This window comes from Desulfonatronum zhilinae (assembly GCF_900182865.1).
GTDB lineage: Bacteria > Desulfobacterota > Desulfovibrionia > Desulfovibrionales > Desulfonatronaceae > Desulfonatronum > Desulfonatronum lacustre.
In genome coordinates this window covers 1-57,671 of the sequence record NZ_FXUJ01000012.1, presented here as the reverse complement: position 1 = coordinate 57,671, position 57,671 = coordinate 1, and the positions used below count along the sequence as shown (strand labels likewise).

Below are 57,671 nucleotides of genomic sequence, written 5' to 3'. Positions count from 1 at the left end.
TCCAGGTAGGCGTCTCCGGTATTGGCGATTTCCCCCAGGGTCAGGGCCCCGGCCATGGGCAGGCCCACATCCACCACCTTCAACTCCCGATCAAAATCATTCTCCAAAAACAGGACACGGGAAATGCAGTCCACGAAGAGCATCGACCGGCCTGAGCCTTCTTCTTCGGAAATCCCGGCCTCAGCCAGTTCCCGGGCGTGAGCCGCCCCGGCCACCAGGGAGTCCGGGTTCCCGCTGAGAATATGCACGTGGCCGCCCTCGGCCACATCGCCGACGCAGACCATCTTGGTTCCGTCCAGGATGATCGGATCGCGGACGATCATCTCCGCGTCCAGCTTGGCAATGCCCAAAGGATAGAACTTGGCCAAGTCGAAAAACGGTTCCGCGGCAAAAGTCCGGCCGGAATGGGCCTCCACGACTTCCTTGTACACCTCGAAAGCCGGCCGCCGGTTCAGGCTGATCACCGTGTTGTGATCGGCTTCGGTGACCTTGTAGGCATCGCTGATCGGGACCCATCCGTGGGCCACGCCGATGGAGCTTCGGGTGTCCGCCAGGGCCAGGATCGCGGCATCCTGAAGCAGCCCGTGGTTGGTGAACAAGCAGGGCTTTTGCTGAAAACTCAAGGACCCCGCACCGCCGCCGATATAGTTGGGCAACAGGCCCAGACAGTTGAACAGAGAGTCGATCAAGGCCGTGATCCGGGTGCTCAGCCCGTCCACGAACACGAACATGGTCTGCTCCGTGGGGTCCATTTCGCCGAACAGGTCCAGGATGGTCCCGAAATAGTCCCCCGCCGGATCGCTCAGTCCGGGAATCACGCCGCACTTTGCTTCGAAACGCAGCCCGATCACCAGAGCCCCGTGCTCCAGGGCTTTCCGGTCGTGGATGATGCGCGGGAACACGCCGCCGAAAACCGGCTTCGGGCAGGACCGAAGGACCGGGTTCAGAGCCTCGGCCTGCAGATTATCCGCGTCGCAAGCCAGAATCATCAGGGAGCGGGCGTCCGGATCGTCCGCGACCCGCTGGATCAGCGCGCCCAGGTTCGTGGAGTTCGGGACCTCAAGAAAGTGGAGGTGCATGATGTCCTCTGTAAATCGGATAATCAGGTGTTTGGCTCAGCCGTTATGCCGCGACCCTTGCCTCGTTGTTCAAGGCTCTCGACCTTTCCGCTTCTATTTTCCCTACAAGGTTCCAAAATGAACCACAAGACTTTCCAAAACGCTCCCAAAATACTTTCGAAACACTTTCGGATCGTCGCCTGATCAGCATCGGAAAGCCGGTCCAACCTCATGAATATCTTGCCTCCCCGGCGACGTTTCCGTAATGTCGCGAAAATGTATGAGGGCATTCCTCATTGCGTCATCAACCGCCTCTCCTCAAGTATGTCTGAAAATCCCACACCGACCGCAAACATGACCGCAACCGACGAGATCATGGCCGTGTTCGACAGCACCCCGGCCATGATCTGCGCCCTGGACGAGGAACAAAGCATCCTGTTCGCCAACCGGGCCATGCGCAACTTTCTGGGCATGAGCATCGAAGACTTGCGCCTCGGCCGGGCCTGCGGCGTGTTCGGATGCATCAGGGCTCAAGAACACCCGCGAGGGTGCGGATACGGCGAAAGCTGCACCACGTGCGAGGTGAACAACGCCATTCGGAACACGCTCCAAACCGGCGTTCCGTTTCAGGACATCGAATTCCGGACCACGTTGGTCAGTGGGGAGGGTCACCGGGACGTGGTCCTGCTGGCGGCCACGGCCAGGCTGACGGCGGACAACCGGAGCAGAGTCCTGCTGACCTTGTCCGACATTTCGGACCGGCACCGGATGGAACAAAACCTGCGCGAGACCCAGGAACGTTTTCAGACTCTGTTCCATACCAGCCCCAACCCGCTGATCCTGACCCGAATGAAAGACGGCGAGATCATAGAAATCAATGAGGCTTTCATGACGTTAAGCGGCTTCAGCCGTCACGAAATCCTGGGCAGAACCACGCTGGGACTGAATATTTGGGAACATCCCGAACAGCGAGACGTGTTCCTGGACTTGCTGCGAAAGAATGGAGCATGCTCCCACTTTGAAGCCACTTTTCGGATGAAAAACCAAAAGATGCTCACCGGACTGATGTTCGCCAGGATGATTCATTTTCATGGAGAGCCGCACATTTTTTCAGCGGTCCAGGACATCAGTGAACGGGTCGCGGCCCGCGAGCAGATCCAGTACCAGATCGACCTGCAGCACCTGCTTATGGACCTCTCCCTGCTCTTCCTGAACGTGCCCATGGATTTCCTGGACGAGGCCCTGCAGGAAGCCCTGGCCCGGGTAGGAGCGTTTTCCAAGACCGATCGCGTTTATATTTTCTCCTACGATTTTCAACAGCAAACCATGCGCAACACATATGAATGGTGCCCCCCGGGGGTTGAGCCGGAAATCAGCAACCTCCAAAGCGTCTCGTTCGACGAAGCCCCGAACCAGGTCAACCACCACCGATCCGGAGAGCCTTTCTACATCGACGACGTAAGCGCCATGTCCGAAGCTGACCCCTTGCGAAAGCATCTGGCGGACCAAGGCATCCTCTCCGTGCTCTCAGTGCCGTTGCTGGACGGACAGGAGTGCATCGGGTTCGTGGGTTTCGACTCGGTCCAGCGTCGAAGGGAATGGTCGGCCACGGAGATCAAGCTGTTCAAGGTCCTGGCGGAACTCCTGGTCAACGTCATCCGACGCAAACGTCGGGAGGAAGAGCTGAAGGCGGCCAGGTCCGAGGCGGAACGGGCCAATATCGCCAAAAGCCGCTTTTTGGCCACCATGAGTCATGAGATCCGTACGCCCATGAACGGTGTTGTGGGTATGACCGAACTGCTTCTGGATACGGAGTTGAACGAGGAACAGTCCAGGTACGCCCAGGTGATCCACTCCAGCGGCGAGGCCCTGCTTGGGCTGATCAACGACATCCTGGACTTTTCCAAAATCGAGGCGGACAAGCTGGAACTGGAAGTAGTGCCTTTTTCCCTCCCCGAGGTTCTGGACGCGACGGTGAACATGCTGGCCGTGACGGCACAGACGAAAGGCCTGCACCTCGCCTGGCAAAAACACGACGACGTGCCCATCGCCCTTGTGGGCGACCCCCTGCGCCTGCGCCAGATCCTGCTCAATCTATGTGGGAATGCCGTAAAATTTACGGAAACTGGAGAAGTGAAGATCGAGGTTGTTGTTGCGGAGGTTCACGGTTCACGGTTCAACGGTTCAACGGTTGGTGAAACGACGAACGGCGGTGTCGCCGTAGGGAGGAGAAATCTTACGCCCGGCGATATCGCGCCAACGGCAAAACCTTCCGACAACAACCCGGAGCCAACCGTGAACCGTGAACCCCATATGGTACATCTCCGCTTCAATGTTCACGACACGGGCCCGGGCATCCCCGCGGACAAACTCCAGCTCCTGTTTCAATGCTTCCAGCAGGTGGACGCGTCCACCACCCGGCAGTTCGGAGGCACCGGCCTTGGCTTGGCCATTTCCAAGCGTCTGGCGGAAATGATGGACGGGCAAATCGGCGTGGAAAGCGCCGAGGGACGGGGATCCTCCTTCTGGTTCACGGCTCGATTCGCTAAGCAGCCCGGCGCATGCGCCTCGGAAAGTCCGAGTCAAACCATGCTTCGGGAAGCACATCGGCCCGAACAAATGGAACAGCTTCCTCAAGTTCGGCTCGGCCTTCGCGTTTTGCTGGTGGAGGACAACCCGGTCAACCAACTCGTGACCCAGAAAATGTTACAGAAAATGGGCATTTTCGCGGATACGGCGAACAATGGCCAAAAAGCCGTGGCCGCCGTGAAAAAGCAGGTCTACGATCTGGTGTTCATGGATATCGAAATGCCGATCATGGACGGGCTGGAGGCGACGAGAAAAATAAGGAGTCAGGAGTCAGAAGCCGGAAGTCAGAGTTCCGGCCCTCAGGTCTCAGGTTTCAACCCTCAGCCCCCCCATCGGCGTACGCCGATCATCGCCCTGACCGCCCACGCCGTGCATGGAGACCGAGAGCGGTTCCTGGCCGCGGGGTTCGACGACTACCTGGCCAAACCACTGCGGTTCGAGGCCTTGCACGAAACCGTGATCCAATGGACGAAACCGGCAAACTCACCCGACGAGTCTCTTTCCAAGACCGCACCCTGCATAGAGTCAGGCATGAAGTCGACCACGGAAACCGACACTGTCTGCAACAAGCCGGAACTTCTGGGCCGGGTCATGGGGGATCACGATCTGGTTCATGACGTGCTCCGTTCTCTGGTTGACAACGGAGCCGCACGGATCTCGGCCATCAAGGCCCATCTGGCACGGGCCGACGCACGGGCCGTGAGCAACGAGGCCCATGGCCTGAAGGGCGCGGCCCTGAACTGCAGTTGCCCGTTCCTGGCCGAGACAGCCCGAAAAATGGAAGACGCGGGCCGCAACAACGACCTTGACGCACTTCGGGCCCTGTTTCCACGCTTGGAGCGGGATTTCGAGGCGGTGTGCGACCTGGTGACGCGGGCCGACGAGAAGGCCGCCTAGAGGCTGTCTACAGGATCACGATCAGCCTTCAGCTCCGCCCATACCCCCCGACCCGTTTTCAGCGGCCGTTGTTTCGGCTCCCTCGATCTTGGCCTTGGGCTTGCGTCGGCGGCGTTTCTTCCTGGCCGCCGCGACGGACGGATCGGCCTGGGCAGCCTGTGAGACCTGGACAACGGGCTTCTTCCGACGCTTGGGTTCGGCCTCGACATCGGGACGAGGCGGAGAGACGTTCATGGAGCGCTGGTACATCTCATCCAGGAGCAGGGCCAGCAGGGCCGCGGTATCCTCGCTCTCGGCGAACCTGGGGATGGTTGGAAGAAAGCGGGCGGCCCGCTCTTTTTGGGCCAGGGTCAAACGGCGTTGCATGTTTTCCAACAACACCGTGATCCGGTTCTCCAACGCGGGCAGAACGTCGGCCTCCTCCGGGGCGGGACGCTCCAGCATCTTGATCCCGAACCGGTTTGCGATCCGGCCCAGCTCGATCTTCTCCATGATGTCCACCAGGGTGATCACTGAACCCGAGGCACCGGCCCGACCGGTTCGTCCGGCCCTGTGGATATAGGACTCCGGATCCTCCGGGGCTTCGTACAAAAAGACATGGGACAACCCGGGGATGTCGATGCCCCGTCCGGCCACGTCCGTGGCCACCAGAAAACGCAGATTGCCGGAACGGATCCGGGCCAGGACTTCCTCGCGCTTGTTCTGGGTGAGATTGGAGGAAATATCCTCGGCGTCGAATCCGTACTGCTTGAGAATCGCCGCCACGAACTCCACGTTGTTTTTCGTGTTGCAGAAGATGATCGCCGAGGTGGGGTTTTCCATCTCCAGCAGGCGGATCAAGACCTTGTCCCGCTGCATGGGCGGAACCACGCAGAAGGAATGGTCGATTTCCGCGATATGCACCTGATCCCCGGACAGGCCGAGAAAGGCCGGCTCGCTCAGGAACTCCCGCCCCAGACGGATCACGCTTTCCGGGTAGGTGGCAGAAAACATGAAGGCGTCGTAGCCCGAGGACGGCAGGTAGCGTTGCAGCTCGCGCATATCCGGGTAGAAGCCCACGGAAAGCATCCGGTCCGCCTCGTCGAAAATCAGGGTGCGCAGGCGATCCAGGGTCAGGTTGCGGCCCAGCAGATGATCCAGAATCCGGCCCGGGGTGCCCACTACCAAATGCGCACCCTGGCGAAAGGCGTCCCGCTGGGCCTGATACCCCACGCCGCCGTACACCGGAACCACGTTCAACCCGCTCTCCCCGGCCAAAACCTTGGCCTCTTCGGCCACCTGCCGGGCCAGCTCCCGGGTGGGAGTCAGCACCAGGGCCTGACAATCCGGACGGGAAACGTCGATCCGCTCCAGCAGAGGCAGGATAAAGGCCCCGGTCTTGCCGCTTCCGGTCCGGGCCTGAACCATGACGTCCTGTCCGGCCAGCACGTATGGAATGGCCTTGGTCTGAACCAAAGTCAGGTCGGACCACCCGGCCCGGGCACAGCCCTCACGTAGCGTCTCGGGCAAACCGGCCAATTCGGCCTCGGGAAGTTCAGGATTCGGCCCGGCTATCTGGGATTGTTGGCTATTATTCGCTTCGGTCAATTGTTGCTCCTCATTTCTTTGAATTTACTGACAATTTCCGCAATTTCCCCACTCACCAATCCATGGTCGCTTTCCACGCGAAGGCCAGACGTTCCACGGACGCGACAAGCACCGGGGCGTCGGCGTTGGTGATGCGCAGTGTCGGGTTCTGGTCCACGTGGCCGATGCGAGCCAGGGTTTGGCCCGTGAACAGGGCTTCGAATTCCGATGCCTGATCCGGGGCCACGCAGACCAGCAGGCGACCGGAAGATTCGCTGTAGAGCAGGGTTGTCACGGGCAGGTCGTGGGGGCAGGTCGGAACCGGGGCCAGATCGATCCGCGCACCCAGGCGTCCGCCGATGGCCATTTCCGCCAGGGCCGCCCCCAGGCCGCCATCGGAGAGATCGTGGGCCGCCCGGACCAGGCCGGAGCGGATGGCTTTGTGCAGGGTATGGTAGCGTCGGCGATTGGCCAGGGCGTCCACCTGGGGGACCAATCCCGTAGCTGGTCCGCCAGCCACTCCAAGCTTGTCGGCCAGCTCGTCGGCCAGCTCGGAACCGCCCAGTTCCGAGCGGGTCACGCCCAACAGATAGATCAGATCTCCAGACTGCTTGAAGTCCGAAGACACGCAGGCCCGGACATCCTCCACCACGCCCACCAGGCTGAAAAGCACGGTGGGCGGGACGGAAATTTTCACCCCGCCCACGGAGTAGTCGTTCTTCATGGAATCCTTGCCCGAAACGCAGGGCACGCCGTAAGCCAGGCAATAATGAGCCAGGGCCTGGTTGGCCCGGACCAGTTGGGCCAGCTTGTGGCGACCGTCCGGGGTCTTTTCGGACTGTACCGGGTCACACCAACAAAAGTTGTCCACCCCGGCCATCCGCGCCGGGTCCGCGCCCACGGCCACGGCGTTGCGCACGGCCTCGTCCACGGCATTGGCGGTCATCCAGTAGGTGTCCAGATCGCTGAACTTGGGACAAATCCCGTGAGAGACCACCAAACCCTGGTGAGAATCCAACAGCGGACGGATCACCGCCGCGTCCGTGGGCCCGTCGGCCCGAGCGCCCATCAAGGGCTTGATCACGCTGCCGCCCTGGACCTCGTGGTCGTACTGGCGGATGACGTACTCCTTGCTGCACACGTTCAGCCTTCCGAGAATCCGCTCCAATAATTCGCCATGGTCGATGTCGCCGCCGGGTTCGATCCGGACGTCATGCTGCTCCGGCGGCGTCCAAACGGCCTCCAGGCGCATCTGGGGCGTGCCGTTGTGCAGGAAATCCATCTCCAGGCTGCCCACCACCCGGTCGCCGAAACGGATGTGGAACAACCCGCTGTCGGTGAACGTTCCCAGGGCCGTTGCCTCCACGTCCATGCGCCGGGCCAGGGCCAGGAAGGCGTCCAGTTCCTCCGGGGCCACGGCGGCGGTCATCCGTTCCTGGGCCTCGGAGAGCAGGATTTCCCAGGGCGTCAGTCCGTCGTATTTCAGGGGGGCCAGGCTGAGGTCCAGATCGCAACCGCCGCTGTCCTGGGCCATCTCCCCCACCGAGGAACTCAAGCCCCCGGCGCCGTTGTCCGTGATGGCCCGGTACAGGCCCCGGTCCCGGGCGGTCATCAGAAAGTCGTACATCTTGCGCTGGGTGATGGGGTCGCCGATCTGCACCGCGGTGGCCGGGGAGTCCTCGTGCAGCTCCTCGGAGGAAAAGGTGGCCCCGTGGATGCCGTCCTTGCCGATCCGCCCGCCGATCATCACGATCACGTCTCCGGGCCGAACCTCCTTCTCATGGCTGGGCCGCCCGGCGACCACGGACGGCATGATCCCCACGGTCCCGCAAAAGATCAACGGCTTGCCCAGGAACCGCTCGTGAAAGACCAGGGAGCCGTTGACCGTGGGAATGCCGGACTTGTTCCCGCCGTGCTCCACGCCCTCGCGCACGCCCTCCAGCACCCGGCGGGGATGGAGCAGCCGAGGGGGCAGGGGCTGATCGTAAAAGGGCGAGCCCAGGCAGAAGACATCGGTATTGCAGAGCAGGTTCGCGCCCAGGCCCGTGCCCATGGGGTCGCGGTTCACGCCAACGATCCCGGTCAGGGCCCCGCCGTAGGGGTCCAGGGCCGAAGGGCTGTTGTGGGTTTCCACCTTCACGCAGATGTTGTGACCCTGGTCGAACCGGATCACCCCGGCGTTGTCCTTGAACACGGACAGGCAGAAGTCGTCCGCGCCCATGCGTCGACGCAGCAAGGCCGTGGGGTTCTGGATAAAGGTCTTGTACAGGCTGTTGATGGTTTTCGAAGCGCCCCCGGCCATCCGGGAACCGTCCGGATTCGTGATCCGGTAGTCGATTCGGGCGTTGAAAATCTTGTGCTTGCAGTGCTCGGACCAGGTCTGGGCCAGGGCTTCCAGTTCCACGTCAGTAGGGGATTCCGGCAACCCCTGGGCTGCGCGGGCCGCGCGGATATCCGACCGCTCGTAATAGCCGCGGATGGCCTGCATTTCCTCCAGACTGAGGGCCAGGACGCCCTTGCGGCTGATCTCCAGCAATTCCGCGTCGCTGAGGCCGGAAAGTGGAATGGATTGGACCGCGTCGCTGGGCCGACCGATCACCTGGGCGGCCCGGGCCGGGAAGCCGGGTTCAGCTTGCCACTGAGCCAAGCTCTTCAGGTCGAAGCGTTGAATCAGTTCGTTGGCCAGCAAGTCCGTGGCGATGCGCCGGGCGTCGGATTCGTCGAGCCTTCCGGAAAGCAGATACCGGGTGGAGGTGTACACGGCGAAATCCTTAGGCCGGGGCGTGGGCAACCCCAGGACCATGGCCACGCTCTGGCCCGCGGTTCGGCCTTCGTTGTCCGTCACCCCGGGCCGGAACCCCACTTCCAGGGTCCAGGCGAATCCGGTTTCCGGAACAGGCAAGGGCTCCAGGGAAGCTTGATGCAAGATGGGGTCATGGAGCACATGGCGCTCCAAGACCAGACGGATCCGGGTTTCGTCCAGTCCGACCACGGTATAAACCTTGATGGTCCGGACATCGCCCACGGCCAAGCCCAACTCCTGCGAAATCTTCCGGCTGACCCGGTTTCCGAGGGTATCCGTCACATGGGGCCGCAGGCCCACTTCCACCCGCCACAACATAGGCGCTCCTGTAGTCTTCGGGTTCACGGTTCAGGGTTCACGGTTCATTGTCTCCCACGGTGGAACGTGAGAAAAAGAAAGAAGGCAAGGACGTTTGGGATAGGTTTCCAGGCGGAAAGACTGCGAAGCGCCAAGTTAAGGCATTCGGCTCGGGCTGAAAAAAAGCGGCGTCGGATAAGGCGGCGACCATTTCGGATTGGCTCCCAGCCGCAAAGCCGGGATTATTTTTCGCGGTGAAGAGTGTGCTGAAGCGCTTCCAGAAGAGCGATGCGTTCCGGACATTCCGGCAGGGAGGAAAGCGCCTTTTCGGCCAAAGCGACGTACCAGGCTGCCCGGGCGCGGGTCTCTTCCACGCAGCCGGCGTTGCGCACCGCCTGAACGACCCGACCATGGCGGGCCGTGTCCTGAACGGAGAGAGCGCCGGGATCGGCCGCCGCGCCCAGGGCTCGCACCCAAGTCAGAATTTCTAGGCGCTCGGCCTCGGGCAAGGTTTCCAGGTAACAAATCAGGGGCAGTGTCAGCTTGCCTTCCCGCAAATCATTGCCCACGGGCTTCCCGGCCACCTCGGCCGTGGTCGAGTAATCCAGAGCGTCGTCCGTGAGCTGGAAGGCGATACCCAGGTTGATGCCGTAGTCCAGAGCGGCCTGGGCCGCTTGCTCGTCCCCGCCGGCCGCCAAGGCCCCGCAATGACAGGCCGCCTGAATCAGATAGGCCGTCTTGCCGGTGATGATCTCCAGGTAGTGCTCCTGGGACAGGGTGGGCCGCTTGATCCACTCCAGTTCCTGAATCTCTCCGGAAGCCGTACGCATGATGGCTTCGGCCACTCTCCAGCTCAACCGGGCGTCGCCGTACTCGGCCACGAGCCTGTTGGCCAGGGCCAGCAGCACGTCCCCGGCCAGGATGGTTTCGGTCTTGCCGTAGACGAGATGGGCCGTGGTCCGGCCGCGGCGCAGGTCGCTGGCGTCCAGGATGTCGTCGTGCAGCAACGTGGCCGAGTGCAGAAACTCCATGGAACAGGCCAGAGGATAAATGTCCGATCCGCCTGAAGGAGAATATGGAAAAGAAGAAGGCGCGGACGAAATGCGTTCACCCGTGTCGCGAGCAACGCACCGGAAAAAAAGAATGGTCAGCAAAGGCCGCAACCGCTTTCCCCCGGCCATGAGCACATGCTCGGCCACGGCACGGACCAATTCCGGCAATTCCCGGGTCTCCCGGGCCAAATGATCGTTGATGATCGGTAATTCGTCTTGAAGCAGGCCTTGAAGAACGTGCATCCGGCTTCTGTTATCCGCTTCCCTTGCCCAAGGCAAGGATTTTTCTCCCGGCCACGGGGCTGGACGGTTGCGGCCCGCCGTCGTCCGTTTTTTCGGACAATGCGATATTCCGGACTGGATTTTTTATTACGAGACGTCTAAGATGAAATCTTGCTTTTGTTCCTTCTTGGACGCAGTCCGTCACGTCCACTTTTTCAGACGTACACCTCGCCCTTTCCCCCTTTCACCTGAAATCGCCTGCGTCTTTTTTTCCAAACTGATGCACTGGGCGACACGTTATGTCTTCGGCACGCTTTTTGGTAGGGCCAGGCAAACGAATATTTGGACCCGGCACTGGTCCCTCTCAATGCTACCCATTTCACGGAGGTTGTTTCATGGCTAAAAAAATGATGAGCGTCGACGGCAATACCGCCACTTCCTACGTAGCCTACGCCATGAGCGAGGTTGCGGCCATTTACCCCATCACCCCGTCCTCGACCATGGGCGAGGTCTGTGACGACTGGGCGGCCGTGGGCCGCAAGAATGCCTGGGGACAGGTGCTCTCCATCCGGGAAATGCAATCCGAGGCCGGCGCCGCCGGCGCGGTACACGGCTCTCTGGCCGCCGGCGCGTTGACCACGACGTTCACCGCTTCCCAGGGTCTGTTGTTGATGATCCCGAACATGTTCAAGATTTCCGGCGAGCTGCTGCCAGGCGTGTTCCACGTCTCGGCCCGGGCCGTTGCCGCCCACGCCCTGTCCATTTTCGGCGACCACCAGGATATCTACTCCACCCGACAGACCGGTTTCGCCATGCTGGCCTCCAATTCCGTTCAGGAAACCCACGACATGGCCCTGATCGCACATTTGTGCGCCATTGAATCCTCGGTCCCGTTCATGCATTTTTTTGATGGTTTCCGGACCTCTCATGAAATCCAGAAGATCGAAGTGGAAAATTATGAGGACATGCGCGCGCTGATCAATACGGAAGCCTTGGCCAAGTACCGCACCCGGGCCATGAATCCGGAGCATCCCCACATTCGCGGCACGGCTCAGAATCCCGACATCTACTTTCAGGGCCGGGAAGCCTCCAACCCCTTCTACCAAAAGGTGCCGTCAATTGTTGCCGCATACATGGAAAAAGTCGGCAAGCTGACCGGTCGCAACTATAAGCTCTTCGACTATGTGGGCGCACCGGATGCTGACCGGGTGATCATCGCCATGGGCAGCGGTTGCGAAACCATTGAGGAAGTCATCAACCACCTCCTGGCCAAAGGTGAAAAAGTCGGCCTGATCAAGGTTCGCCTGTATCGCCCCTTTGCCCCGGACGCCCTGTTCGACGTCCTTCCGGCCACGGTCAAGACCGTGACCGTCCTGGACCGGACCAAGGAGCCCGGCGCCCTGGGCGATCCGCTATACCTGGATGTCTGCACCGCGGCCCTGGAGCGCGGCCTGACCGGCGTGAAGTTCCTGGGCGGCCGCTACGGACTTGGCTCCAAGGAGTTCAGCCCCGGAATGGCCGCGGCGGTTTACCAGAACATGGCCCAAGCCCAACCCAAAAACCATTTTGTCGTAGGTATTGAAGACGACGTCACCAACAGCTCCCTGCCGCTGGATCCGTCCTTCCCGGACGTCACCCCGGTCGGCACCATCCAGTGCAAGTTCTGGGGGTTGGGCGCGGATGGTACGGTTGGAGCGAACAAGCAGGCCATCAAGATCATCGGTGATGCCACGGATATGTTCGTGCAGGCCTACTTTGCCTACGACTCCAAGAAGTCCGGCGGAATCACCATTTCCCACCTGCGTTTCGGCAAATCCCCCATTCAGTCCACCTATTTGATCACCCAGGCCGACTACGTGGCATGCCACAATTCAGCCTATGTCACCCAGTACGATCTGCTGGAAGGCGCCAAGCCCGGCGGAACCTTCGTGCTCAACGCCCCCTGGTCTCAGAACGAACTGGAGACCCATCTCCCGGATTCCCTGAAGCGGGATATCGCCACCAAGAAGATGAAATTCTATACCATCGATGCGGTGAAGATCGCCCAGGAGGTCGGGCTCGGCGGTCGGATCAACATGATCATGCAGACCGTCTTCTTCAAGCTCGCCAACGTGGTGCCCTTCGAGCAGGCCGTGGCCATGCTCAAGGACTCCATCAAAAAGGCCTACGGCGCCAAGGGCGACAAGATCGTGAACATGAACACCGCCGCCGTGGACAAGGCCACCGAGGCTCTGCACTCGGTTGACTACCCCGCCTCCTGGGCCGATCTCTCCGGAAAGGCCGCAACCCCTGGTCAGGTGCCGGAGTTCGTTTCCAAGGTGATGCGTCCCATGTTGGCTCAGCAGGGCGACAAGCTGCCCGTATCCTGCTTCACCCCGGACGGGATTTTCCCCACCGGCACGTCCCAGTATGAGAAACGCGGCGTGGCGATCATGGTTCCGGAATGGATCGCCGAGAACTGCATCCAGTGCAACCAGTGCGCCTTCGTTTGCCCGCACTCCGCCCTGCTGCCGGTCCTGGCCATGGACGACGAGCTGGCCGGAGCCCCTGCCTCCTTCGACGTGGTCGAGGCCAAGGGCAAGGAACTCAAGGGCATGAAGTACCGCGTCCAGGTGGACACTCTGGACTGCATGGGCTGCGGCAACTGCGCGGACATCTGCCCGTCCAAGGAAAAGGCCCTGGTCATGAAACCCCTGGCCACCCAGACCCCGGCCCAGGTCCCCAACTACGACTTCGCCGTCACGGTACCCTTCAAGGACACCGTCATGAGCCGGACCTCGGTCAAGGGCAGCCAGTTCCAGAAGTCCCTGATGGAATTCTCCGGAGCCTGCTCGGGCTGCGGCGAAACCCCCTACGTCAAGGTCATGACCCAGCTCTTCGGCGAGCGGATGGTCATTGCCAACGCCACGGGTTGCTCCTCCATCTGGGGCGCCTCGGCTCCCTCTACGCCGTACACCGTGAACAAGGACGGCCACGGCCCGGTCTGGGGCAACTCCCTGTTCGAGGACTGCGCGGAATTCGGTTTCGGCATCGGCCTGGGCATCCGCCACCGCCGGGACCGTCTGGCCCAGTTGATGGAAGCCTCCCTGAATAACGGCGTTGACGGCGAACTGGCTTCGGCCATGCGTTCCTGGCTGGCCGGCAAGGACGATCCCGCCGCCTCCCGGGCCGCCGGCGACAAGCTCAAGGCTCTGCTGGTCGACAACTCTGATCCGAAACTGGCTGAAATCAAGGCCTGCGCCGACCTGTTCACCAAGAAGTCCGTCTGGTCCTTCGGCGGCGACGGCTGGGCCTACGACATCGGCTTCGGCGGCCTGGACCACGTCTTGGCCTCGGGCGAGGACATCAACATCCTGGTCATGGACACCGAAGTCTACTCCAACACCGGCGGCCAGTCCTCCAAGGCCACGCCCACCGGGGCCATCGCCAAGTTCGCCGCGGCCGGCAAGCAGATCCGCAAGAAGGACCTGGCCCGGATGCTGATGACCTACGGCTACGTCTACGTCGCCGCCGTGGGCATGGGCGCGAACAAGAACCAGTTCCTCAAGGCCCTGACCGAGGCCGAGAGCTACAAGGGACCGTCGATCATCATCGCCTACGCCCCCTGCATCAACCAAGGGCTGAAGAAGGGCATGGGCAAGACCCAGGAGCAGACACAGAAGGCCGTGGAATCCGGCTACTGGCCCCTGTTCCGCTACGACCCCCGTCGGGCCCTGCGCGGCGAAAACCCGCTGGTCATCGACTCCAAGGCCCCGGACGGCACCATCCAGGACTTCCTGCTGACCGAAAACCGCTTCGCGGCCCTGGCCAAGTCCAACCCCGAAGACGCCAAGAAGCTGCGCGAGGCCGTGGACCACGAGGTCAACGAGCGTTGGCGGATCCTGAACCTGATGGCCGAGGCCAACCCCTACAGCGAAACCGATGTCGCCCCGCTGCCGGCCTGCGTGCTCACGGACACCGCGGAACACACCACCCCGGACACGAACATCGAACCCTGCGACTCCGGGCGGGGAGAGTAACACCCGTCAAACAATCGCCTCACTGAGCCTTAGAGGCGCTTCTTCAACAAACAAGAACGCCGGGTCCATTTTTTATGGACCCGGCGTTCTTGTTGTCCTCAGTCTTCTGGCTGCATGTTCCGCCCGATTCGAGTCGGCCTTTCCGTTTTTTCAGACACATCCTCTTTTTCGGACATTCTCGCATCCGATTGCGAATCATGCCGGGCGACTTGTCCGGAGCAGTGCTTTCGAGTAACAACGCTGATCAGGAGTAAATCCGACGAGGGAACTCAGAATACGATAGGGGCACGGCATACGGGGCCAACGAGGTCTCCTGCCTCATGTCGGGACAAGGCGTCTTTTTTTCCGGACTCGAACTCGGCCCGCGAAGGAACATATTATTCGCGAACCATCTGGTTTTACTCGTTCTTCCGTCGCCATCCAGCGACACAATTCAGGCACGTTTTTTGATAAGAGGACTGCGAACATGTCGCGGTTTTCTTCGGCCGAGGCTGGTCCCGCCCCGATCCGTCACCATGTTCGGGCGAAGAGATGGGCTGAAGGCCGATGTATATGGTGGAAGGCTTGCAGCCCTGGTTGTTGGATTAACTTATTTCAAGGAGGAGTTGAAACATGTCCATTGGAGTCCTGGCACTTATCGCCGCATTACCCATTGCCCTGGCCCTGGTGCTGATGGTCGGCTTTCGCTGGCCGGCCACCAAGGCCATGCCGCTGGCTTGGTTGGTCACCGCCGTGGCCGGCGTCGCCGTCTGGAGCCTTCCGGTCGGCTACGTCGCCGCACTGTCCATTCAAGGCGTGATCACGGCCATCGGCATTTTGATCATTGTTTTCGGTGCAATTTTAATTCTGCATACCCTGCGCGATTCCGGCGGCATGGAAACCATCCAGTGCGGAATGCAGAGCATTTCTCCGGACATGCGCGTACAGGCCATCATCATCGGCTACCTGTTCGCGGCCTTTATTGAAGGCGCGGCGGGCTTCGGCACCCCCGCGGCCCTGGCCGCACCGCTGCTCCTGGCCCTGGGCTTCCCGCCCCTGGCCGCGGCGGTCATCTGCCTGGTCTTCAACTCCTTCCCCGTCACCTTCGGCGCGGTGGGCACGCCGGTAATCATCGGCCTGACCTTCCTGCGCGACCTGGTGGGCGACGCCGTGGCCAGCGGGGCCGTGGGCGTGAACTTCACCAGCTATGAGTCCTTCGGCATGCTCATCGGCCAGTGGGCCACCCTGATGCACCTGCCGATGATCTTCATCCTGCCCATCTTCATGCTCGGCTTCATCTCCCGCTTCTTCGGCCCGAACCGCTCCTGGTCCGAAGGCTTCGGCGCCTGGAAATTCTGCGTCTTCGCCGCTGTGGCCTTCACCGTCCCCTACCTGATCTTCGCCTGGTTCCTGGGTCCGGAATTCCCGTCCCTGATCGGCGGTCTGGTCGGCCTGGGCGTGGTGGTCTGGGGCGCCAAGCGCGGCATCGCCGTGCCCAAGGACACCTGGACCTTCGGTTCCCAGAAGAACTGGGATCCGGAATGGACCGGCACGGTCAGCACCGCTGCCGAAGGCTGCAAGTTCGAAGCCCGGATGAGCCAGTTCAAGGCCTGGATGCCCTACGTGCTCATCGGCATCATCCTGGTGCTCACCCGGATCAACGAGCTGGGACTCAAGGCCTGGCTCTCCTCCAAAAGCATCGCCTGGACCGGCATCCTGGGCTATGAATCCGTCAGCGGTTCCATCGCCTACCTCTACCTGCCCGGCACCATTCCGTTCATGCTCGTGGCCATCCTGACCATCTTCATCCACGGCATGCCCGGCGACAAGGTCAAGACCGCCTGGGTGGATTCCATCAAGAAGATGAAAAACCCGGCCATCGCCCTGTTCTTCGCCGTGGGTCTGGTCTCCATCTTCCGCGGGTCCGGCATCGGCGATCTGGCCCTGAACCCCAACGCCTACCCCTCCATGCCTCTGGCCATGGCCAGTGCATTGTCTGAATTGGTGGGCCAAGGCTGGCCGATGTTCGCCTCCTTCGTCGGCGGCCTGGGAGCCTTCATCACCGGTTCGAACACGGTGTCCAACCTGCTCTTTGCCGAGTTCCAGTGGGGCATGGCCACTCAGCTTGATCTGCCCCGCCAGATCATCGTCGCGGCCCAGGCCGTGGGCGGCGGCATGGGCAACATGGTCTGCATCCACAACATCGTGGCCGTGTGCGCCGTGGTCGGCCTGTCCGGACAGGAAGGCGCCATCCTGCGCAAGACCTTCTGGCCCTTCCTGCTCTACGGAGTGGTCGTGGGCTTGATGGTCATCCTGCTGCTGAACATCCTGCCGGCCAACCTCTTCTAAACCTGCATCCCTCCCCGGGCGGACCAACGTCCGCCCGGGGAACCTCCGCCAGATTGGCTCAAGGCTCGTTTCAAGGCTTGATGGGCACGGCTCATGCCCCAAAACTTTTCGTGAGCAGTGACCATTGAAACTTGAACCCCACGCAAAGGAGATTTGCAATGATCAGAGATGCGTTAAAGAATGAATTCCAGCGGATCGTCGGCAAGGACAACGTGATGACCGAGCCTGCCGAATTGCACGCCTATTCCTACGATTCCGCGGTCCTGGATCAGACCCAACCGGCCATCGTGGTCCGCCCGGAGAATTCCGAAAGCCTGGGTCAGGTGGTCAGGCTGTGCAACGAGAACGGCCTGAAGCTGACTGTGCGCGGAGCCGGGACCAACCTGTCCGGCGGAACCATCCCCCACCCCGGCGGCGTGGTCTGCCTGACCACTGCGCTGGATAAAGTCCTGGAGATCAACGAGGAAGATCTCTACGCCGTGGTCCAGCCCGGCGTGGTCACGGCCAAGTTCGCGGCCCAGGTGGCCGCCAAGGGCCTGCTTTACCCGCCGGACCCCGGCTCCCAGGCCGTCTCCACCCTGGGCGGCAACGTGGCCGAGAACGCCGGGGGCCTGCGCGCCCTGAAGTACGGCGTGACCAAGGACTATGTCATGGGCGTGGACTTTTTCGACGTCAACGGCGAGCTGATTCGCTCCGGGGGAAAGACCGTGAAATGCGTCACCGGTTATAATCTGGCCGGACTGATGATTGCATCGGAAGGCACTCTGGGCGTATTCGAAAAGCTGACTCTGAAGCTGGTTCCGCCGCCTGCCGCCTACAAGGCCATGATGGCCGTATTCCCGGACGTGATGGACGCGTCCCGGGCCGTGGCCGCAATTATTGCCAACAAGATCGTTCCGGCCACCTTGGAATTCATGGACAACTTCACCATCCGCACCGTGGAGAACTTCCGCAAGGCCGGCCTGCCCGTGGATGCCGCGGCCATGCTGCTCATCGAGGTGGACGGCCACCCGGCCCAGGTGGAGGACGACGCGGCCAAGGTAGAATCCATCTGCAAGGACAACAAGGCCATCAGCGTCCGCGTGGCCAAGGATGACGCCGAGCGCAACGCGGTCTGGCAAGCCCGCCGCGACGCTCTTCCGGCTCTGGCCCGGGTCAAACCGACCACGGTCCTGGAAGACGCCACCGTACCCCGCTCCAAAATTCCAGCCATGATGCAGGCCCTGGACAAGATCGCCAAGAAGTACGACCTGACCATCGGCACCTTCGGCCACGCCGGGGACGGCAACCTGCACCCGACCATCCTCACGGACAAGCGCGACCAGAAGGAATGGCACAGAGTTGAAGCGGCCATCGACGCCATCTTCGAGGAAGCCCTGGCCCTGGGCGGCACCTTGTCCGGCGAGCACGGCATCGGTCTGGCCAAATCCAAATACCTGAAAAACGAATACGGCGTAGGGGCCATCAACTACTCCCGCAGGATGAAGAGCGTGCTCGACCCCAACAACATCCTCAACCCGGGCAAAATCCTCGGCCCCTTGCTCGCCTAATCGGAGGACATTATGGCCGACATTAAAAAACTCGTATCCATGCTTAAGGAGCTGGACGACCTGCTCACCGGCTGCATGCGCTGCGGCATGTGCCAGGCCCAGTGCCCGGTCTTCGCCCAGACCGGCCGGGAAACCGACGTCACCCGCGGCAAATTAGCTTTGCTCTCCGGTTTGTCCGAGGAAATCCTCAAGGACCCGGAAGAGGTCAATGAAAAGCTCCAGCGCTGCCTGCTCTGCGGCACCTGCGAGGCCAACTGTCCCTCCGGGGTCAAGGTCACGGACATCTTTCTGCGCGCCCGGGCGATTCTCACCGGCTACCTGGGCTTGCCGCCCACTCAGCGCCTGATCTTCCGTCGGTTGCTGACCAACCCGAAACTGATGAACAACCTGCTCTCCCTGGGGTCGTCCTTGCAGGGCCTGTTCACCAAGGATGCGGACAGCGTCATCGGAACGTCCTGCGCCCGGTTCAACGCCCCGTTGATCGCGGACCGGCATTTCAAGAAGCTGGCTTCGAAGTCACTCCATTCCCAGACTCCCCACAAGGACACCCCTCCGGGAAAGTCCGGTCTGCGTGTGGCCTTTTTTCCAGGCTGCGTCACGGACAAGGTTTTTCCCCAGGTGGGCCAGGCCGTGCTGAAGGTCATGGAGCACCATCAGGTCGGGGTGTTCATGCCGCCCAATCAGGCCTGTTGCGGCATCCCGGCCCTGTCCAGCGGCGAAACCGAGGTCTTCGACAACCTGGTCCGCCAGAACCTGGACCTGTTCGCCAAAGGTAAATGGGACTACCTGATCACCCCCTGCGCCACCTGCACGGCCACCATTCATGAGCTTTGGCCCAAATACTACGGGGACAAGATGGACGCGGTCCGGGTCAAGGACCTCGCAGACAAGGTCATGGACGTCAGCCAGTTTCTTACCGACGTCCTGAAGGTCGCTCCGAAAGAAGCCGTAAGCCCGACCAAGGTGGCCTACCACGATCCCTGTCACCTGCGGAACACGTTGAAGATCACGGCCCAACCGCGCCAAATCCTGGCCGCCGGAGGTAAATACGCCGCTGCAGAGCTGCCCGGAGGCCCCTCCTGCTGCGGGTCCGGCGGCAGCTTCAACATCAAGCACTACAAGCTGTCCGACGTCATCGGGCGCAAAAAAGCCGAAAGCATCGCCGCCACCGGCGCCAAGATCGCTGCCACCAGTTGCCCGGCCTGCATGCTCCAGATTTCGGACATGCTGTCCAAGTCCGGACATTCGATTCCCGTAAAGCACGTGGTGGAATTGTACGCGGAAACGTTGTAACGGGTAGGGGCGAATTTGTTCTCATTTCCTAGTGGGTATTCGGATCGGTATCGAAATCGAAATCGTGATCGAAATCGATTTCTGATACATTTCCGATTTCGATAGCGATTCCGATTTCGATAGCGATTTCGATTTCGATGAGAGAACAGATTCGCCCCTGCACCACCTCAAACCAAAGGACCCTCGCCCATGGCCAAGAACCTCTACGTCATCAACACGGAATCCCGCAGCGGCAAATCGGCCATTTGTCTCGGCCTGATGCAGATGCTCATGCGCCATATCCGGCGGGTGGGATTTTTTCGACCGATCATCAGCGCCCAGGGCAACGGCAAGCGGGATCACGACACCAACCTGATCCTGACCCAGTTCCACCTCAACGAAACCTACCAGGACGCCTACGCCTACACCCTGGAACAGGCCCGGGACCTGATCAATCAAGGCGAACACGCCCTGCTGATGGAGAACATCCTGGCCAAGTACAAGGCCCTGGAAACCCGGTACGACTTCATTCTCTGCGAGGGCTCGGACTTTATCGGCGGAGATTCGGCCTTTGAGTTCGACATCAACGCGGAAATCGCCGCCAACCTCGGCTCGCCGGTGATCCTGGTGGCCAACGGCCAGAACAAGACCCCGAAACAAATCGTGGCCCAGACCCAGATCGCCATCGATACCTTTTCCGAAAAAGGCCTGGACGTCCTGGCCACCATCGTCAATCGGGCCGAGAGCCTGGACAAGGACGAAATCATCGGAGGCCTGCGCTGCAAGTACCGGGTGCACGAGGAATGCCTGACCTACGCCATCCCCGAGGTGTCTTCCCTGGGCAAACCGACCATCAACGACATCCGCAAATGGCTGGACGCCGAGGTGATCGCCGGCGGAGACCTGCTGGACGTCCAGGTGGACGACTACGTGGTGGCCGCCATGCAGGTGAACAATTTTCTGCAGTACGTTTCCAAGAATTCCATGGTCATTACCCCTGGAGACCGGTCGGACATCCTCCTGGGCTGTATCGCCACCCGGCAATCCCAGACCTATCCCGAGGTCGCGGGGATCGTGCTCACCGGCGGGATCAAGCCTCCGGAATCCGTGATGAAGCTTTTGGACGGCTGGACCGGCGTGCCCATGCCCATTCTCTCGGCCAAGGGGCACACCTACAAGACCACCAGAACCTTGATGGAAATGTACGGACGAATCGAGCCGGAGGACCAGAAGAAGATCGCCACGGCCCTGGGATCTTTTGAGGAGCACGTGGACACCGCGGAACTTTTTCAGCGCCTGGAGACGAAAAAATCCACCAAGGTCACCCCGGTGATGTTCGAGTACAGCCTGATCGAAAAAGCCAAGGCCGAACGCCGGCACATCGTGCTCCCCGAAGGCGCGTCCACCCGCATTCTCCAGGCCGCGGACATCCTGCTGCGCCGCGGCATCGCGGACCTGACCATCCTCGGACAGCCGGACGCCATTCGGGCCAAGGCCGCTCAGATGGGGCTGTCCCTGGACAAGGCCACGTTCATCGACCCGGCCGCCTCGGACTACTTCGAGGACTACTGGAAGACCTACTACGATTTGCGCAAAAGCAAGGGCATGACCGAGGAAGTAGCCCACGACACCATGGCCGAGGCCACCTATTTCGGGACCATGATGGTTCAAAAAGGGCATGCCGACGGGATGGTCTCCGGCTCCATCACCACCACCCAGCAGACCATCCGTCCGGCCTTGCAGTTCATCAAGACCAGGCCGGGCATCTCCCTGGTCTCCTCGGTCTTTTTCATGTGCATGTCCGACCGGGTCCTGGTCTTCGGCGACTGCGCCGTGAACCCCAACCCCACGGCCCGACAGTTGGCGGAAATCGCCGTGGCTTCCGCGGACACCGCCGTTCAGTTCGGCGTTGACCCCAGGATTGCCATGCTTTCCTACTCCACCGGCGAATCCGGTTCGGGCCAGGAAGTCGAAAAGGTCCGGGAAGCTACAACCATCGCCAAAGAGATGGCTCCGGAACTGCTCATCGAAGGACCGATCCAGTACGACGCGGCCTACGACCCGGACGTGGCCATGACCAAAATGCCCGATTCCCAGGTGGCCGGAAGGGCCACGGTGTTCATCTTTCCGGACCTGAACACCGGCAACAACACCTACAAGGCCGTGCAGCGGGCCGCCAACGCCATCGCCATCGGCCCGGTGCTCCAGGGTCTGAACAAACCGGTCAACGACCTCTCCCGCGGCTGCACCGTGCCGGACATCGTCAACACCGTGGCCATCACCGCCATCCAGGCCCAGCACACTGAAAATATTAAATAAAAATTTAACAATAACACCACGTCAACTATATCTGAAGGGAAGATTCATGAAGATCCTCATCCTCAACTCCGGCAGTTCCTCCGTCAAATATCAACTTCTGGACATGGCCGGACAAATCGTTCTGGCCTCGGGACTGGTGGAACGCATCGGCGAGGCCACCAGCAAGGTCAAGCATGTCCGCCGCCCGGGCACGGACCAGGAACAGGCCTTTAACGAGGCCATGTCCATTCCGGATCATGCCACGGGTCTGGCCAAGGTGGTGGAACTGATCACCGGGCAAAGCACTGGAGTGATCGCCGCGGTTTCCGAAATCCAAGGCATCGGCCACCGGATCGTCCACGGCGGCGAGGCCTTCAGCGCCCCGACCCTGGTGGACGAGGCCGTGATCGAGGGCATCAAGGCCCAGATTCCTCTGGCCCCCTTGCATAACCCCGGAGGGCTGGCCGGCATCGAGACCGCGCTGCGGCTGATGCCCGGCGTGCCCAACGTGGCCGTGTTCGACACGGCCTTTCACCAGACCATGGCCCCGGAAGCCTACCGCTACGCCATTCCCAAGGAACTTTACACCGAACTGAAGATCCGCCGCTACGGCTTCCACGGCACGTCCCATTTCTACGTGGCCAAGCAGTGCGCAAAGATGTTGGGCAAGCCGCTTCAGGAAACCACCTGCGTGACCGTGCATCTGGGTAACGGCTGCTCCATGGCCGCGATCAAGAACGGCAAATGCATCGACACCAGCATGGGCCTGACCCCGTTGGCCGGACTGGTCATGGGCACGCGCTCCGGCGACGTGGACCCGGCCCTGCATGCCTTCCTGGCGGACAACAAGGGGCTGAGCATTCGCGAGATCGACACGCTGCTGAACAAGGACAGCGGCCTCAAGGGGATGTGCGGAAGCAACGACATGCGCGACATCCACGATCTGATCGCCCGGGGCGACGCCGACGCCCAACTGGCCCTGCGGGTCTTCTGCCGCCGGGTGACCCAATACATCGGACAGTATCTGGCCTTGCTGGACGGGGCCGACGCCATCTGCTTCACGGCAGGAATCGGTGAAAACGATTCCGCGGTCCGCCGTCTGTCCTGCGCGACTCTTGGCGGGCTGGGCGCGGTGCTGGACACTCATCGTAACGCCGAGACCCCCCGGGGGCAGGCAGCGGAAATCAGCACCGCCAACAGCCTGATCAAAATCTTCATCATTCCCACCAACGAAGAGTTGGAAATCGCCACCCAGACCATGGAAGTCCTGGGAAATAAGGAGGCTGAGCGTGAGTCAGGAACACATTGAACTCTTTACCAAAAAAGCCGAAGCCGTTTCCGCTGTCGTGAAGCGGATCGGCAAACTGGACGAGGCCTACGCCTACGCCGTGGACGTCTGTCTGAACAAGGACGCCTGTCAACTGCTGCTCTCCGGCTGCGAAAACGCCATTTCCGACGAAGCCTCGGACCTGTGCGTGGCCAAGGCGGCGGACAAGGTCATGGCCGCGCCCAAGCTGACCGACGACCAGTACGCGGAACTGGCCAAGGCAGCGGAAAAGGCCGGAGTGAAGCTCATCGCCGACGGCCTGCGCGGCCATCTGGCCGGGATCGACATCGGATTCGCCGTGGCCGACCTGGGGCTGGCCGAAACCGGTTCCCTGGTGCTGGACTCCTCTTCCGAGGATCTGCGGTTGTCCACCATGATCAGCGAGATCAACGTGGTGGTCCTGCCCCTGTCCAAGCTGCGGGCCACCAGCTACGAGGCCGAGGCCGAGCTGCTGCCCATGATGCAAAAGGCCCCCAACTACCTGGCCTTCATCACCGGGGCCAGCCGGACCGCGGACATTGAACGGGTGCTGGCCATCGGGGTCCACGGACCATTGGAACTGCACATCCTGCTCTGGGAGGACGCGTAATGCAAACAGCCGTCAAAATAGAAGAATATCTCCAGGAAGTCGAAGAATCCCTGGGCAACGAGTTTCAGCGCAAGGCCCTGGACACCTTTGCCGTGGCCTATCGCACCGGTCGGGCCAACGCCTTTACAGGAATGGACGTCAAGGGCCTGATTGAGGAAATCGCCCAGGCCAAGGACGACGGCATCCGGCGCATGGACGAGCTGTACCGGCAGTTCAAGCAAAAGGCCGAATCCATGGGCGTCCACGTCCATCTGGCCGAGACAGCGGAAGAGGCCAACCGGATCATCGCCCGCATCGCCAAGGACAACGACTGTAAAAAGGTGATCAAGGCCAAGTCCATGACCGCGGAGGAAACCCACCTCAACAACCACCTGGAAGCCGAGGGTCTGAAGGTCGTGGAATCGGACCTGGGCGAGTGGATCATCCAAATGCGCGGCGAAGGCCCGTCGCACATGGTCATGCCGGCCATCCATCTCTCCCGCTACCAGGTGGCCGACCTCTTCGCCGGGGTGACCAAAAAGGAGCAGGACCCGGACATCCAGAAGCTGGTCAAGGTGGCCCGTCGCGAGCTGCGCAAGGAATACGTGGAAGCGGACATGGGCATCTCCGGAAGCAACTTCGCCGTGGTGGAAACCGGGACCATCGGCCTGGTGACCAACGAGGGCAACGCCCGCCTGGCCACTACCCTTCCCCGGGTCCACGTGGCTCTGGTGGGTCTGGAAAAGCTGACCCCCACCCTGCACGACGCCTTGCGCATCCTCCGCGCCCTGCCCCGCAACGCCACCGGCCAGCAGATCACCTCCTACGTGACCTGGATCACCGGTCCCAACGAGTGCAAGAGTGCGCCGGACAACAAGAAGGTCATGCACGTGGTCTTCCTGGACAACGGCCGCAAAAAGCTGGCCAAGGACAAGGATTTCGCCCAGATCCTGCGCTGCATTCGCTGCGGGGCCTGTGCCAACGTCTGTCCGGTCTACCGTCTGGTGGGCGGCCATAAGTACGGCCATGTCTACATCGGGGCCATCGGCCTGATCATGACCTACTTCTTTCACGGCAAGGACAAAGCCAAGTTCCTGGTTCAGAACTGCGTGAACTGCGGAGCCTGCAAGGAGGTCTGCGCAGCGGGCATCGACCTGCCCCGGCTGATCAAGGAAATCCATGCCATGATCCAGGACGAGGACGGCCACCCGGCCCAGTCCAAGCTGATGGGCATGGTCCTCAAGAATCGCACCCTGTTCCATACCCTGCTCAAAAACATGCGCTGGGCTCAGAAGCCCTTTGCCGAGCGCGACGGCCAGTACATCCGGCACCTGCCCACCGTGTTCATGAAGGAAAAGGATCAGGATTTCCGCAAACTGCCGACCATCGCGGACAAGGCCTTTCGCGACGAATGGAAGGCCATCAAGCCCAAGGTGGTCAACCCCACGCTGCGGGTGGCCCTGTTCTCGGGCTGCGTTCAGGACTTCGTCTATCCCGAACAAATGAAGGCCGCGGTGAAAATCATCGCCTCCACCGGAACCGTGGAGCTGGATTATCCCATGCAGCAGTCCTGCTGCGGCCTGCCGGTGAACATGATGGGCGAAAAGCAGGCGGCCGTCGAGGTGGCCCGGCAGAACGTGCAGGCATTCGATCCGAGCCGGTACGACTACATCATGACCATGTGCGCCTCCTGCGCCTCGCATCTCAAGCACGGCTATCCCAAGCTGCTGGAGAACGAGACCGCTTTGGCCTCCAAGGTGGCCCAATTCGCGGACAAGATCATTGATTTCAGCTCCCTTATCCACGATGTCCTGCAAATCTCGTCCATGAAGTTCAACCATTCCGGCAAACGCATCGGCTACCACGCCCCCTGTCACCTGTGCCGGGGCCTGGAAGTCCGCGAAGCGCCGAGGGAGGCCATCAACATGGCCCACGACTACGTGCCGACCTCCGAAGAGGAAGTCTGCTGCGGCTTCGGCGGTTCCTACTCCATGAAGTTCCCGGCCATCTCCAAGACCCTGCTGGCCAAGAAGATGGCCAACCTGGAAGCCGGAGACATCTCCGCCGTGGCCACGGACTGCCCGGGCTGCGTTATGCACATCCGCGGCGGCATGAAGGCCGCGGGCAAGGACATCGAAGTCAAACACGTGGCCGAACTGCTGGCCGAACGGTTGCGCTAGACCGCCCCTCCAACGGCCGGGAGCAATCCCGGCCGTTTTTTTGTCCCCCCACAATGGCAAAAATCGGCACGAAACTTGGCACTTTTCCTACGCGCCAAGCCGTGATATGTTTCTCGTTCACTTCGCGAGTCGAGATGAACGTACCAATCGCCACAATAGTGAAACACCACGACATATTGCATGTAGGCCTCGGGCGTGGCCCGAAATGGATCGAAAAGGAGTGAAGAGAATGACCCTGCGTGAGCTTGTTTCCAGGACCCGCAGTTTCCGGCGTTTTTATGAAAACCACCCGCTCACGCTGGCAACCCTGGAGGATTTGGTGGACACGGCGAGGCTGACGGCCTCCGCGGCCAATCTGCAACCCTTGCGGTACATGATCAGCGTCGATGCCCACGTCAACGCCCAAATTTTCCCTCACTTGGCCTGGGCCGCCTATCTCAAGGACTGGAACGGGCCGGAGGAGGGAGAGCGCCCCACGGGTTACATCATCGTCCTTGGAGATCAGCGCTACGCAAAAACCTCGGCCTGGGATCTGGGCATCGCGGCCCAGACCATCCTCCTGGGTTCCACGGAATTGGGCTTAGGCGGATGTATGATCGGCTCCCTCAAAAAGGACGCTCTGGCCGCGACCCTGGAGACGCCCGAGGGCTTTGAAATCCTGATGGTCATCGCTCTGGGTCGGCCCAAGGAAAAGATCGTGCTGGAACGTCTCGGCGAGGCCGGCGACATAAAGTATTGGCGAGACGAAAAAGGCGTCCACCACGTTCCCAAGCGCGATTTGGACTCCATTTTGTTGCGCCGTTTCGGCGACAACTGAACCATCTTCCCCCCAATCTTCCCTCTGGAGACGCTTTGACCACCTCCATCACATCCACCTCGGCCGACGTGATCATCATCGGCGGCGGACCGGCCGGTCTGTTCGCCGCGTACCATCTGGCCGAGAACACGGACCTGAAGATCATGCTTGTGGACAAGGGCCGATCCCCCTTGCGCCGATCCTGCCCCATCGGCCAAAAGCAAAGTCCGACCTGCCATCATTGCAAGCCCTGCAACATTCTCTCCGGAATCGGCGGGGCCGGTCTGTTTTCCGACGGCAAGCTGAATTTCATCCACATCCTCGGCAAGACGGACCTGACCCAGTTCCTCTCTCCGGACCAAGCCAGGGAACTGATCCGGGAAACCGAAACGGTCTTCACCCAATTCGGCATGGACGGCCCGGTCTACCCCACGGATATGGAAAAAGCACGGGAGATCCGCAAACAAGCCAAAAAAGCCGGAATCGACCTGCTCCTGATCCGCCAGAAGCACCTGGGCAGCGACAAACTGCCCGACCACATCGCGGCCATGGCCGAGCACATCCAGCGCAAGGGCGTAATCATCCGCACCAACGAGGATGTTCGGGAAATCCTGGTGGACCAGGGCCGCGTCGGCGGAGTGGTCACCGAAAAGGCAACCTTGCGGTGTCGGCACGTGGTTCTGGCCCCCGGCCGGGTCGGAGCTGATTGGGCCGGACGAATCGCCCAGGCCCACGGCATCAACCTGACCCAACGCGGCATTGAGGTCGGCGTGCGCGTGGAGGTGCACAACGACATCCTCTACGACCTGACCAGCGTGATCTACGATCCGACCTTCTTCATCCAGACCCGGAAATACGACGACCAAACCCGGACCTTCTGCACCAACCGCGGCGGATACGTTTCCTTGGAGAACTACCAGAACTTCGTCTGCGTCAACGGCCACGCCTACCTGGACAAGAAGTCCGAAAACAGCAACTTCGCCTTTCTCTCCAAAGTGGTGCTCACCGAACCGGTCACGGACAACCAGGCCTACGGCGAGTCCATCGGCAAGCTGGCCAGTCTGATCGGCGGCGGCAAGCCCATCCTGCAACGTTTCGGCGACCTCAAGCGCGGGCGGCGCAGCACCTGGAACCGGATATCCAAGGGGTTCATCCGCCCCACCCTCTCCAACGTCACCTGCGGCGACATCGCCATGGCCCTGCCCGAACGCATCCTGACCAACCTCGTGGAAGGGCTGGAAAAGCTCAACTGCGTCGTCCCTGGCGTGGCCAACGACGAAACCCTGCTCTACGCTCCGGAGATCAAATTTTTCGCCACCCAGATGGAGACCGACGCCGACCTGCGCACCTCCCTGCCCGGCATGTTCGTGGCTGGGGACGGCCCCGGCGTGGCCGGCAACATCGTCTCCGCCGCGGCCACCGGACTGCTGGCGGCCAAGGGGATCATCAAAGACCTGAATTGATCGCGACGCGGCGACTAATAGGCTCCTCGCGCCCCACGATAATAGGGCCGGTTTCCCCAGGGAAAGCCGGCCTTTTTGCTTGTCGTGTCCGTCGAAAATACCGTCTTAAAAAACCCGTATCATGGCATTTTTGATCTCAGCTCTCATCCTCTACCGGATCGGAATCGAAATCTAAATCGTGATCGAAATCGATTTCTGAGAACTTCCCGATTTCGATGATATCCAGCCCACCCAGGATGGTATCCCTTGAGTGCCCTACAGCCTATAAAACTGGAATTATTGCAATTTTGCAGAGAGCAAAGTCGCCCTGAGCCCCGCGTCTCCGGACTTGATTTTCTCGTCGCCTGTTGTTAATTATAACTGTTTATAGCTTAAGACTGGATAATCGTGAACAGAAAAAGAGGAACCGGATATGACCCGAAAAGACCGTACCGAAGGCATCTATAGTCGCCGGGAAGTACTGGATGAAAGCGAACGCAGGCAATATTACCAGATCCACCTCAAGGATCTGCTGACCTACGCCTACAGGTACTCCGAAGACGTCAAGAAGCGCTTCGACCGGGCCCAGTTCAGCCCGGACAAATTTAAGGTGCTCAACGACCTGAAGCACATCCCGATCATCAAGAAAAAGGAACTGATTTTCTTGCAGACCATGGGACCGCGCCTGGGTGGGTTGCTGACCAAGGATCTGGGCGAGCTGCGCCGGATTTTTCTCTCCCCCGGCCCCATTTTCGACCCCGAGGACCGCGTCGACGATTACTGGGGCTGGACCGAAGGCTTTTACGCCGCCGGATTTCGCCCCGGAGACGTAAACATGATCACCTTCAACTACCACCTCGCCCCCGCCGGACTGATGTTTGAGGAGCCGCTGCGCAGCCTGGGCTGCGCCGTGGTCCCCGCCGGCCCCGGAAACACCAACACCCAGCTGGACATCATGCAGAAGCTGCGGATCACCGGGTACATCGGCACACCCAGCTACCTGATGCACCTGGCCCAAAAGGGCGAGGAAGCCGGGTTGAACCTGCGCAAGGATCTGTACCTGGAAGTGGCCTTTGTCACCGGCGAGAAGTTCCCGGAAAAGCTGCGCAACAACCTGGAAAAAAAGTTCGACATCATCATGCGCCAGGGCTACGGCACCGCGGACGTTGGCTCCATCGGCTATGAATGCTTCCACAAGAACGGATTGCACGTCTCCAACCGCGTTTTCGCGGAGATCTGCCATCCGGACACCGGCATTCCGCTTAAGGACGGCGAGGTCGGCGAAATCGTGGTCACGGCTTTCAACAAGACCTACCCGCTGATCCGGCTCTCCACCGGAGACCTGTCCTACATCGACCGGGCGCCCTGCCCTTGCGGCCGCTCCTCGCCTCGCCTGGGCAACATCGTCGGCCGCGTGGACACCACAGCCCGGATCAAGGGGATGTTCGTCTACCCCCACCAGGTCGAACAGGTCATGGCCTCTTTCGAGGAAATCAAACGCTGGCAGATCGAGGTGACCAACCCCGGCGGCATCGACGAATTGACGCTGTACATTGAGGCCAGCCAGTTCAAGCGGGAGAACGAGCTCTTCCACCATTTTCGCGAGAAGATCGGCCTGCGACCGGACCTGAAAGTCGTGGCTCCGGGTTCGCTTCCAGCTCAAATCCGTCCCATTGAGGACAAGCGCAAGTGGGATTGATCTCCCTTCGGGCGCTGCCGGCGGTTCTGGTTCTCCTGATCCTTCTGAACCTGAACGTCGGCTGCGCCCGCCTTCTCCCTCCAAGCCCCCCCATCCCCGAAACCGTTACGACACCGCGGCCGGGCACGCTCTTCCTGGCCGACGGGCGTCAGGTCGAACCATCCGAACTGACGGCCCTGGTCGCGTCCCACGATTTCATCCTGATCGGCGAGTCCCACGCCAACGCCTGCGACCAGCAGTTCCAGGCCGATGCCTTGAGCGCCCTGGCCCGATCAGACCTGCCCCTCGCCGTTGGGCTGGAGATGGTTCCTTGGTCCGCCCAGGAAGTCCTGGACGCGTTTCATCGGGGCGAGGTCGGCCTGGATGAACTGGAAGATCGGTTGAGCTGGCAGGAATACTGGGGTTACAACTTTTCCTTCTATCGTCCGATCCTGGCTCAAGCCAAAGAGTCCGGCATTCCGGTCTACGGTCTGAACGTGCCCAAGGACCTGCTGCACCGGATTCGTGCCGACGGCCTGGAGACCATCCCCACCGATGAACGCGGCCTGCTCCCATCAACGTTGATCCCGCCCCCCCCGCCGCAGCAGGCCATAATTGAAGAAGAGTACCTTCGGCATGTGGAGTTGATGCCGGACCGGACCATGGAAGCCGGGTTCGACCTGGAGCGATTCATGATGATCCAGTCCCTCTGGGATACCCAGATGGCCCATGCCGCGATCCAGCGGCGCGGAGCGGAGGAAACCATGGTCATCCTGACCGGAGCGGCCCATGTGGAAGACGGTCACGGGATTGCCTATCGACTCGGACTGCTGGGCGACGCCCCCCGGAGCCTGTCCCTGATCCCCTGGCGCGGCGGTCCGGTCCCGGCCCCCACGGCCGGAGATTTCTTTTTCTACTGCCCGGAGCCGCCGAGACGTCTGGGCTTGCTCATCGCCTGGGTCGAGGACCAGGTAATCGTCACCGGCGTGATTCCAAACTCCCTGGCCCAGGCAGCCGGATTGCAACCCGGAGACGTCCTGCTCGCCGCCGACGACCTACCCATCACAACCCTGGAAGTCCTGCACCGCGCAGGAGTTCAGGCCAAAAGCGAACAACGCCCCTTGCGCCTGAAGGTACTCCGAGACGGCGACCACTTAACCATACCCATCTCCTCCCCCTGAGGACCTCACCACCAACTCTTCCGTCTTCCGCTTCCAGAATCCTGAATCACGACTCCTGCCGCCAACCATGCCTGAACTGCCTGAAGTGGAAACCATTGCCCGGGGGCTCCGGCCTCTGCTCACAGGCCGGACCGTCACCGGAGTGACGCACATCGCCGCACATTTGGTCAAGGGCGGCGACTTGGCCCAAAAGGTGATAGGGCGGACCATCCGCGGGGTCTCCCGCCGGGGCAAACTGTTGTTTCTGAATTTTCCGGACCAGGACGTGATGGCCTTTCACCTGCGCATGACCGGGAGGCTGGGCCTCATGCCCTCGGGCCTTCCTCCTGCCTTGCACGTGCATTTGTTGTTGAACCTGGACGACGGGACCGCGCTCTATTTTCAGGACCAACGCAAGTTCGGGACCTGCGGCCTGTTTTCCAGCGAGGAGTTGGAGCGATGGCCCTTTTATCGCGACCTCGGGCCGGAACCGTTGGGGTTGGATTTGGAGACGTTCGCGAAGCGGATCAGTGGGGAGAAAGGCCGGAGCAAGGCCCGGATTAAAGCACTATTGCTGGATCAGCGGATCATTGCCGGAATCGGCAACATTTATGCCGATGAAAGCCTCTTTCGAGCGGGCATCCATCCGGCGGCGCCAGCGAACCTGATCGTCCCGGAACGCCTGGCCCGCCTTCTGGACAGCCTCCAGAGCGTCTTGACCGAGGCCATCGCCGCTGGAGGAAGTTCCATCCGGGACTACCGCACCGCAGCGGGGCTTGTGGGGACGTTTCAGAACACCTTTCAAGTCTACGGGCGGGGAGGCCTACCCTGCAAGCAGTGCGGCACGCCCATCCAGACCGCCAAGATCGCCGGTCGGACCACCTGCTTCTGCCCGAGTTGTCAGACAATTTAAGAGAGGACCGCGATCAGTCGGGCCAAACCAGATCAAAGCTCAAGACGATCATCCAGACCCCGATGCAGACCTTGACCACCGTGCCGAAAACCTTGTTCCACATCGCGCCCCAGGCGGCCCGTCGCGCGGTCGCCATCGGGTAGCCCTGACCCAGTTCGACCAACAGGCTGCCCGCGTAGGCCCCCAGAAAAGAGCCGGGAACCGCGCCCAGCCCGAAAAAAAAGGGCGCGCCCAAAACGCCCCCGATAATTGCCCCGACAACGGCCGCCCAAGCGCCTTTCCGACTTCCGCCGAATCGCCGCCCGCCCCACATCTGGGCCGCGAACTCCACGACCTCGCCCAGCACGCAGAGCGCGAACAGGACAGCGAAAAAACCGATCCCCCCCGCGAACCCCGCGTGCATCCATCCCCAGGTCGCCACGGCGGCCAGAATCAGCCAATTTGCCGGCAGGCCGAACACATGCAGCATCAGCAGCAAGCCGAGAAACCCCAGAAACAGCCCGGCCAGGACAAACGACATCATTCTCCCCGCAAATCGCACACCCGCTGAGCCTTGCCCTCGGAGCAAGGCAGGCTCCGGGCTTCCACCAGTTCCACCTTAGGCGTTATCAGCAGTTCATCGCGCAGTAACCCGGTAATCCTGTCCTGCAATTTTTTGAGCACCCGCATGTCTTCCACGAAAAATTCGCTCTTCACTTCCACCTGGACCTTGAACTGATCCAGATAGCCTTGCCGTTCCAGCACGATCAGGTAGTTTTGCCCCACTTCCGGAATGGCCATCAGCACGCGCTCCACCTGCATCGGGAAAATATTCACGCCCTTGATGATGATCATGTCGTCGCTGCGCCCGACAATTCGGTCAATGCGGCGATGCGTCCGGCCGCACGGGCAATCTCCGGGCAGAAAGCGGGTCAGGTCGCGGGTGCGATAGCGCAGGATCGGCATGCCCTCCCGGGTCAGCGTGGTCAGGACCAGCTCGCCCACCTCTCCTTCCGGAACCGGTCGCAGCGTGACCGGGTCGATAATTTCCGGCAGAAACGCATCTTCCCAAATGTGCATCCCGTTTTGTTCCGGGCATTCGAAGGCCACGCCGGGTCCGTTCATCTCGGACAAGCCGTAGGAGTTGTAGGCCTTCACTCCGTACAATTCTTCGATCCGTCGGCGAATCTCCTCGGAGTGCGGTTCCGCGCCGATCAGGGCGGTCTTCAGGTGCAGCCCGCCGGGCTCCACGCCCAAGGACTGAAACACCGTGGCCAAATGCAGGGCGTAGGAGGGAATGATGTGAATCACCGTGACGCAAAAATCCTGAAGCAGCTTGATCTGCCGCTTGCTGTTGCCCGCGCCCGCGGGGATGGTCAGGCACCCCAGGCGCTCCGCGCCGTAATGGATGCCCAGGCCTCCGGTGAACAGACCGTACCCGCTCATATTCTGAAAGACATCGCCGGGCCGCACCCCGACCATGTGGAAGCACCGGGCCACCAGGTCGGCCCAGGTCTGAATGTCTCCCGCCGTATGGAAGATCACCGTCGCCGCGCCGGTGGTCCCGGAAGAGGCGTGCAGGCGGACCATTTCCTCCTTGGGACGACAGAGCAGCCCATCCGGGTAACAGGATCGCAGATGTTCCTTGTCGGTCAGGGGGAGCCGCGCCAAATCGCCCAGGCCACGGACTTGGTCGGCCTGAAGGCCGTGCTCCTGAAACAATCCGGCATACAGCGGAGAACGCACCGCCGCTTCCGTCACGCTTTGCAGTCTGACGGACTGTAAACGATCCAGTTCCTCGCGATCAAGGCCTTCCAAGGGATCGAAAAACACGTTGCCTCCTTGTCTTACGGGGGTCGCCGCGCAAGAGACGATCTTACGTGGCGGATTGGAAACTTTCCGAGGGCGGCGGGACGTCAACCAGATTTTCAAACGCGGTGTACGAGTCCAGGTAGGCCAGCTCCACTTCGCCCACCGGCCCGTTGCGCTGCTTGCCGATGATGATCTCCGCGATACCCTTCTTGGGATTGCCTTCCTGCTTGTTGTACACCTCATCGCGATAGATGAAGGCAATCACGTCCGCATCCTGTTCGATCGCGCCGGAGTTATGCGAAACGATACCATCCGCGGCGAGCCACGAGGCCGTCCCAGGAACGGTAAGATCAAAGACCTCTTCCTCGCCCAGATGCTCAATGCCTCGGACCGTGTCCCAAAACAGATCACTGGTGCACTGTTCCAGCAGAAGATCGTCCTCAAGAATCCTGGCATAGGAGGTCATGACCCTGCGGGAAGGCGCGAAACGAAAATGTGACGACCCACCGTAGGCCGTGCCCCTCAGCGCGGCCATCCGCCGATGGCTGACGCCCTTCTCCTTCATCAGCCTGCGCACCCGGTCAAACCAGGCAACCGGAACCGTGTCCACGTTGGTGTTCTCGCTGCCGGTTTCCAAGGCACGGCTCATCGTCTCGGCCTGGATCTGCTTCTCGCCAAAACCTCCGACCCGATCAAGAAAAACTTTCTGAAACTCCAGACCGCTGACATGCACGGCGTACCAAGGCCTGCTGTTCACTCTTGTATAGCGCTGGGTCCTGGAAACGATCCCGAGACGAAGCAGGAGGGTGGAGACGTCCCCGGCCAGATCGGGGCTGGATGTGGAGAAATACAGGTAAGTCCTGTTTCCCGTTCTGGCCCGCCGCAGGTGATAGCATCCGTCCGTGGCCCAAAGATGACGCAGCAGGAGGGCGATCTGCGCATTGGGCAACCGAAAGGCCTGATCCGGAATCCGTTTTTCGTGGGAACGCTGCCCAAAGACGCCAAGATCCCGCAGCCACTTGTTCACGCCCGCAGGGTTCCAGCGGTCGCCGTTCCCGCTGATCAAAAGTTGATGCCACTTCCCGCGTCCAGGATAGCGCTTCACCGTGCAGTCGAAACATTCCGCGGCCGCCTTGGCGACCAGCGCGCTGTTGGCTTCGGAACTCGTGGAGTAGCGCATGGGAGCTCCCTTCAGGTAGCTCCCATCGCCGATAAGATGGCCCAGCAGGGCAACCTGATCATCAGCCCAGGCTACCGTCGCTTGAGGCTCAGGAAGCGTTCGGGCCAGAGCCATTCTGCTGCCGGGGCGGAGATCCGCGACGTGGACCCAGCCATCCTCGCCCAGAAAGCGATGCTCGGCCGTTGCGTTGACGGATCGCCCGCTGGTGAGATCCACCCGGAACACCGGCCTGCGGCCCAAGGACCAGACTGCATCACAGGAAGCCACGACCATGCGCCCCTGGCCGTTCATGGTTACCACCTCCACCTGCACGCCCGTCAGGTCACGCACGTTGACCCTTCGGCCGTCCGCAAGCTGAACCCGGGTGTCTCCCGTCACGCACTCACGCAAGTCCGAAAGCATCGGCCGCCGGTTGCTGCGCTCCTCGACCTTGCGGTTGAGCTGGGCCAGGGCGATCATCGGCAGATCCAGTTCCTTGGCCAGCCCCTTCAGGGTACGGGAAATTTCGGAAATCTCCTGTTCGCGGGAATCGATTCGCCGGCTGGCCCGCATCAACTGAAGATAATCCACGACCACCAACCCCAAATTCTTTTCGGATTTGAGCCTGCGGCATCTGGCCCGCAGGTCCAGGGTTCCCAGGGCCGGGGTGTCGTCAATGAAAATGGAGGCCTGAGACAGGGCATCCGCGGCATGGTACAGGCGGGTCCAGTCCTCGTCGTTCAGGAAACCGCGCCGAAACCTGCCCAAATCTACCTTGCCCCAGGCGCAGAGCATGCGCATCATCAACTGCTCCTTGGACATTTCCAGGGAGTAGATGGCCGTGGGGACATCCTTGAGCACAGCGGCCCGCATGGCGATGTTCAGGGCAAAAGCAGTCTTGCCCATGCTGGGCCGGGCCGCGATGATGATCAAGTCCGAGGGTTGCAGCCCGGCGGTCATCTCGTCCAGCTTATGGTAGCCCGTGGGCACGCCGGTAACCAACTCCTGGCGTTCGACCCGTTTTTCCAGGTGCTCGAAGACCTGATTAACCAGTTCCTTGGTGGTGGAAAAAATGCTCTTGGTTCTGTTCTCGGAAATGGCGAAAATGGCCGCTTCTGATTCGTCCAGAACCTTGTCCACGTCCTGTCCGCCCTCGTGACAATTGACGACGATATCGGACGCGGCGCCGATCAGCCGCCGCAGAATGGCTTTGTCCCGGACGATCCGGGCATAGGATTCGGCATGGGAGGCGGCAACCAGGGATTCGGTCAGGGAGGCCAGATACACCGGACCGCCCACTTCTTCCAAGATACCTGAACTTTGAAGATGGTCGACCAGGGTGACCAGATCAATGGGCACCCGGCGCTGGTAGAGCTGAATGCAGGACTGAAAAATACTCCGGTGAGCCGGTGAGTAGAAATCATCCTCGCCGACGATTTCGAGTAAAGCGTCGATCAGGTCCGGGCGCAAAAAAATCCCCCCCAGAACCGCCTGTTCGGCTTCCAGGTTCTGGGGGGGCGTCTTGCCGGTGATGGTCGTCGCCTTTGTGGCGACGGTGTTTTTTTGAGGTGAGCGTGGCACGAGCCGGTCCCAACGGGGGAGAGACTACTCCTCCGTTTGCGTCGCGTCGACAGCGGGCTCGGTTGTCTCGACCGCGGCCGTTTCCAGAGCTTCGACCTGGGCCGCCTGGTCCGCGTCGTGACGAACCACGGCAACCTGAAGCTGGGCTCGAATGTCCTGATACACCCGGACTTCAACGGTGTATTCGCCCAGAGCGCGCAACGGGTCGTTGAGCAGGATGATTTTCTTGTCCACGTCCAGACCGTAATCTGCATTCAACAGATCGGCGATGTTCGCGGAGGTCACCGAACCGTAGAGCCTATCGCCTTCACCGACGCGCACGGGAATCCGCAACGCCGCGGCGCTGATCTTGTCGGCCAGTTCCTGGGCCGCGAAGCGCACGGCGTCCAATTTTTCCTGAAGTTTTTTACGCTCCAACTCGAAGCGCTTTTTATTGGCCGGAGTGGCCAGCATGGCCAGCCCTTGAGGAATCAAGTAGTTGCGGCCATACCCGGGCTTGACGTCGACCACTTGGCCGAGAGCGCCCAGATTGTCCATATTCGTACGCAAAATGACTTCCATAACCAACTCCCTCCTAGCCGGTGGTCCGTTTCATGGCCTCAACGCTGTGCGTGGCCGTGTAGAACAACAGAGCCATCTGCCGGGCGCGCTTGATTTCCGTGGTCAACTCCCGCTGGTGCTTGGCGCAGGTTCCGGTCACGCGACGGGCGATGATCTTGCCTCGTTCGTTGACGAAATCCCGCAGCAGGTCGGGACGTTTATAGTCCATCTTCAGATCCTTGGCCGCGCAGAAGCGACAAAACTTTTTCCGGGGGGTGAACTTTCTGAATGCCATGCTCAGCTCTCCTTGGGTTCTTCGTAGGTATCGGCCAGCTTCACGGAAAGAAACTTGTACACCCCGTCCGTGATGCGCAGATTCCGCTCCATCTCCGCGACAACCGCTCCCGAGGCCGCGTATTCCAGACGGAAATAATGCCCGCGGGTCTGCTTACGCACCGGATAAGCCAAGGTTCGCATCCCCCAGTCGTCCTCTGTCAGGATCTTGCCGCCGTCCCGCTCCACAATAGCGGACATTCCGGCGAGAATCTCCTGACGACGCTCTCCCGGCATGTCCGGGCTGAAGAGCATCAATGTTTCATAGTGCCGCATAATCGTCTCCTCCTTGCGGTCTGATTCGGCCCTGGCCCCCAAGGCCAGAGCAAGGAAAAGAGGAAAATATAAACCCAGCACCCTCGTCTTGTCAATCGAGTCCGCGACACTCACCCGAAGGATCGATTGCGTTGCATTCAGTCCGTCCTCAACCATACACGTACGCTCGTGGTCGTGTAACTACTCAGCACTTTTTCACGACAAGACATGGAGTGTTCCGGCTTGTCTCGATTTTTCAGCCTCGCTTGTCTGACTGAGCCAGGATTCGTTCATCGAACCATTGCCGGACGCCTGAAGTGCCGACTGTTGTATATTCGGGCAATGGTTCGATGTTACGAAGCCGGGGAAGGAGTTGCGAGGCTGAAAAATCGAGACAAGCCGGAACGCAAGTGAGTAGTTACGAAGCCATGAGCTTTTCTTGAACGTGAACGGACACGGCGATGGCTTCATGCCATGAAGAAAGGCCCCGTTTTCGGGGCCTTTCTCATTTCGTCCGCTCAGACCGACGTGACGTCGTAAGAGGGCAATGAGGGAAAATCGACAATCTAACCGGCGGGGTTGTACTTGACCCGCTGCTCGCGCAAGGCCGCGACCTGTTCTTCATACGACTGGAACCCGGAATGGCGCAGGGCGTCCAGGACGGTCTCCTCCCAATCCCAGTTGGCATAGATCGCCGGCTTGTGGAAAAGCCGCCGGAATTGGTCGATCTCTTGACGCAAGAAATCCTCTCGAGGCTTGCCGATTTGATCCTGAAGCTGTTCGTGCAGCCGGGTCATCTCGCCCTCGAACCAATCCATCAAGTCCTTGGCCGTGCGGTTCTTCTTCAAGATGTGGTCATACTTGTTTTCAGTCATGACCTTTCTCAACCGTTCCAAGTGCTGATCCTTGAGCCACACGCCCAGCTTTTCAACGGGGATATCCTCGGCTTCCAGTTCGGCGACGTCTTTTTTGGTCTGGGCATAGGTGTCCGGCACCACGGAGGCCGACACAATGCCGGCGATGCAGACCAACCCGCGAATGATCTTGCTGTTGGAAACGCCCTGCCCGCAGAACCCGACCTTTTTGCCGAACTTCTGTCCGGTGAAGATCGTGCTCAGGATGGCCCAGACCACGGCTGGATCTTCCTCGTCATAGATATGCCGCAATCGAGGGTTGTCCCGGTCCGTGCCCAATACCAACTGGGTCATGTCGTTGGAGCCGATGGAGAAACCGTCGAACTCCTGGATGAATTGCTTGGTCAAGATCGCGTTGCTGGGAATTTCGGACATCAGGATGATCTTCAGGCCGTCGTCCCCGGATTTGAGGTTGTGCACGCCTTCCAGGTAGCGGCGCATGCTGCGGGCCTCTTCCAGGGTGCGCACGAAGGGCAGCATCAGATTCAGATTCTTGCCGCCGAAAATCCCCCGGGCCTGTTTGAAAGACTCGATTTCCCAGTCATGGATGTTGCGGGAAACGCCTCGAAAGCCGAGCATCGGATTGTCTTCCATGGACTCGAAAAGCAGACCACCCATCAAGTTCCTGTACTCGTTGGTCTTATAATCCGTGGTCCGGTAGATGATCTCCTTGCCGTAAAAGGCCATGGCGAACAGGGAAAGGCCCTGGGCCAGGGTCTGGATGTAGTGTTCCTTGCCGGACCGATAGCCCTTGGAGCGAATCAGGTCCTTGATCCGTTGCGGCAGGGTGCGCACTTCTTCCCGCTCCCGTTCCAGACCGGAACGCAACGCGACTTCCGTGCGCATGGCGTCGATGCGCTTCATGATGTCCACGACCACCGGCTCGTCCTTGATCCGCTGGATAATCCCCTGGACCCTGTCCTCGATTTCCTGACGATGCTTGAGTCGTCCTTCATCCAGTCCGTGGGTGCTGTCGAGCAATTCCGAGAAGCCCATGATCGTAATCACGTGCTCGCGCAGATCCGGAGCGGTTTTCAATTGTTCCAGCTTGTGGGAGGCCAACTCCAAATGCTCGTTCAGCTTGACGTCCAGATCCCGCAATTGCCGGTGGATGGCCAGGACCTGATCCGTGCCCTTGTCCCCGCCTTTTTCGGTGAGGGTTTCGATCTCCTTGCTCAGGCCGGTGACGATGCCCACGTACTGGCGTAACTTGAGATCAAAGGTGATGATCCCCTGGGTCAACTGCTCCCGCACCAGTTTGGTCAACTCGTTGTTCAACTCGGTCAGCTTTTTGTCCACGAGAACCTGAAGCTGACCGTTGTCGTAGGCTTCAAGGGCCAGGGGATGAACCCCGACACTGCCCAGCATGAACTCGGCCCGGAGCAAACCGACTTCGAAATCCGGCAGTTCCCGCAATCGGGACAAAAAGAGCGCCTGGTCCACGTCGGCCAGAATCAGGCCGATCTTGGTCTTGGTCTTCGGCAGGGCGCTGACGTCGATCTCCCCACCCACCTCGACCAGGGGCAGCAAACCTCGATAGGCCCGCCCCCGGGAGCCGTCCACGGTCACTTCCTGGCCGTCCAATCCCTGGAGCGTCTCCAGGCGCTGGATGCCGATCACCGCCGGGATTCCCAACTCGCGGGAGGTAATGGCCGCGTGACTGGTGTCTCCGCCGGCGTCGGCGAGAATGGCCGAGGCGATCCGCATTCCGGGCACCATGTCCGGGTCGGTTCGGTCAGCGGCCAAAATGTCGCCCTTGGTGATCTTGTTCAGCTCCAGAGCGGAGCGCAGAAAACGAACGATCCCTTGCCCCGCCCCGCGGGACGCCCCGTTACCCTCCAGAATGAGTTCGGCTTTCTGGATGGCCGACGGATCGACCTCCAGCCGACGCATGAAAATCGTATGCGGATGCTTCTCCAGTTCCTCGTTCCAACGAGTCTCCGGTCGGGCCTGGACGAACCAGATCCGGTCCGAACTGTCGATGCAGAACTCGGTATCCGTGATCATTCCGCCGTAGCTCTTGCTGATGCAGCGCACGCCCCTGGCCAGTTCCTCGGCCTGAGCCAGGGAGAGGGACCAGCGGAAGACCTCGTCGATAGGGACGTCCGCGGTGACGGTGCCGGCCCCTTTTTCCGCGTAAATGATCTTCTTGGTCTTGAAACCCATATAGCGCAGTACGATTTCCACTCCGTCGTCGCGCTGAAAAACGTAGAACTTGTCCGGGGTGACCATCCCGCTGACCACAGCCTCACCGAGGCCGTAGCTGGCGTCGATGGAGACCAGGTCGTGACGGTCCGTGCCCCGACAACCCGTGGAGGTGTCCGCGCTGAAGGCCGTTCCGGAGATCATCGGATTGATCATCCGCATGATGCACACGGACAGGGACGTGTTCTCGATGGCCCATTCCTTCTTGGCGTTCTCCACGATGGACTCGTCGCCGGTGCGCTCCGCCAGGGCGACCATGTCCAGAATGGCTTCCCGACGATAGGTCATGCTCCGCAGGTTGTAGGCCGAGGCGCAGTCCCACTGGTAGGCTTCCACCACGGACTGCTCGCCGACGATGTTCAGGTAGGTGTCCTGTAACCCGGCGAAGGCCTTCTTGCGGCTGTCCTCTCCGGCAGCTGACGAGCGCACGGCCACGGGGATGTTCTCCAAGCCGGCTTCCTTGCAGATATCAATGTAGGACTGCTTGACGGCGTCCTCCAGATCCGCGGGCATCTGAACCGCCAAAATGGCCACCTGGACCAGCACTGAACGCTTGCGGAGCTGGTCGATTCCCTCGGGAGAAACAGCGAAGCCTTCAACGATGTTGTTGATGAAGGTTCGCAGCTTGACCTGGCTTTCCTTCCCTTTTTCGGAATCCTTGATCTGTTTTGCCAAGCGGCGCACAAGGTGCCTGATGAATTCCGGGTCTTTGTTGATGTCGGAATCGCTCCAGCTGATCCGGTCGTATTCCTTGTCCACGGTGGACCGGATCAACGCCGCGTTGACCTTGGTCTCATCAAGCAGCCGATGAAAGACAATGGATGATATGGCCCTGAACTGAGGGGCCCGGATGTTTTCGACCTGACTGATCAGGGCGGTGTTGTAGTTCTTTCCCCCCACCAGCAGTTCCGCGGGCTCGCCCAGCGTGACGATGTCCTCGCCGTTCAGGACGAGTTTTTTTTCAATCGCCGCGATTTCAGCCTTTTTCGCCCCCTTGACGGGCTTGACCTCGGCATCTGCGACGACGTGGCTCTCCTTGGGGGGCGAACCTTTATCCTTGTCTGATTTGGCCATTCTCACTCCTCCTTGACGGCACGTCCGGCTTTACGGGCGGCAACTTCATCCCGGGGAAAGGGCAGTCGGTTTCCATGGCATTCATGTCGTGAAAATCTCCGAACGATCTCAACAAGCAAATACCGGTGTACACTTAGCGTTTCAAATAACTCGAAGTCAATCCGCGTGATGCTTTGCCGGTCAGCCTTCCTGACCGTGTTGATGGCCGCAGGACGGGCAAAAGTTCACCTCGTCTAAAGGAGGCAGAGGGCAGGAACATCCACCGCACAGACGAGGCATGTCGCTGAGCTCCACCAGCAACTCGCCCTCGCGGACCGGAACCATCTTGCGATCCTCGGTGTAGTTGGCGAATTTCAGGATGCGCTTCACCTGACCGTGAACCGGGGAAAGGATCGACTTCTCCTGTTTCATGACGGAAATGTTAAACAGTTCCTCGCCTTGATGGACCACATCCCCGGGCTTGACGTGCATCACCCAAAGGTCGCCGTTGCAGGGTGATCCGACATGGTAAGGGTTGCCTGGAACGGCCATCTCCAATCCTTCCAGGACCTTGCCCGAAGCCTCGGCGACCTTGACCTGGTGCGTGAGAAATTCCGAGTCCAGGGTATAACGGATCACGCTCACACCCTGGGCGTCCGGGCGGGAAATGTCCAAAATCATCATGGTACGGGGCTTGCCGTCGCTGTCCAGGAACTGCATCTCCTGTCCGGGTTCCAGCCCCTCGAACCAGACGTCCAAGGGAAGTTGGTTCGGGTCGCCGAAGCGCTGCCGGAATTCGATGGTCTTCAGGGCGTCGCCGGGGTGGTTCAGATAATTGACGAACTCTTCATGCGAGGGGTCGCGCTGGATATGCGTGGATAGGGTTTGACGTTCCATCTCCAGGTCCACGTCGGCGATGTTGTCCAACGGAGAGGCTTCCACGCGCTGAGCCAGGGCCTTGCGATAGTCCGGACCAAAGGCGCTCTCGTAGACCCAGTCCGCCGGAAAACCCAGGGGCAGCCGCCCGAACTTGCCCAGCAGTAGATTACGAAACGCGTCATTGCTGTGCACGTACAGCTCCAGGCGGGCCCGACGAATATCGTCAGACAGTTCAGCCTCCGGAATGGTGGTCACGGCTTCCAACACCTGGAGCATCCGCCGCACGGCCCGCTCGCCGCCCTGCTTGAACGCCCCGGTCACGGCCAGAAACGCCGTATTCCACGTAACCTGAGATCCGGGCGTGACGTCGTGGTACCGGACGATCTTGCGCGTCCCGGCCAGGAATTTGAGCATGTACGGCAGCAGGTGAATGTAGCCCTGCTTCATCGCCCCTTCCTGGGAAGAAGACGTCGCCCCGCCCGGCATGGCGTGCTCCACCACGTCGTGGTCGATACCCTGGAAATACGGCGCGGTGTAGCGGTCGTAGTAAGGCATGATCTGCTTGAGCACGAAGCCGCAGGTCCGGATCATCTCCTTGTTCAAGTTGGTCTTCAGTCCCAGTTCGTCTTCCAGGTAGGCAGCCGTGGACAGTACCTCGCCCTGGCCGTACCAGCGCACCGCCGCGCCGATGCCCACGTCCACGATATGCGCCCCGGCCTGGGCCGCCGCGCCCACCGCGGGAACGAAGAGGCCGTCGGTGTAGTGGCGGTGATAATGGATCACCAGCTCGGGATATTTGCCGCGAATCGCCCCCACCAACTCCCGCATGAACCGCGGCGGGCAGACCCCGGCCATGTCCTTCAAGCCCAGGGCAAAATGCCGGGTGGCCTTGGTCCGGTCCATGCCCGTGACCCCGGAAACCATGTCCAGGATTTCCTCCACCACGCCCAGATAATGCGGGACGTCGAACCCCTGGGCCCAAGACATCGAAATGGCCGGTTCGAAGATATGCTCACGGGAGTTCAACACCACTTCGGCGAAGGGACGCATGTTTTCGATGTGGTTCAGGAAGTCGAAACAGCGAATCACGTGGTAGTGCTCGCAGACCATTTCCCCGGTCAAGCGCATCACGTTTTTGGATTGCGGCTTATACCCCAAAACGTTGGTGGAGCGGATCAGGATCTGCTTCATGGTCTTGGGCGCGAACTGGTTCCACTCCATGGCCTCGGTGAAGGGGTAGGTCATGTTGGCCAGCATGGCCACGTGGTAGTGGGCCCCGCCGCCGTTTTCCAGGGAGAAGAAGCCGCAGTTGTCCAGGTACGGCCCGATCAGCCGGTCCTCGGCCAGCCGGAAACGATTGCCGCTGTTGGACTGGGTCAGGTCGCGGGTGGTGGTGTCCACGAAGTGGACCAGCCCGGAATCCCGGATGTAGTCCAGAAGAGCCAACCGGTCTCCGCGAGGATAGGCGGGCTTATGGGCCTCGAAGTCGATATGCGGCAGCACCGGCGAGAACCGGCCCACGCGCTTGTCATGTCGGCCCCGGTATTCGCCGAGTTGGACGTAGGGGTTGTGGCCGTGGGCGGAAATCTCGGCCACCAGGCGGGAAAGGCGCAGGGCCTGGGGCTCCTTGTCCACGTATTCCAGGAGTTCCGGGGTTTTGGCGATAAAATTGGTGTCGTAGTCGCCGGACCGGAATTCAGGGTGGAGCATGATCTGACGGTGAAACGGGATGGTCGTCTTCACCCCGCCGACGATGTATTCCCGCAGGGCCCGGCTCATGATACCCAGAATCTTTTCCCAGTCGCGGCCATAGGCGATGAGCAGCGAGGCCGCGGAATCGTACTGGGCCGGGAACTCATAGCCCACGGAAACGCAGGAATCCACGCGGATGCCCTGACTGCCCGGGGAGATATACCGGGTGAGTGTCCCGGAGTTGGGTGAAAAATTCTGCTGCGGGTCTTCGCAGTTGATGCGCACCTGCATGGCATGGTTGGACGGCAGGGTGGTCTTTTTGGAAAAGCGCAACTTGGCCCCGAAGGCGATGGCGATCTGCTCCTCAACCAGGTCGATCCCGTAGCGGCACTCGGTGATGCCGTGCTCCACCTGCAAGCGGGTGTTCACCTCAATCAAATAGGGGGTCGCGTTCTCATCCAGGAGGAATTCCACGGTGGCCAGCGAGTAATAGCCCACGCTGGTGGACAGCTCGCAGGCGTATTTCTTCAACCGTTCCCGCAGTTCCGGGGTAAACTTCGGCCAAGGCGAGGGAGTTATTTCCACCAGCTTCTGATGGTTGCGTTGCACCGTGCAGTCCCGTTCGTCCAGGGCGTGGGAGTTTCCGTACTGGTCCGCCACGATCTGAATTTCAATATGCCGCACCGAGGTCAGCAGCTTCTCCACGTACAGCCGGGGGTTGCCGAAGGAGGCCTCGGCCAGGGCCGAGGCTTTGGCAAAGGCCCGTTCCAACTGCTCGGGCTTGAAGACCTCGTAGATGCCCCGCCCGCCGCCGCCACCCTCGGCTTTGAGCATCACCGGGAACCCCAAGGAATAAGCGATCTCTCTGGCCTCAGCCACGCTCACCGCACCGTCGGAGCCGGGAACCACCGGGACACCCAGCCTTTTGGCCAGCTTCCGGACCTCGACCTTATTGCCGAGCAAGTGCATGGCTTCCGGCGGAGGCCCGATGAAGGTGATCCCGGCGGCGGCGCATTTCTCCGGAAAGGATTGATCCTCGGAAGCGAAGCCCCAGCCGGGATGAATGGCGATCACGCCGCGGGCCTTGGCCTTGCGGATGATCAGATCGATGTCCAGATACGCCCGAGGATTCTCCCCCAGCAGCAACAATTCCTGGGCCCCGGCGGTGAACGGCGCGGTCTTGTCCACGTCCGTGGCCGTCATGATCGGTATGGCGTGAAAAACCTCCTGAATGGAGCGGACGATCCGCCGGGCCGGAATGCCCCGGTTCGCCACGAGAATCGGCTTTCCTTCAATTTCCCTGGCCACTTGCTCAAATGTCTTCGTTGCCATCAATCATCCCTTTCCTCGGTTGTGCGGTTTCATTATAGTCCTGGTGTCGCAACCTGCGGACCTGGTCGCGTGAGAAAAACCGGTTTCGCCGTTACCCTCTCCCGCCCCACTTTCCAGTTCAACTTTCCTAGCCCCCACATCCTTAATCTTACGCAAGGGGCCGAATCTCCCCGGAGGCGATTCGGCGCACCTGACCGTCCACGGAAAGCAGCAAGCCACCGTCAGCGGCCAATCCCAGCACCACCCCGCGGAGTTCGGCATGGCCCTCGTCGTGGTCCGCGACGACAACGGAGCGTCCTTTCCACAGCAGAACGTCCGAAAAGGCCTCGGCGAAATGCTCGGGCCGGAGTACGGGCAAGTTGTATCTGTACCAAGATTCGTACTGGGAAACAAGCCGATCCCAGCACGTTGCCGGACCGATTCGACCGCCCATGGACCCGGCCGGAAACGTCGCGCCATCCCGGAGCATGTTCGGAGGCGGAGCCGCGGCCAGGTTCAATCCCAGTCCGACCATCACGGCTTCTCCGCGCTGCTCGGCCAGAATCCCGCCGACCTTCCACCCGTTCCAGACCAGATCATTGGGCCACTTCAGCCGAACCTCCCAGCCAAGGCTTCCAAGAACCCGGGCCGTAAGCCAGGCCGGAACCAGGGACGTCAGACCGTCCCAGTCGCTCGGAACCAACGGCGTTCGCCAGACCACATGCAGATTGCCCGGCAGCGATTGCCACGGCCGCCGAACCTGCCCCCGCCCGGTCCACTGGGTCACGGCGATCACTGCGTCCCATTCCGCCAGCAAGCCCCAGTTGTTCAACCTCCAGGCCAGGTCAAAGGCCGATGAGCAGTCTCGACACAAAAAGACATTACCCGTCCCGTTTCGATCGGCGGTCCATCCCGTGATCCCCAGAACGCCGCCGTCAGGGTCATCAAGGGCCGCCCTCCCCTCGCGCCACGGCCCCCACTGCCGCATTGCCCGGTCCCAAAGCGGATGGACCGAAGCCATGCCCTCGGGTGTCGAGCCGTGGAACAGTTCGGGTATATTTTCTGAAAACAAAAAAATCGACGACTCCATGCTCATCCCCTGTCTTCGCCTTCACGGCAACAGAACCGCGAAAAATCCATTTCCGTCAAAACAGACCACCCCAAAAACCGAGCCAATCCACCAAAAACCAGGAAAAGCAGCTTTCCAAGATGTATTCGATGCCATCTAGCCTTATCGATGCTCAGTTTTACATTTCAAGCAACACTCAGTATTCGTGCCAACAAGCCGGGTGTTCCGCGCCTCCGATGTTCCGCTCCAAGCACGATTCTCTCGTGCTTGGCGTCACGAGCGTCGTTCACCATCAAACCTCTGCGTCGTCACTGAAACACAGCCATGAAATCACATCTTTCGCTCACATTGATCCTGGCCGGCATTTTTCTGGCCCTGCTCGTCCTTTCCTTGCTTCACGGGACCACCCTCGCAGAGCTTCGATGGGCTCTGATTCCGGCGGCCCTGCTCAGCCTGGGGGCTGTCCTCGGCCTTGGCCATCGTCGAGACAAAAATGTCCAACGCGCCATCCATCTGCTGCGCCTCGCGACGGACACTTCCGGTCGCCCTGAACAGGCCGACCTACCCGGGTCCGCCCCGAACTCACCGGAAACAATTCATTTTCCAAACCTGGATGGCCTGGAGCGGGAACTGGCCGGGCTTGTGTCGGCCTATCAAGACGTGGTCCGGCGTAACCATCAGGAAACCGCAAAGCGCCACTCCCTTTCCGGGCAACTGCAATCCACAAGCACAGCCCTGTCCCAAACCTTGTCCGGGGCTGAACAGGCCCGCTGCGGGACCATTCGGTCCGCCGTGGACGTGCTTCGGGAATCGGTAGGCGGGATCACCCGGGAGGCCGAGAAACTGAAAGCAGCCGTGGACCAGGCGGACCAGGGCGCCCAGCGTCAACAGCGGCACACCATCGAAGCCGCCGCGGCCATGGAGCAGATGAACGCCTCCATTCTGGAAGCGGCCCGCCACGCGGGGGACGCCTCAACCAGTTCATCCCAGGCCCGAAGCAGGGCAGAGGCCGGAGCGCGAATCGTTCGGGAAACCCTGGACGCGGTCACGGCCGTGGCCGACAAGGGCGGCGAGTTGTCCGGCTCCATCGCCGAACTGGGGCGTCAGGCCGAAACCATCGATGGGATCATGGACGTCATCTCGGACATCGCGGACCAGACCAACCTATTGGCCCTGAACGCGGCCATCGAGGCGGCTCGGGCCGGGAACGCCGGGCGTGGTTTCGCCGTGGTGGCCGACGAGGTGCGCAAGCTGGCCGAAAAAACCATGAACGCCACCAAGGATGTGGGGCATGAAGTGCAGGCAATCCAAACCCGTGTCCGAAAAGCGGTCCAAGAGGTCCGCGAAACCATGGATCTGGTGGACAAGACCGTGGCTCTGTCCAACGAATCCGGAGCGTCTTTGGCCGAAATCGTCGATCTGTCCCAGGAATCGGCCCTTCAAGCCCAATCCATCGCAGAGGCCGTGCATCAGCAATCCAAGGCCAGCGAGGAGATTACCAGGACATTGACCGAGGTCAGCTCCATCTCCACCACCACCCAGGACGACATGAGCCGTTCCCTTTCTGAAATTGACAACCTCTCCCGCCGAGTTCGGGACCTGATCACCCTGACCAGGGTCTTCGAGTTGATCGGCAAAGGGGCCGTGCAAGAGCTGGTCGACTCCCTGGCCCGCTCCAAGGAGGTCCTCTCCCTGGACCGTAAGGCGATGGAAACAACGATGCGCGAAACCGTCTGCCGCAATAATTTTCTCGAACTGCTCTACATCACCGACGCCCAAGGCATCCAGCTCACGGCGAACATCCCCAGACCGAGCCTGGAATCCTCCTCGGACCGGAATGCCTTCGGCAAAGACTGGAGCGCCCGCCCCTGGTTCACCGAGGCCATGCGCACCCCCATCCCTTACATCTCCAATGTCTACACGTCCCAAGCCTCTGGAGAACCCTGCATCACCGTGTCCACCCCCTTCCGCGACGCCGAAGGGCGTGTCCTGGGCGTCATCGCCGCGGATGTACGGCTGAATTGAATACGCCTACTCCGCTTCCAGGTACTTGCCTCGAATGGCCTCAATGACGTCCAGAATCGACAGGAAGGCGCTCACGACCTCGGGGTCGAACTGGCGCCCGGATTCCTCGCGGATCACGTCCAGGGCCATGCCCATGGTCCAGGGTTCCTTGTAGGCTCGTTTGGATATCAGGGCGTCGAACACGTCCGCCAGGGCCACGATGCGGGCCGGCAGGGGGATGTCCGCCCCCGCCATGACCCCGACGGTCATGGCGTCCATGCCCTCGATGTTGGACACACGGCCCGGGTAGCCCTTGCCGTCGAAGCGCTGATGGTGGTTCAGGGCGATACCCCGGGCCATGACATCCAGCTCCGAGGCCGCGTTGCGGAACAGGTGCGCACCATACAAGGTATGGCGTTTCATGGTCTCGTACTCCGATTCGGTCAGCTTGCCGGGCTTCTTGAGGATAACGTCCGAAATGCCCACCTTGCCCACATCGTGCAACATGGCGGCCACCCGGATCAAGTCCTTGCGCCGCTTGATCTCCGAGGCATCCAGTCCGCTCTCCTGTGCCATGCGGTGATAGATTTCCGCGGAATACGCCCCCACCCGCTGGACATGCGGCCCGGTCTCGGCCGGATCCCGCAACTCGGACATGCGGATGGTCCGCAGGATCAATTCGTTGGTGGTCATGCCGGTTTCAATGCAGGCCGAGGCGTGATTCGCCAGCAGGCAGACGCAGGAGACGGACTCCTCGGAGAATGGAACCGCTTTACCGTCCTGGTCCAGGGAGTTGATGAGCTGGAGCACCGCGCAAACGCGGCCCTGGAAATTGATCAGCGGCAGGGAAAGGACGGACTTGGTATGGTATCCGCTCTGCTTGTCAAAGGCCGGGTTGAATTTGAAGGGGTACGAGGCAGGCAGATCATAGACGTCGTCCAGACGCAATATTTCGGAGTGCTTGGCCGAATATCCGGCAATGGATTGGTCGTTGATGGGCAGGGAGGCGTTGAGATAGAGGTGCTTGTTGATTCCGTGGGCGCTGAACAAAAAATCGTTATGCACGATGCTGAACACGAGATGATCGCCCTTGACGAGAAAAATCGACCCTGCTTCGGCCCGGCAAATCCTCCTGGCTTCCAGCAGAATGCGGTCCAGAATGGCGTCCATGCCCCGCAGCTCTCGCAAGGACGTAAAAATGTCCAGAATATGGTCCAGGTTGCCGTCTAGCGCACACTGACCGGAACTCTTCATACTGCTTTCTCCTTACCCCATTATAGTCAATTGTGAACGTACGCCGAAAAGGAAAAACAGCGCCCCTGCATTCGCTCACATCATGTCGGTTTCCTGTAATGCCGAACGATACTCCGGCCCCCATTTTCGCAAGATTCCCAAAAGGTCGGCCATGTTTCGCTCCAGGTACATGGCGTACAAATCCTGGTCCACCTGCCACCTGACCCGGAAATGATGGCGGACCAGGGGGCTGAGATTTCCCAGCGGCCCGCGCAGCCGGGCCCGGACGAACCCGGCGAAGCCCGGGGTTTTTTGGACCATGTCGTACTCGTCGGCAAACCCGCCGACCCCGCCCTCCACGAACTCGGCATACAGGAGGGGGAGCTTGGGCAGGTAGCCCCGGTCGGCCATCTGGGCCATCAGATCCGCGGAGGCCAGGGTCTTGCCCAGCAGGTCCGTCTCCTGATCGCCGGTTTCAGGCTGGTGCTCCGGAGTGAGGTCCGTGAACCGGATTATCCGGGCGCATTGCCCCGCATCCACGCCGATGTCCCGGGCGGCCAGGTATCGCTCGGCAAAAACGATGCCGCGCTGAACGTGGGTCGTGGCGTACCTGGCTCCGGTACCCTCCGTATCCCAAGCCTCCTGGATGAAGCCGATATCGTGAAACAACGCGGCGAACAGCACGCACTCGGCGCCCCGCCTCGACACGGACATTCCGGAGATCTTCATGCCGTGCAGCAGGCGCGCCGCGGCCAGGGTCACGTCCAGGGCGTGGGACAGGTCGTGGTAGCCCGTGGTGCAGTGTCTGTAGCCAGGGAACGTCCCGGCGAAAATCGCGGCCACGTCGGCCACCAGGGCCGGGATGTCCATGAAGGCCCGTCCCGGGTACATGTCGGACACAATCTTCCGGATTTCACGGGCAACGTTCTCCGTGCCCCTGACGGTGAAAATCTCTTTCGCGATGCGTGCCATGTCGTCCCTGCTCTAATCTCCCTGGCCGACTCAAGGCTCAGGTTCTCAGGTAGGCCAGCCTTCCGGTGGTCATGCGCAGTCGCTGGCTGAGCAGGCGGGCGATCAGCTTGAGCATGGTGATCCCGATCTGGGGATGCTCTTCCAGTATCCGCTCGAAATTCTCCGCGGACATCCAAAGCAGGGTCACGTCCGAACCGGCGAAAACACTGGCGGAACGCGGCTGGCTGTCGATGAATGCCATCTCGCCGAAATGGGTTCCGGCCTTTAGGGTCACGACGACCTTCTCCAGCGTGTCGCTGCTCTGTTTGACAATATCCACCTGCCCTTCGATGATAAAGGCCATGTGCCGGGAAACCTCCCCCTGCTCCACAATCCGCTGTCCTTTGTCATAGGTTTGAATCGACATGTACCTGGAAATGGCCTCCAGATCCTCCCCGCAAAACTCCTTGCCCCAGGTGGTCCACTCCAGCATGTCCACGATCCGTCGCCTTCCACTCATCATAATTTCTCCTTGATAATATGCCGCCTCCACCGCATCATTTTCCCGCGTCGCCCCGCGACAGATCTTTGCCGTGCCAAGTCCGCTTCCCGAAAATCAACCCGCTGCCGGCCTCGTACTCCGCCAAGCTCCGCTGTACCCCCAGGCCGTAGCGACCCAGATCGTCGTCCAGAGCGTCCCCGGGCGGATGACCAGACGTCTGCCCCCCCACCAAGCCGAACAGCCGCCGCAACCGGCCAATAGAGCGTTTATTCATCTCCGTCCACCGATTCACGTCTTCCCAATGCCGGGCCCGACCGCCTTTCTGGTTGTAGTTGTGATAGGCCACGACCCGACTGGGGTTGAACAGATCCCAGCCGTGGGTCCACAGGCGCACGGCCAGGCTGATCTCCTCCCCGAGAAAGTACAGCCATGGATCATAGGGCACTTCCCGGATCACCCGGCCAAAAGTGAACAGCATCCCGGCGCTGACCAGCCAGACCGGAAAGGGCGGGTGTAACTCTCCCGGCATGGCCAGCAGGGCCGAATGTTGGTGGAGGATGCCCTGGTCGTCGAAATGCCGGGGCCGGATCTCCACGATGCCGTCGGGGGCCAGATCGCCGGGAGGGGTGAAGGGCAAGGGATACGTGGAGAGCACCGGATTGGGGCTCCGGCAGGCGTACAGCGTCTCGATGAGCAGTTCGTCCCAGCCCTGGACGAAGCGCATGTGGCTGTCCACCTGGAAATAATACGCCTCTCCCTGCCAGAGCTGCTGGATGCGCGACCGGGCCCAGCACGGCCCGCGGCTGTCCCGGGCTGGAAGCAGAACCTGCCGAACCTGTCCGCTTCGCGCCCCCACGTCGAGATACGGCGGATCATGCTCCGGATCAAACTGCCAGCATACCCCCAGCACGAGGCGATCCGGGTGCGCGGCCTTGGCGAACAGATCCCGTGCGGTGTTCAGGCAGTCCGGATCCCGGTAGGCCGGAATGCTGACGAAAATCCTGGGTTCGGCAAGCGCCACGACCCGACCTCACCGCTCCTGCAAGGCCCCGGCGAACCGGGCGGTGAACGGCTCCAGCAGGTACTGCATCACCGTGCGGGTTCCGGTGTGGATGTAAACCATCATGGTCATCCCGGGAAACAGATGATAGCGGGCATCCCCGCTACGGAAATAGTCCTGCTCCGTCTCCACCCGCACTAGGTAGAACACTCTGCCGTCAGGAACGGAGGTGGTATCCGGGGCCACGTGGATCACGCTGCCGTGGATCTTCCCGAATATGGCCGAATCGCTTCCAGCCAGACGCACGGCAGCGGCCTGCCCTTCCCGGACAAACCCGATGTCCCGAATGGACAGCTGCGCCTCGATGATCAGGCGGTCTTCGGACGGAACGATGTCCGCCACGGTCTGCCCGGGCAGGACCACTCCCCCCAGGGTGGAGACATGCAGCGTTTTGACGATGCCCTCCACCGGGGAACGGATCACCGTTCGATCCAGACTGTCCGCGAGCCGCGGCAAGCGTTGCGAGGCTTCTTCCTTCTTCTGACGGGCCTCTTTCAGCCGGGACTCCAGGTCCTCCTGGTAGGCGTTGCGCATCCGCTCCAGCCGGACCCGGGCCTCGTTCAGGGCGGAACGGGCCGCGGCCAGGGCGGACTCGTCCTCTTCGATCCGGCCGCGCAGTTCTCCGGCCTCGCGGAGGTACCCAAGATGACGATGCTGCGTGGTCAAATTGTCCTTGAGCAACTCTTCGCTCAGGGCCACCTGCTCCTCCACCAGCTTCAGGTTTTCCCGGGCATTGCGCACGCGCGCGGAAATCTCGGCCAGGGCGTGCTCCCGCTGGCGGATCAGCTCCGTCTGGCCCGAAATGTCGCTTTGGTGCCTGGCCACGGAGACCCTGAACAACGACTCGGCCTGCTCCACGAGTTCCGGATGCAGATCCAGCAGATCCCGGTCAAACACGGGCGTCGTGTTCGCGGCCTGGGCTTCCAGCACCGCGATGTCCACCCGCAACCCGGTGATCCGGCTCTGCAGCTCCTCCACCCCCGCTCCGCTCTGGATCTGCTCCAGTGAAACCAGGGGGTGACCCGGGCCCACCCGCTCACCTTCCCGGACATGGATTTCCCGGACGATCCCCCCCTCCAGGTGCTGGACCACCTGGACCCGACTGCTCGGGATCACCTGCCCGCCGGCCACGCTGACCACGTCCAGACTGAACATTGCGGCCCACGCCGCAAATGCCGTGACCGCCAGGGCGCACAGCCACAAAACGAGGCGCGGCGTCCGGTTGCCGGTGAGGTTGTCATGGTTCATCGATGCGCTCATGAGCCGCCACCCTGGACCGCGCCGGGCTGAGTCACCCTGGGCACCGGCTTGATGTTCAGGTCCAGGAACAGACCGGCCAAGTTCAGGACGCGCATGTCGTTGGAGAAAATGAGGATCGTCTTTTGTCGTTGCTCCAGGTCTCTGATCACGTCGAGCATCGTCCGGCAGCCTTCCTTGTCCAGGGCCTCCGTGGGGTCGTCCAGGAGGACCAGCGGGCCGTCCGCGGCCAGGGCCCGGGCCAGGGCCAGACGCCGCCTGACGCCTGGGGAAAGATGGCGTCCGCCGTCCGCGAGGATCTGCTCCAGCCCCTGGGGATGGGCGTTCAAGTATGGTCGCAGCCCGGAGCGTTCGATGATTCCCGGCAGGTTTTCGTCCGTGATGTCCGGATTGGCCATGCGGATGTTCTCACGGATGGAGACGTTCATGAAAGACGGCTCCTGGGGCAGATAGACGAGTTGGCGGCGCCACCAGGCCGGAGCGACCTGGCGCAGATCCAGCCCGTCGACCATGATCTGCCCCCTGATGGGCGTCAGCAGCCCGACCACCAGCCTGGCCAGGGTGGTCTTGCCCGAGCCGTTGCGCCCGGTCACGACCAGGACGTTTCCCGGCGCGAGGCTCAGGGACAGTGATTCAAAGAGCGGCCCCGGCGCCTGGGGCCAGGCAAAGGCCAGGTCCACGAAGTCCAGGCGGCCCTTGCAGGATTCCACGGCCAGCCCTTTATCCGGCTCCAGGGGCAAACCAGCGACAAGCCCGAGCTTGGCGGTCTGCTCCTGGGCCGAAGTCATGGCCGAGAGGGCGCGAATCAGCCGTGAGACGACGCCCATGGGCAGCCCGGCCAGGAACGAGGCCCCGATGACCGCGCCCACGCTGAGCTGACCCTGGACCACAAGCCGGGCACCCAGGGCGATGATCACGGCGCGCATCAGCAACCCGGCGGCCTCGCTCCCAGCTTGGGAAACGCTTTCAACGCGAAACGTGGATGCGCGCAAGGACTGGATGCGTCGCATATGGGCGTTCCATGACCGGACCAGAAAATCCTGCCCCCCGAAGGCGCGCACGGTGTCCGGCTCCTGCAGGGCCTGGGCCGCCACGTGCCGTCCGGCCGTCACGGCTTCCCCGAGCTCCTTGGCCGGCTTGCGCGCCCCGTACAGCCCATGCAATCCAAACAAGGCAGTCACGGCCAGACCGGCCAGGGTCGCCAGACCCAGCTGCGTGCTGAGCAGAAAGATCAGGCCCACGGAGAGCACGGCAAAGGGCGCGTCCAGGACCGCGCCGATGTTCTGGGGGGAGTACGCGGCCTGCAGGGCCTGGGGCCCCTGGACGGCCTCCATGACCTGGGTCTTGGGCAGCCGGGCCAGGGCAGCTGGCCTGGAGCGGACCACGGCCACAAAGGCCTGGTGCAGCCGCTGGGATTCACGGTCTCCGGCCACATCCTCGGCCAGGCGGTTCCGGGCCAGGGTGAAGGCGGACTTGAACAGCACCGCCAGGATCATGCCCACGCTCAGGGTGATCAGCGTCCCGTCGAACCCGCTGGAGACGTAGCGGTTGAAGACCAGGATGAAGAACAACGGCGGGGTCAGGGCCAGGACGTTGATGAACAGCGAGGCCGTGAGCAGCTCCAAGGCCAGGAGCGGTTTCGCCCGCAGACGGGCCAGCAGTTCCTTCACGGTTCACCCTTCATTCAGCGTGCTCTCGTGTGTGGTTGTTCCGGTGAGTTGTGGCGACGGCCCGCTCTCCGCCCCCTCACCCCTCGGCCAGAAGCTGGACAAGTTCCAGATGCCTTGGCAGGCAAACGGTCTTCAGGTCGTATCGTTCCACGACGGTCCGTCGGGCCGCCCGGCGCAGCGCCGTAAAGGACGCTCCGTCCGCCAGCGCTTCAGCCACCGTGTCGGCCAGTCCCCGGACATCGAAAAAATCCACCAGCAGTCCGTTTTCACCATGCCGGATCACCTCCCGCACCGGCGCGGTGGCCGAGCCGACGACCAGACATTCCGCGCTCATGGCCTCCAGCATGGACCAGGACAGTACGAAGGGGTAGGTTAGGTAGACGTGTACCGAGGAGATGCGCAAGACGTCAAGAAAGACCTGATACGGCACTTTGCCCACGAAATGGACCCGGCTCATGTCCAGGTCCTTGCCCACCTCGTCCAGAAGCATGCGCCGATAGGTTTGCCCGGGCGGCGGCTTGCGGCCGTAGCTGACATCGTCTCCGCCGATGATGATCGCTCTGGCCTTGGGCCGGTTGCGCAATATGTCGGGCAGGGCGCGCATGAAGACGTGAACCCCACGATACGGCTCCAGGTTGCGGGCCGTGAAGGTGACCACCTCGTCGTCTTTCGTGAGCTTCACCTCGTCTCGCCGCAGTCCCACCACCGCGTTGGCCTTGGGGCGGACCGCGTCCGTGTCGATGCCGTCGAACACGACCTCGATCCTGTCCTGATATTCCCTGGGATAGCGGCTGCGCTGCCAATTGGTCGGGGCCACGCCCAGGTCGGCGGCGTCCAGGCTGATCAAATTGTGGGCGTTCTTCAGACGCAGCCGGAACAGGTCTTCCTCGCTCGGCGGGCCGGAAAACTCCGGATCAAAACCCACGTCCCCGCCCCTGGCCTGGTAATAGAATTCGCAAAACCCGAGCATTCTGCTCTCCGGCCAGACGTCCTTGAGAAACAATGCCTCCCCCCAGCCCGGATGCACGCAGATCACGTCCGGGGAAAAGCCCTGACCGCGAAGCTCCATTGCCGCCCGGGCAACGGCCTCGCCTCGGAGAACCTTGACCTCCTGCTCGGCCAGCCAGGGGTGGATGTTCGGAGTGGGTTGTCTGGGGATCCGGTAGGTGTGAATACGCACCCCGGGCAGGGACACTCCGGTACGGGTGCTCAAAGCCAGAACCTGATTGCGCGGGTCCGCGGCCAGGGCCGGGGCCAGGTGGAGATACTGGCCGGGGAAGTTCTGGTGGACGAAGAGGATGTTCACGGGAGATGAAAGGCCGCCAGCGGAGTTTTACTCAGCTCTCGGCAACAGGCGGATGGGTGAAGAGCGTGAAAACCAATCCGGGAACATATTCGAAATGACGATCCATGGTGATCAGCTCCGCGCCGGTTTCCATGGCTTGCGCGGCGATCCAGATGTCGTTGGAGGGGATCGGAGTGCCTTGCTTTTTGAGCAGTTGGGCTATCCTGGCATACCTGTCCGCCGTGATTTCCGTCAGCCGGATGCTCTCCACGGCGGGATTGTCCAGAAAGCGTTGCAATTCTTCCATGTTCTTGTCCCGTCGCGTGCCGCCACGGAACCCGAACAGTAATTCGCCGAGCACGATGGGGGAAATCAGGATCGAGTCCGCCCGGACCAGGCATGCGACAAGGCTTTCATGTCCCAGTTTGAAACCGACATAGGCGTTTGTATCAAGAATAAGCCTCATTTCCACATCTCAGCGTCAATCTGGTTGCAGGGTTCCATGGCGCGTTCAAACTCAAGGACCTCATCCCTGCTCCACCCGCCTGCCAGTTCCCGGAGTGACGAGGCGGGAGCCTTCTGTTCCTGAAAAAAGGTGTGAATGGTCTCCTTGAGTACCTGGTTGATGGATTTTTGCCGACGCTTGGCCATGCTGCGGATTTTTTTCTCCACGGCAGGGTCCAGGCCCCGGATAGTGACTTGCTGCATGATTCGTCTCCTGATTTTTATGAATCACACTACGAGGCATGAACATGGGTGTCAATGAGCATGTCAAGCATATCCAGATGTCCCTTGCTGCAATGGTATTCAACTGAAATTAAAGAATCCTGGCCCAGAGGACCAGGATTTAGGCCACCCCTGAAAGGGGTATGCACTGCCTTGCTCCCTGAGGAAGCAAGGAGTAGCCCGCAA

37 protein-coding genes (1 of these 37 running past the window's edge) are annotated in these 57,671 nt (G+C 61.1%); 15 read left to right on the top strand and 22 right to left on the bottom strand.

Annotated elements, in window-relative coordinates; translation table 11 throughout:
- On the bottom strand, positions 1 to 1,079 hold the 5' portion of the coding sequence (locus AC559A_RS10845; RefSeq protein WP_498817934.1) for an FIST signal transduction protein. 52 nt of this gene lie to the left of the window's left edge; 1,079 of the gene's 1,131 nt are visible here — the first part of the coding sequence; the start codon lies at positions 1,077 to 1,079; its stop codon lies off the left edge, out of view.
- A gap of 333 nt (positions 1,080 to 1,412) precedes the next feature.
- Here AC559A_RS10845 and AC559A_RS10840 point away from each other — a divergent pair, with 333 nt between their 5' ends.
- Positions 1,413 to 4,544, top strand: a complete 3,132-nt coding sequence (locus AC559A_RS10840) for an ATP-binding protein (protein WP_498817933.1) — start codon at positions 1,413 to 1,415, stop codon at positions 4,542 to 4,544.
- Positions 4,545 to 4,565: 21 nt separating this feature from the next.
- Here the strand turns inward: AC559A_RS10840 and AC559A_RS10835 are convergent, their stop codons facing one another.
- The 3 genes from AC559A_RS10835 to AC559A_RS10825 all read right to left on the bottom strand — a co-directional run bounded on the left by AC559A_RS10835 (position 4,566) and on the right by AC559A_RS10825 (position 10,505).
- Complete coding sequence (locus AC559A_RS10835; RefSeq protein WP_498817932.1) at positions 4,566 to 6,131, bottom strand: DEAD/DEAH box helicase; 1,566 nt, start codon at positions 6,129 to 6,131, stop codon at positions 4,566 to 4,568.
- A 52-nt stretch (positions 6,132 to 6,183) separates the two neighbouring features.
- On the bottom strand, positions 6,184 to 9,231 hold the full coding sequence (locus AC559A_RS10830) for an AIR synthase-related protein (protein WP_498817931.1): 3,048 nt from the start codon (positions 9,229 to 9,231) through the stop codon (positions 6,184 to 6,186).
- A 221-nt stretch (positions 9,232 to 9,452) separates the two neighbouring features.
- On the bottom strand, positions 9,453 to 10,505 hold the full coding sequence (locus AC559A_RS10825; protein WP_498817930.1) for a polyprenyl synthetase family protein: 1,053 nt from the start codon (positions 10,503 to 10,505) through the stop codon (positions 9,453 to 9,455).
- Positions 10,506 to 10,879: 374 nt separating this feature from the next.
- Between AC559A_RS10825 and nifJ the strand changes: the two genes are divergently transcribed.
- The 13 genes from nifJ to mutM all read left to right on the top strand — a co-directional run bounded on the left by nifJ (position 10,880) and on the right by mutM (position 32,015).
- The gene (gene nifJ / locus AC559A_RS10820) at positions 10,880 to 14,503 is read left to right on the top strand and encodes a pyruvate:ferredoxin (flavodoxin) oxidoreductase (RefSeq protein WP_498817929.1); all 3,624 of its coding nucleotides are present in this window, start codon (positions 10,880 to 10,882) and stop codon (positions 14,501 to 14,503) included.
- 612 nt (positions 14,504 to 15,115) lie between these two features.
- Positions 15,116 to 16,831: an L-lactate permease gene (locus AC559A_RS10815; protein WP_028571025.1), complete on the top strand. Its 1,716-nt coding sequence runs from the start codon at positions 15,116 to 15,118 to the stop codon at positions 16,829 to 16,831.
- A 158-nt stretch (positions 16,832 to 16,989) separates the two neighbouring features.
- On the top strand, positions 16,990 to 18,381 hold the full coding sequence (locus AC559A_RS10810; RefSeq protein WP_028571024.1) for an FAD-binding oxidoreductase: 1,392 nt from the start codon (positions 16,990 to 16,992) through the stop codon (positions 18,379 to 18,381).
- 12 nt (positions 18,382 to 18,393) lie between these two features.
- A complete protein-coding gene (locus AC559A_RS10805) occupies positions 18,394 to 19,674 on the top strand; it encodes a (Fe-S)-binding protein (protein ID WP_498817928.1) in 1,281 nt (426 codons plus the stop codon).
- Between the two features lie 189 nt (positions 19,675 to 19,863).
- Entirely contained in the window at positions 19,864 to 21,972 is a 2,109-nt protein-coding gene (pta, locus tag AC559A_RS10800) for a phosphate acetyltransferase (protein ID WP_028571022.1), read from the top strand.
- Between the two features lie 46 nt (positions 21,973 to 22,018).
- Positions 22,019 to 23,260, top strand: coding sequence for an acetate kinase (locus AC559A_RS10795; protein WP_498817927.1), 1,242 nt, complete (start codon positions 22,019 to 22,021; stop codon positions 23,258 to 23,260).
- A complete protein-coding gene (locus AC559A_RS10790; protein ID WP_028571020.1) occupies positions 23,235 to 23,867 on the top strand; it encodes a LutC/YkgG family protein in 633 nt (210 codons plus the stop codon). The genes AC559A_RS10795 and AC559A_RS10790 overlap by 26 nt, the downstream gene beginning before the upstream one ends.
- Positions 23,867 to 26,026 carry an L-lactate dehydrogenase (quinone) large subunit LdhH gene (gene ldhH / locus AC559A_RS10785; RefSeq protein WP_498817926.1) on the top strand — a complete coding sequence of 720 codons (2,160 nt, stop codon included), beginning with the start codon at positions 23,867 to 23,869 and terminating at the stop codon, positions 26,024 to 26,026. Before AC559A_RS10790 ends, ldhH begins: the two co-directional genes overlap by 1 nt.
- A gap of 229 nt (positions 26,027 to 26,255) precedes the next feature.
- A complete protein-coding gene (locus AC559A_RS10780; RefSeq protein ID WP_498817925.1) occupies positions 26,256 to 26,843 on the top strand; it encodes a nitroreductase family protein in 588 nt (195 codons plus the stop codon).
- Between the two features lie 35 nt (positions 26,844 to 26,878).
- Entirely contained in the window at positions 26,879 to 28,285 is a 1,407-nt protein-coding gene (locus AC559A_RS10775) for an NAD(P)/FAD-dependent oxidoreductase (protein WP_028571017.1), read from the top strand.
- 412 nt (positions 28,286 to 28,697) lie between these two features.
- Complete coding sequence (locus AC559A_RS10770) at positions 28,698 to 29,963, top strand: phenylacetate--CoA ligase family protein (RefSeq protein WP_028571016.1); 1,266 nt, start codon at positions 28,698 to 28,700, stop codon at positions 29,961 to 29,963.
- Complete coding sequence (locus AC559A_RS10765) at positions 29,954 to 31,123, top strand: ChaN family lipoprotein (protein ID WP_498817924.1); 1,170 nt, start codon at positions 29,954 to 29,956, stop codon at positions 31,121 to 31,123. The genes AC559A_RS10770 and AC559A_RS10765 overlap by 10 nt, the downstream gene beginning before the upstream one ends.
- 67 nt (positions 31,124 to 31,190) lie before the next feature.
- Positions 31,191 to 32,015 (top strand): bifunctional DNA-formamidopyrimidine glycosylase/DNA-(apurinic or apyrimidinic site) lyase, encoded by an 825-nt coding sequence (mutM, locus tag AC559A_RS10760; RefSeq protein WP_498817923.1) that lies wholly within the window; start codon positions 31,191 to 31,193, stop codon positions 32,013 to 32,015.
- Positions 32,016 to 32,028: 13 nt separating this feature from the next.
- Here the strand turns inward: mutM and AC559A_RS10755 are convergent, their stop codons facing one another.
- The 9 genes from AC559A_RS10755 to AC559A_RS10715 all read right to left on the bottom strand — a co-directional run bounded on the left by AC559A_RS10755 (position 32,029) and on the right by AC559A_RS10715 (position 46,818).
- On the bottom strand, positions 32,029 to 32,538 hold the full coding sequence (locus tag AC559A_RS10755) for a DUF456 domain-containing protein (protein ID WP_084031786.1): 510 nt from the start codon (positions 32,536 to 32,538) through the stop codon (positions 32,029 to 32,031).
- Positions 32,535 to 33,827: a phenylacetate--CoA ligase family protein gene (locus AC559A_RS10750; protein WP_028571012.1), complete on the bottom strand. Its 1,293-nt coding sequence runs from the start codon at positions 33,825 to 33,827 to the stop codon at positions 32,535 to 32,537. The genes AC559A_RS10755 and AC559A_RS10750 overlap by 4 nt, the downstream gene beginning before the upstream one ends.
- A 43-nt stretch (positions 33,828 to 33,870) precedes the next feature.
- On the bottom strand, positions 33,871 to 36,546 hold the full coding sequence (locus AC559A_RS10745; RefSeq protein ID WP_498817922.1) for a replicative DNA helicase: 2,676 nt from the start codon (positions 36,544 to 36,546) through the stop codon (positions 33,871 to 33,873).
- A gap of 24 nt (positions 36,547 to 36,570) precedes the next feature.
- The gene (gene rplI, locus AC559A_RS10740; RefSeq protein WP_035261159.1) at positions 36,571 to 37,107 is read right to left on the bottom strand and encodes a 50S ribosomal protein L9; all 537 of its coding nucleotides are present in this window, start codon (positions 37,105 to 37,107) and stop codon (positions 36,571 to 36,573) included.
- A 13-nt stretch (positions 37,108 to 37,120) separates the two neighbouring features.
- The gene (gene rpsR / locus AC559A_RS10735; RefSeq protein WP_028571010.1) at positions 37,121 to 37,381 is read right to left on the bottom strand and encodes a 30S ribosomal protein S18; all 261 of its coding nucleotides are present in this window, start codon (positions 37,379 to 37,381) and stop codon (positions 37,121 to 37,123) included.
- Between the two features lie 2 nt (positions 37,382 to 37,383).
- Positions 37,384 to 37,695, bottom strand: a complete 312-nt coding sequence (rpsF, locus tag AC559A_RS10730; protein WP_028571009.1) for a 30S ribosomal protein S6 — start codon at positions 37,693 to 37,695, stop codon at positions 37,384 to 37,386.
- Positions 37,696 to 38,240: 545 nt separating this feature from the next.
- Positions 38,241 to 41,867, bottom strand: coding sequence for a PEP/pyruvate-binding domain-containing protein (locus AC559A_RS10725; RefSeq protein WP_028571008.1), 3,627 nt, complete (start codon positions 41,865 to 41,867; stop codon positions 38,241 to 38,243).
- A gap of 180 nt (positions 41,868 to 42,047) precedes the next feature.
- Complete coding sequence (locus AC559A_RS10720; RefSeq protein ID WP_498817921.1) at positions 42,048 to 45,749, bottom strand: pyruvate carboxylase; 3,702 nt, start codon at positions 45,747 to 45,749, stop codon at positions 42,048 to 42,050.
- A 148-nt stretch (positions 45,750 to 45,897) separates the two neighbouring features.
- Complete coding sequence (locus AC559A_RS10715; RefSeq protein ID WP_498817920.1) at positions 45,898 to 46,818, bottom strand: biotin--[acetyl-CoA-carboxylase] ligase; 921 nt, start codon at positions 46,816 to 46,818, stop codon at positions 45,898 to 45,900.
- Between the two features lie 303 nt (positions 46,819 to 47,121).
- Between AC559A_RS10715 and AC559A_RS10710 the strand changes: the two genes are divergently transcribed.
- Complete coding sequence (locus AC559A_RS10710; protein WP_498817919.1) at positions 47,122 to 48,822, top strand: methyl-accepting chemotaxis protein; 1,701 nt, start codon at positions 47,122 to 47,124, stop codon at positions 48,820 to 48,822.
- Between the two features lie 6 nt (positions 48,823 to 48,828).
- Here AC559A_RS10710 and AC559A_RS10705 read toward each other — a convergent pair whose 3' ends face one another.
- The 9 genes from AC559A_RS10705 to AC559A_RS10665 form a co-directional block, all read right to left on the bottom strand.
- On the bottom strand, positions 48,829 to 50,055 hold the full coding sequence (locus AC559A_RS10705) for an HD domain-containing phosphohydrolase (protein WP_498817918.1): 1,227 nt from the start codon (positions 50,053 to 50,055) through the stop codon (positions 48,829 to 48,831).
- 75 nt (positions 50,056 to 50,130) lie between these two features.
- On the bottom strand, positions 50,131 to 51,006 hold the full coding sequence (locus AC559A_RS10700) for a metal-dependent phosphohydrolase (protein WP_498817917.1): 876 nt from the start codon (positions 51,004 to 51,006) through the stop codon (positions 50,131 to 50,133).
- A gap of 37 nt (positions 51,007 to 51,043) precedes the next feature.
- The gene (locus AC559A_RS10695; RefSeq protein WP_498817916.1) at positions 51,044 to 51,508 is read right to left on the bottom strand and encodes a Crp/Fnr family transcriptional regulator; all 465 of its coding nucleotides are present in this window, start codon (positions 51,506 to 51,508) and stop codon (positions 51,044 to 51,046) included.
- 34 nt (positions 51,509 to 51,542) lie between these two features.
- Positions 51,543 to 52,508, bottom strand: a complete 966-nt coding sequence (locus AC559A_RS10690) for a GlcNAc-transferase family protein (protein WP_498817915.1) — start codon at positions 52,506 to 52,508, stop codon at positions 51,543 to 51,545.
- Positions 52,509 to 52,517: 9 nt separating this feature from the next.
- Positions 52,518 to 53,795, bottom strand: a complete 1,278-nt coding sequence (locus tag AC559A_RS10685) for an HlyD family type I secretion periplasmic adaptor subunit (protein ID WP_498817914.1) — start codon at positions 53,793 to 53,795, stop codon at positions 52,518 to 52,520.
- 8 nt (positions 53,796 to 53,803) lie between these two features.
- Positions 53,804 to 55,474 carry an ATP-binding cassette domain-containing protein gene (locus AC559A_RS10680; RefSeq protein ID WP_498817913.1) on the bottom strand — a complete coding sequence of 557 codons (1,671 nt, stop codon included), beginning with the start codon at positions 55,472 to 55,474 and terminating at the stop codon, positions 53,804 to 53,806.
- 76 nt (positions 55,475 to 55,550) lie between these two features.
- On the bottom strand, positions 55,551 to 56,780 hold the full coding sequence (locus AC559A_RS10675) for a glycosyltransferase family 4 protein (protein ID WP_498817912.1): 1,230 nt from the start codon (positions 56,778 to 56,780) through the stop codon (positions 55,551 to 55,553).
- 31 nt (positions 56,781 to 56,811) lie between these two features.
- A complete protein-coding gene (locus tag AC559A_RS10670) occupies positions 56,812 to 57,225 on the bottom strand; it encodes a type II toxin-antitoxin system VapC family toxin (protein WP_498817911.1) in 414 nt (137 codons plus the stop codon).
- Positions 57,222 to 57,467 carry a hypothetical protein gene (locus AC559A_RS10665; protein ID WP_498817910.1) on the bottom strand — a complete coding sequence of 82 codons (246 nt, stop codon included), beginning with the start codon at positions 57,465 to 57,467 and terminating at the stop codon, positions 57,222 to 57,224. Before AC559A_RS10665 ends, AC559A_RS10670 begins: the two co-directional genes overlap by 4 nt.
- Positions 57,468 to 57,671: the final 204 nt, after the last annotated feature.

Bases quoted from the DNA above. Each gene is read 5' to 3' on its own strand.
- AC559A_RS10830 (WP_498817931.1), bottom strand. From the start codon at position 9,231: ATGTTGTGGCGGGTGGAAGTGGGCCTGCGGCCCCATGTGACGGATACC.
- AC559A_RS10700 (WP_498817917.1), bottom strand. From the start codon at position 51,006: ATGGCACGCATCGCGAAAGAGATTTTCACCGTCAGGGGCACGGAGAAC.
- AC559A_RS10825 (WP_498817930.1), bottom strand. From the start codon at position 10,505: ATGCACGTTCTTCAAGGCCTGCTTCAAGACGAATTACCGATCATCAAC.
- pta (WP_028571022.1), top strand. From the start codon at position 19,864: ATGGCCAAGAACCTCTACGTCATCAACACGGAATCCCGCAGCGGCAAA.
- AC559A_RS10725 (WP_028571008.1), bottom strand. From the start codon at position 41,867: ATGGCCAAATCAGACAAGGATAAAGGTTCGCCCCCCAAGGAGAGCCAC.
- AC559A_RS10715 (WP_498817920.1), bottom strand. From the start codon at position 46,818: ATGGAGTCGTCGATTTTTTTGTTTTCAGAAAATATACCCGAACTGTTC.
- AC559A_RS10780 (WP_498817925.1), top strand. From the start codon at position 26,256: ATGACCCTGCGTGAGCTTGTTTCCAGGACCCGCAGTTTCCGGCGTTTT.
- AC559A_RS10720 (WP_498817921.1), bottom strand. From the start codon at position 45,749: ATGGCAACGAAGACATTTGAGCAAGTGGCCAGGGAAATTGAAGGAAAG.
- ldhH (WP_498817926.1), top strand. From the start codon at position 23,867: ATGCAAACAGCCGTCAAAATAGAAGAATATCTCCAGGAAGTCGAAGAA.
- AC559A_RS10665 (WP_498817910.1), bottom strand. From the start codon at position 57,467: ATGCAGCAAGTCACTATCCGGGGCCTGGACCCTGCCGTGGAGAAAAAA.
- AC559A_RS10805 (WP_498817928.1), top strand. From the start codon at position 18,394: ATGGCCGACATTAAAAAACTCGTATCCATGCTTAAGGAGCTGGACGAC.
- AC559A_RS10770 (WP_028571016.1), top strand. From the start codon at position 28,698: ATGACCCGAAAAGACCGTACCGAAGGCATCTATAGTCGCCGGGAAGTA.
- rplI (WP_035261159.1), bottom strand. From the start codon at position 37,107: ATGGAAGTCATTTTGCGTACGAATATGGACAATCTGGGCGCTCTCGGC.
- AC559A_RS10755 (WP_084031786.1), bottom strand. From the start codon at position 32,538: ATGATGTCGTTTGTCCTGGCCGGGCTGTTTCTGGGGTTTCTCGGCTTG.
- AC559A_RS10710 (WP_498817919.1), top strand. From the start codon at position 47,122: ATGAAATCACATCTTTCGCTCACATTGATCCTGGCCGGCATTTTTCTG.
- AC559A_RS10695 (WP_498817916.1), bottom strand. From the start codon at position 51,508: ATGATGAGTGGAAGGCGACGGATCGTGGACATGCTGGAGTGGACCACC.
- AC559A_RS10815 (WP_028571025.1), top strand. From the start codon at position 15,116: ATGTCCATTGGAGTCCTGGCACTTATCGCCGCATTACCCATTGCCCTG.
- mutM (WP_498817923.1), top strand. From the start codon at position 31,191: ATGCCTGAACTGCCTGAAGTGGAAACCATTGCCCGGGGGCTCCGGCCT.
- AC559A_RS10705 (WP_498817918.1), bottom strand. From the start codon at position 50,055: ATGAAGAGTTCCGGTCAGTGTGCGCTAGACGGCAACCTGGACCATATT.
- AC559A_RS10670 (WP_498817911.1), bottom strand. From the start codon at position 57,225: ATGAGGCTTATTCTTGATACAAACGCCTATGTCGGTTTCAAACTGGGA.
- AC559A_RS10840 (WP_498817933.1), top strand. From the start codon at position 1,413: ATGACCGCAACCGACGAGATCATGGCCGTGTTCGACAGCACCCCGGCC.
- AC559A_RS10795 (WP_498817927.1), top strand. From the start codon at position 22,019: ATGAAGATCCTCATCCTCAACTCCGGCAGTTCCTCCGTCAAATATCAA.
- AC559A_RS10810 (WP_028571024.1), top strand. From the start codon at position 16,990: ATGATCAGAGATGCGTTAAAGAATGAATTCCAGCGGATCGTCGGCAAG.
- nifJ (WP_498817929.1), top strand. From the start codon at position 10,880: ATGGCTAAAAAAATGATGAGCGTCGACGGCAATACCGCCACTTCCTAC.
- rpsR (WP_028571010.1), bottom strand. From the start codon at position 37,381: ATGGCATTCAGAAAGTTCACCCCCCGGAAAAAGTTTTGTCGCTTCTGC.
- rpsF (WP_028571009.1), bottom strand. From the start codon at position 37,695: ATGCGGCACTATGAAACATTGATGCTCTTCAGCCCGGACATGCCGGGA.
- AC559A_RS10685 (WP_498817914.1), bottom strand. From the start codon at position 53,795: ATGAACCATGACAACCTCACCGGCAACCGGACGCCGCGCCTCGTTTTG.